The sequence below is a fragment of the Paraburkholderia pallida genome, from assembly GCF_004524855.1.
Lineage (GTDB): Bacteria > Pseudomonadota > Gammaproteobacteria > Burkholderiales > Burkholderiaceae > Paraburkholderia > Paraburkholderia oxyphila.
On sequence record NZ_CP038152.1, the window covers coordinates 287,694 to 344,970 of the forward strand.

At 60.4% G+C, this 57,277-nt stretch carries 50 protein-coding genes, 1 tRNA gene and 3 pseudogenes (1 of these 54 running past the window's edge); 17 read left to right on the forward strand and 37 right to left on the reverse strand.

Annotated features, from left to right (window positions below):
- The 10 genes from E1956_RS43945 to E1956_RS43990 form a co-directional block, all read right to left on the reverse strand.
- Positions 1–710 carry the 5' portion of a PDR/VanB family oxidoreductase gene (locus E1956_RS43945; RefSeq protein WP_134760167.1) on the reverse strand. Its footprint begins 244 nt before the window's first position, so the window shows 710 of its 954 coding nt (coding positions 1–710); the start codon lies at positions 708–710; the stop codon falls past the left edge of the window.
- 127 nt (positions 711–837) lie between these two features.
- Positions 838–2,037, reverse strand: coding sequence for an FAD-dependent monooxygenase (locus E1956_RS43950; protein ID WP_134760169.1), 1,200 nt, complete (start codon positions 2,035–2,037; stop codon positions 838–840).
- Positions 2,034–2,480: a PaaI family thioesterase gene (locus E1956_RS46570; RefSeq protein WP_167760346.1), complete on the reverse strand. Its 447-nt coding sequence runs from the start codon at positions 2,478–2,480 to the stop codon at positions 2,034–2,036. The genes E1956_RS43950 and E1956_RS46570 overlap by 4 nt, the downstream gene beginning before the upstream one ends.
- Positions 2,473–4,623, reverse strand: a complete 2,151-nt coding sequence (locus E1956_RS43960; protein ID WP_134760173.1) for a 3-hydroxyacyl-CoA dehydrogenase NAD-binding domain-containing protein — start codon at positions 4,621–4,623, stop codon at positions 2,473–2,475. Before E1956_RS43960 ends, E1956_RS46570 begins: the two co-directional genes overlap by 8 nt.
- Before the next feature lie 15 nt (positions 4,624–4,638).
- Entirely contained in the window at positions 4,639–5,850 is a 1,212-nt protein-coding gene (locus tag E1956_RS43965) for an acetyl-CoA C-acetyltransferase (protein ID WP_134760175.1), read from the reverse strand.
- A gap of 183 nt (positions 5,851–6,033) precedes the next feature.
- Positions 6,034–7,605 (reverse strand): class I adenylate-forming enzyme family protein, encoded by a 1,572-nt coding sequence (locus E1956_RS43970; RefSeq protein WP_134760177.1) that lies wholly within the window; start codon positions 7,603–7,605, stop codon positions 6,034–6,036.
- Positions 7,606–7,617: 12 nt separating this feature from the next.
- Complete coding sequence (locus E1956_RS43975; protein ID WP_167760347.1) at positions 7,618–8,712, reverse strand: alcohol dehydrogenase catalytic domain-containing protein; 1,095 nt, start codon at positions 8,710–8,712, stop codon at positions 7,618–7,620.
- 8 nt (positions 8,713–8,720) lie between these two features.
- Entirely contained in the window at positions 8,721–10,142 is a 1,422-nt protein-coding gene (locus tag E1956_RS43980) for an aldehyde dehydrogenase family protein (RefSeq protein ID WP_167760348.1), read from the reverse strand.
- Positions 10,143–10,152: 10 nt separating this feature from the next.
- Positions 10,153–11,370: a cytochrome P450 family protein gene (locus tag E1956_RS43985; RefSeq protein WP_134760184.1), complete on the reverse strand. Its 1,218-nt coding sequence runs from the start codon at positions 11,368–11,370 to the stop codon at positions 10,153–10,155.
- A 164-nt stretch (positions 11,371–11,534) separates the two neighbouring features.
- Complete coding sequence (locus E1956_RS43990; RefSeq protein WP_167760349.1) at positions 11,535–12,182, reverse strand: TetR/AcrR family transcriptional regulator; 648 nt, start codon at positions 12,180–12,182, stop codon at positions 11,535–11,537.
- A gap of 834 nt (positions 12,183–13,016) precedes the next feature.
- On the opposite strand from E1956_RS43990, the gene wrbA reads away from it, so the two are divergent.
- Positions 13,017–13,616: an NAD(P)H:quinone oxidoreductase gene (wrbA, locus tag E1956_RS43995; protein WP_134760188.1), complete on the forward strand. Its 600-nt coding sequence runs from the start codon at positions 13,017–13,019 to the stop codon at positions 13,614–13,616.
- Positions 13,617–13,749: 133 nt separating this feature from the next.
- Here the strand turns inward: wrbA and E1956_RS44000 are convergent, their stop codons facing one another.
- Positions 13,750–14,955, reverse strand: coding sequence for a GMC family oxidoreductase (locus E1956_RS44000; RefSeq protein WP_335930067.1), 1,206 nt, complete (start codon positions 14,953–14,955; stop codon positions 13,750–13,752).
- Here E1956_RS44000 and E1956_RS44010 point away from each other — a divergent pair.
- Positions 14,937–16,110: pseudogene (locus E1956_RS44010) on the forward strand (IS3 family transposase). The gene E1956_RS44000 and the pseudogene E1956_RS44010 overlap by 19 nt on opposite strands.
- Here the strand turns inward: E1956_RS44010 and E1956_RS44015 are convergent.
- Positions 16,052–16,753: a GMC family oxidoreductase N-terminal domain-containing protein gene (locus E1956_RS44015; RefSeq protein WP_134760192.1), complete on the reverse strand. Its 702-nt coding sequence runs from the start codon at positions 16,751–16,753 to the stop codon at positions 16,052–16,054. The pseudogene E1956_RS44010 and the gene E1956_RS44015 sit on opposite strands and share 59 nt — an antisense overlap.
- Positions 16,754–17,187: 434 nt before the next feature.
- On the opposite strand from E1956_RS44015, the gene E1956_RS44020 reads away from it, so the two are divergent.
- Both E1956_RS44020 and E1956_RS44025 read left to right on the forward strand, forming a co-directional pair.
- Positions 17,188–18,114 (forward strand): amidohydrolase family protein, encoded by a 927-nt coding sequence (locus tag E1956_RS44020; RefSeq protein ID WP_134760194.1) that lies wholly within the window; start codon positions 17,188–17,190, stop codon positions 18,112–18,114.
- Positions 18,115–18,420: 306 nt separating this feature from the next.
- Positions 18,421–19,908, forward strand: a complete 1,488-nt coding sequence (locus E1956_RS44025) for an aldehyde dehydrogenase family protein (protein ID WP_134760196.1) — start codon at positions 18,421–18,423, stop codon at positions 19,906–19,908.
- Between the two features lie 70 nt (positions 19,909–19,978).
- On the opposite strand, the gene E1956_RS44030 is transcribed toward E1956_RS44025, so the two are convergent.
- Positions 19,979–22,096: a sigma 54-interacting transcriptional regulator gene (locus E1956_RS44030; protein WP_134760198.1), complete on the reverse strand. Its 2,118-nt coding sequence runs from the start codon at positions 22,094–22,096 to the stop codon at positions 19,979–19,981.
- Positions 22,097–22,356: 260 nt separating this feature from the next.
- Between E1956_RS44030 and E1956_RS44035 the strand changes: the two genes are divergently transcribed.
- Positions 22,357–22,617 carry a hypothetical protein gene (locus E1956_RS44035; RefSeq protein ID WP_134760200.1) on the forward strand — a complete coding sequence of 87 codons (261 nt, stop codon included), beginning with the start codon at positions 22,357–22,359 and terminating at the stop codon, positions 22,615–22,617.
- A gap of 55 nt (positions 22,618–22,672) precedes the next feature.
- Here the strand turns inward: E1956_RS44035 and E1956_RS44040 are convergent, their stop codons facing one another.
- From E1956_RS44040 to E1956_RS44055, 4 genes are all read right to left on the reverse strand, one after another.
- Positions 22,673–23,752 (reverse strand): porin, encoded by a 1,080-nt coding sequence (locus tag E1956_RS44040; protein ID WP_134760202.1) that lies wholly within the window; start codon positions 23,750–23,752, stop codon positions 22,673–22,675.
- Between the two features lie 451 nt (positions 23,753–24,203).
- Positions 24,204–25,088, reverse strand: coding sequence for an alpha/beta fold hydrolase (locus tag E1956_RS44045; RefSeq protein ID WP_134760204.1), 885 nt, complete (start codon positions 25,086–25,088; stop codon positions 24,204–24,206).
- On the reverse strand, positions 25,085–25,420 hold the full coding sequence (locus E1956_RS44050; protein ID WP_134760206.1) for a metal-sulfur cluster assembly factor: 336 nt from the start codon (positions 25,418–25,420) through the stop codon (positions 25,085–25,087). The genes E1956_RS44045 and E1956_RS44050 overlap by 4 nt, the downstream gene beginning before the upstream one ends.
- Complete coding sequence (locus E1956_RS44055) at positions 25,413–26,489, reverse strand: amidohydrolase family protein (protein WP_134760208.1); 1,077 nt, start codon at positions 26,487–26,489, stop codon at positions 25,413–25,415. Before E1956_RS44055 ends, E1956_RS44050 begins: the two co-directional genes overlap by 8 nt.
- A 157-nt stretch (positions 26,490–26,646) precedes the next feature.
- Here E1956_RS44055 and E1956_RS44060 point away from each other — a divergent pair, with 157 nt between their 5' ends.
- Complete coding sequence (locus E1956_RS44060; protein WP_134760210.1) at positions 26,647–27,579, forward strand: LysR family transcriptional regulator; 933 nt, start codon at positions 26,647–26,649, stop codon at positions 27,577–27,579.
- Positions 27,580–27,653: 74 nt separating this feature from the next.
- On the opposite strand, the gene E1956_RS44065 is transcribed toward E1956_RS44060, so the two are convergent.
- From E1956_RS44065 to E1956_RS44085, 5 genes are all read right to left on the reverse strand, one after another.
- On the reverse strand, positions 27,654–29,291 hold the full coding sequence (locus E1956_RS44065; RefSeq protein WP_134760212.1) for a GMC family oxidoreductase: 1,638 nt from the start codon (positions 29,289–29,291) through the stop codon (positions 27,654–27,656).
- The gene (locus E1956_RS44070) at positions 29,288–30,673 is read right to left on the reverse strand and encodes an MFS transporter (protein ID WP_134760214.1); all 1,386 of its coding nucleotides are present in this window, start codon (positions 30,671–30,673) and stop codon (positions 29,288–29,290) included. Before E1956_RS44070 ends, E1956_RS44065 begins: the two co-directional genes overlap by 4 nt.
- Positions 30,674–30,718: 45 nt before the next feature.
- Positions 30,719–32,170, reverse strand: a complete 1,452-nt coding sequence (locus tag E1956_RS44075; protein ID WP_134760216.1) for an aldehyde dehydrogenase family protein — start codon at positions 32,168–32,170, stop codon at positions 30,719–30,721.
- A 25-nt stretch (positions 32,171–32,195) separates the two neighbouring features.
- Positions 32,196–32,987, reverse strand: a complete 792-nt coding sequence (locus tag E1956_RS44080; RefSeq protein ID WP_134760218.1) for a class II aldolase/adducin family protein — start codon at positions 32,985–32,987, stop codon at positions 32,196–32,198.
- Positions 32,988–33,218: 231 nt separating this feature from the next.
- Entirely contained in the window at positions 33,219–33,662 is a 444-nt protein-coding gene (locus tag E1956_RS44085; RefSeq protein ID WP_134760876.1) for a MarR family winged helix-turn-helix transcriptional regulator, read from the reverse strand.
- Positions 33,663–34,000: 338 nt separating this feature from the next.
- Here E1956_RS44085 and E1956_RS44090 point away from each other — a divergent pair, with 338 nt between their 5' ends.
- Positions 34,001–34,972, forward strand: a complete 972-nt coding sequence (locus tag E1956_RS44090) for an amidohydrolase family protein (RefSeq protein ID WP_134760220.1) — start codon at positions 34,001–34,003, stop codon at positions 34,970–34,972.
- A gap of 29 nt (positions 34,973–35,001) precedes the next feature.
- The gene (locus E1956_RS44095) at positions 35,002–36,354 is read left to right on the forward strand and encodes an MFS transporter (protein WP_134760222.1); all 1,353 of its coding nucleotides are present in this window, start codon (positions 35,002–35,004) and stop codon (positions 36,352–36,354) included.
- Between the two features lie 42 nt (positions 36,355–36,396).
- Here E1956_RS44095 and E1956_RS44100 read toward each other — a convergent pair whose 3' ends face one another.
- From E1956_RS44100 to E1956_RS44115, 4 genes are read right to left on the reverse strand one after another with little or no spacing between them, the layout of a single operon-like run.
- Entirely contained in the window at positions 36,397–37,662 is a 1,266-nt protein-coding gene (locus E1956_RS44100) for a citrate synthase (protein WP_167760351.1), read from the reverse strand.
- Between the two features lie 24 nt (positions 37,663–37,686).
- Positions 37,687–39,033 (reverse strand): MFS transporter, encoded by a 1,347-nt coding sequence (locus tag E1956_RS44105; protein WP_134760226.1) that lies wholly within the window; start codon positions 39,031–39,033, stop codon positions 37,687–37,689.
- Positions 39,034–39,075: 42 nt separating this feature from the next.
- Complete coding sequence (locus E1956_RS44110; RefSeq protein WP_134760228.1) at positions 39,076–39,570, reverse strand: cupin domain-containing protein; 495 nt, start codon at positions 39,568–39,570, stop codon at positions 39,076–39,078.
- Positions 39,571–39,598: 28 nt separating this feature from the next.
- Positions 39,599–40,594, reverse strand: a complete 996-nt coding sequence (locus E1956_RS44115; RefSeq protein ID WP_134760230.1) for an amidohydrolase family protein — start codon at positions 40,592–40,594, stop codon at positions 39,599–39,601.
- Between the two features lie 575 nt (positions 40,595–41,169).
- On the opposite strand from E1956_RS44115, the gene E1956_RS44120 reads away from it, so the two are divergent.
- From E1956_RS44120 to E1956_RS44130, 3 genes are all read left to right on the forward strand, one after another.
- Positions 41,170–41,670, forward strand: a complete 501-nt coding sequence (locus E1956_RS44120) for a MarR family winged helix-turn-helix transcriptional regulator (RefSeq protein WP_134760232.1) — start codon at positions 41,170–41,172, stop codon at positions 41,668–41,670.
- A 457-nt stretch (positions 41,671–42,127) separates the two neighbouring features.
- Positions 42,128–43,333, forward strand: a complete 1,206-nt coding sequence (locus tag E1956_RS44125) for a porin (RefSeq protein WP_134760234.1) — start codon at positions 42,128–42,130, stop codon at positions 43,331–43,333.
- A gap of 178 nt (positions 43,334–43,511) precedes the next feature.
- The gene (locus E1956_RS44130) at positions 43,512–43,925 is read left to right on the forward strand and encodes a DoxX family protein (protein WP_134760878.1); all 414 of its coding nucleotides are present in this window, start codon (positions 43,512–43,514) and stop codon (positions 43,923–43,925) included.
- Positions 43,926–44,145: 220 nt separating this feature from the next.
- Here E1956_RS44130 and E1956_RS46750 read toward each other — a convergent pair.
- Together E1956_RS46750 and E1956_RS44140 are read right to left on the reverse strand one after the other, a co-directional pair.
- Positions 44,146–44,271, reverse strand: a pseudogene (locus E1956_RS46750) (IS6 family transposase); the annotation flags it as partial.
- Positions 44,272–44,321: 50 nt separating this feature from the next.
- On the reverse strand, positions 44,322–44,993 hold the full coding sequence (locus tag E1956_RS44140; protein WP_335930068.1) for a DUF6537 domain-containing protein: 672 nt from the start codon (positions 44,991–44,993) through the stop codon (positions 44,322–44,324).
- Between the two features lie 92 nt (positions 44,994–45,085).
- Between E1956_RS44140 and istA the strand changes: the two are divergent.
- A pseudogene (istA, locus tag E1956_RS44145) lies at positions 45,086–46,584 on the forward strand (IS21 family transposase).
- Positions 46,577–47,374, forward strand: coding sequence for an IS21-like element helper ATPase IstB (gene istB / locus E1956_RS44150; protein WP_134760238.1), 798 nt, complete (start codon positions 46,577–46,579; stop codon positions 47,372–47,374). Before istA ends, istB begins: the two are co-directional and overlap by 8 nt.
- A 538-nt stretch (positions 47,375–47,912) precedes the next feature.
- Here the strand turns inward: istB and E1956_RS44155 are convergent.
- Positions 47,913–48,659, reverse strand: coding sequence for a siderophore-interacting protein (locus tag E1956_RS44155; RefSeq protein WP_232072611.1), 747 nt, complete (start codon positions 48,657–48,659; stop codon positions 47,913–47,915).
- A 71-nt stretch (positions 48,660–48,730) separates the two neighbouring features.
- On the opposite strand from E1956_RS44155, the gene E1956_RS44160 reads away from it, so the two are divergent.
- Positions 48,731–49,171, forward strand: a complete 441-nt coding sequence (locus E1956_RS44160) for a MarR family winged helix-turn-helix transcriptional regulator (protein WP_134760240.1) — start codon at positions 48,731–48,733, stop codon at positions 49,169–49,171.
- Between the two features lie 318 nt (positions 49,172–49,489).
- On the opposite strand, the gene E1956_RS44165 is transcribed toward E1956_RS44160, so the two are convergent.
- Positions 49,490–50,590, reverse strand: a complete 1,101-nt coding sequence (locus E1956_RS44165; RefSeq protein ID WP_134760242.1) for an alkene reductase — start codon at positions 50,588–50,590, stop codon at positions 49,490–49,492.
- 154 nt (positions 50,591–50,744) lie between these two features.
- Between E1956_RS44165 and E1956_RS44170 the strand changes: the two genes are divergently transcribed.
- On the forward strand, positions 50,745–51,668 hold the full coding sequence (locus tag E1956_RS44170; protein WP_134760244.1) for a LysR family transcriptional regulator: 924 nt from the start codon (positions 50,745–50,747) through the stop codon (positions 51,666–51,668).
- Between the two features lie 120 nt (positions 51,669–51,788).
- Here E1956_RS44170 and E1956_RS44175 read toward each other — a convergent pair whose 3' ends face one another.
- Positions 51,789–52,481, reverse strand: coding sequence for a dienelactone hydrolase family protein (locus E1956_RS44175; protein ID WP_134760246.1), 693 nt, complete (start codon positions 52,479–52,481; stop codon positions 51,789–51,791).
- Between the two features lie 1,115 nt (positions 52,482–53,596).
- On the opposite strand from E1956_RS44175, the gene E1956_RS44180 reads away from it, so the two are divergent.
- Positions 53,597–53,670: transfer RNA gene (locus tag E1956_RS44180), tRNA-Gly, on the forward strand.
- 82 nt (positions 53,671–53,752) lie between these two features.
- On the opposite strand, the gene E1956_RS47470 is transcribed toward E1956_RS44180, so the two are convergent.
- On the reverse strand, positions 53,753–53,887 hold the full coding sequence (locus E1956_RS47470; protein ID WP_256377830.1) for a hypothetical protein: 135 nt from the start codon (positions 53,885–53,887) through the stop codon (positions 53,753–53,755).
- A complete protein-coding gene (locus E1956_RS44185) occupies positions 53,884–54,186 on the reverse strand; it encodes a hypothetical protein (protein ID WP_134760249.1) in 303 nt (100 codons plus the stop codon). Before E1956_RS44185 ends, E1956_RS47470 begins: the two co-directional genes overlap by 4 nt.
- 596 nt (positions 54,187–54,782) lie before the next feature.
- On the opposite strand from E1956_RS44185, the gene E1956_RS46575 reads away from it, so the two are divergent.
- Positions 54,783–54,947: a hypothetical protein gene (locus E1956_RS46575; protein WP_167760320.1), complete on the forward strand. Its 165-nt coding sequence runs from the start codon at positions 54,783–54,785 to the stop codon at positions 54,945–54,947.
- A 110-nt stretch (positions 54,948–55,057) separates the two neighbouring features.
- Here the strand turns inward: E1956_RS46575 and E1956_RS44190 are convergent, their stop codons facing one another.
- The 4 genes from E1956_RS44190 to E1956_RS44205 all read right to left on the reverse strand — a co-directional run bounded on the left by E1956_RS44190 (position 55,058) and on the right by E1956_RS44205 (position 57,267).
- Positions 55,058–55,372, reverse strand: coding sequence for a hypothetical protein (locus E1956_RS44190; protein WP_134760251.1), 315 nt, complete (start codon positions 55,370–55,372; stop codon positions 55,058–55,060).
- Positions 55,373–55,385: 13 nt separating this feature from the next.
- The gene (locus E1956_RS44195) at positions 55,386–55,661 is read right to left on the reverse strand and encodes a hypothetical protein (protein WP_134760253.1); all 276 of its coding nucleotides are present in this window, start codon (positions 55,659–55,661) and stop codon (positions 55,386–55,388) included.
- Positions 55,662–55,739: 78 nt separating this feature from the next.
- Positions 55,740–56,426, reverse strand: a complete 687-nt coding sequence (locus tag E1956_RS44200) for a hypothetical protein (RefSeq protein ID WP_134760255.1) — start codon at positions 56,424–56,426, stop codon at positions 55,740–55,742.
- Positions 56,427–57,000: 574 nt separating this feature from the next.
- Positions 57,001–57,267, reverse strand: a complete 267-nt coding sequence (locus E1956_RS44205) for a hypothetical protein (RefSeq protein WP_134760257.1) — start codon at positions 57,265–57,267, stop codon at positions 57,001–57,003.
- Positions 57,268–57,277: the final 10 nt, after the last annotated feature.

The following is a 57,277-nucleotide window of genomic DNA, read 5'->3' on the forward strand; positions in this document are numbered from 1 at the left end:
GCAATCTCGACCTCAAAGGCGGCGTTGACTTGTTCACCCGTGATCTCAGGGGCAGCGAAAAACTCGAAATGGACATTGCCGTGCGCCCATCCGAGACGTTCCGCCGAAGCCCTGACGAACTCGATGAATCCGGCGGGCCCACAGACGTAGAGATGTGTTTCTTGCATCGGCGTACCCAGAACCTGGGTCATATCGATGCCGTCGCCCCGATCATCGAAGTAAAACCTGACGTTCCCGGAGAATGGACTCCCCAGAAGCTGCTCGCGGAACGCCGTGCGCGATTCGGAGCGCGCGCAATAGTGCAGCTCAAAGGGCTCTCCAGACGCGTGCAATGTCTGCGCCATCGAAAGAAGCGGCGTGATGCCAATGCCACCCCCGATCAAGATCGAGCGACGCGCGGCCACCAGCGGGAAATTGTTCTTTGGCATGCTGATCGACAGCACGTCCCCCGCCTGCACCGTTTCATGAATGGCGACCGAGCCACCACGTGAATCGGGATCACGCAGGACCGCAATAACGTACCGCCCGCTATCGCCCGGCGCATTGCAAAGCGAATACGGGCGCACCAATCCATTCGGCAGGTGAATGTCGATGTGTGCACCAGCGGCAAGCGCTGGAAGCGCCGCTTCGCCAGCCGCACGCAATTCAAGGCTCACGATACCGTCCGCCTCGACAATCTTTCTCTCTACACGTACATCAATCGTACTCATCGCAACCTCAAACATGTGCTCGGGACGGCACGTTCTTCAATCCTCATCAAGAACCTCGACCCGCCATGCGCCTCGCGCCGGAAAATAGCCGCTCTGCCGCCGACGGCCGCCGTCCCTACTGAAGGACCTAACGTGCTGTTGCGTCGTAACCGAAGATCCACTCCGCGCGATGCGTAGTCGATTCCGGTGTACGCAAGCCTTGCAGCATGAATCCGAAGTTCCGCTTCATCCGGGCCCACGGCGAGCGCAAGTGCATGGTGGCTCCCCGCGCACGCGCGCCCAGTTGCACACGGCTCGTGCGCGGAATTCGCTGGCGCTCGTACTCCGCCAACGCCTCTTCAATCCCCGCCAGGGATTGCACATCACTGATCTTGCTGGCTAGTTCATAACCGTCCTCAATCGCCATCGCCGCACCCTGAGCGAGGAACGGCAGCATCGGATGCGCGGCGTCCCCGAGGAGGGTGACTCGCCCCTGCGACCAGCGAGCAAGGGGATCACGGTCGTACAACGCCCACTTGAAACAGCGCTCCGCCTTGCTGAACGTCGTCAGAAGCTCCTGATTCCAGCCAGCGTAGGTCTTGAGGATTTCATCGACCGAGCTCGGCGTCGACCACGATTCCTGCGTCCACTCGTCGGTCTCATAGACCGCAACGAAGTTCACCATGGCGCCACCCTTGACGTAGTAGTGCACCACATGCCCCTTCGGCCCGAGCCAGTTCGATGACGCAAGCTCCACATGGCCCTTTGGCAGCGCATCGACGGGCACCATTCCCCGCCAGCAGATGTTGCCGGTAAAGCGAGGCTTTTCGTCGCCGAGAATGCTCCGTCGAATGGCGGAATGTATGCCGTCGGCGCCGATGATCACATCGGCCTCGATCGTTTCGCCGCTTTCGAGCTTCAGGCTTGCGGCGTGCCGATCCTGCTCTATCCCGGCAACTCGCAGGCCCAGACGCAAGTCCGTATCGCCAAGTCGCTCGATCAGCGCGCGATGAAGGTCGGCGCGATGCACGTGATAGTAGCCAGCGCCATAGACGCGCTCATACGTTCCCTTGATGGGCGTCCGGTAAAGCACACGCCCGCTCCGCCAGTCCCGCCCCGTGAATGCCAGCGGTTCGCAAGACAGGTCGCGGATCAACGGCTCGACACCAATCGCACGTAGCACCTTGACCGCATTAGGGCTCATCTGGACTCCCGCACCGACCTCGCCGAGCTGAGCCGCCTGCTCAACGACAACAACCTCGCACCCGCGCTGGCGCAAAGCGATCGCGGCCGCCAGGCCACCGATGCCCGCGCCGGCAATCGCCACCTTTGTTGAACGGGAATTCATACTGCCCTCTCCTTGTCTTGCCTCTCGCGAGGCATTGCGAATGTGGCGCTCGCCTTCGCGGCGATCCTTCCATTGCTTTTCCCTGACGAGACTTCCACCGAAGCGAACGCGAGACTCGTCCCGATACGATCGATCTTCATGGTCGCAATCGCGTCGTCGTCCCGAATGGCGCCAAGAAAGTTGACGTGGAAATCGACAGTGGCGACCGGGCAAAATCCGCCCAGATGGCTTGCGATCCCGAGCACCATCACGGTATCCGCGAATGCACAAATGGCTTGCCCCGAGATCACGCCATCAGGACGAGCGACGTGTGCAGAAACAGGCATCCGGACCACGATTGCGTCGTTGTCCACCGCCTCGACACGCAGCTTCAAAGACTGCACGAGCGGTGGAAAGACGCGTTCAGCGATGGACTGTAGCTCCGTGCTGGATAGCTTAGCCATGGGCCCTCCCGGAGCGGTCACAAAAGCGCAAGCCCTTTTCAGCCATTTCCCGCAGGCTCTGGGGCGGCGTGAATCGATCGCCATAGCGCGCTGCCAGTTCGTCGCATTGGCGAACAAATTCAGGACTGCCAACGCCATCGGCGTGCGACAAGACCCCGCCGCGGCTCGACGGGAACGACCACCCCAGTACAGATGCGACATCCGCGTCGACCGGATCTTCGAAGATGCCCTCGTCCATCGCCCGGATGCTTTCCAGCGCCTGAATGTGAAGCAGCCGGCTTTCGATGTCCGCTGCGCCAGGCAAGGACGACGCAGCTGGGAACTCTTTCGCAAGACCCGCCCAGGCCGTCTTGTCGCCGTTCGGCGCGTAGTCGTAGATGCCCGCATTCACCTTGCGGCCGCGACGCTCGAGGTGGGAGGACATCCGATCGAGAACATGCAGCGCACGAACGAACGGCTCCTCCTTTTTGTTTTCGCCCGCAAGGCTGCCGATGATGTCAAGCAGGAGGTCCAAAGACGTCTGATCCGCCATGGCCAGAGGACCGATGGGCATCCCTGCGTTGATTGCCACGTTATCGACGACTTGCGGCGGTACACCTTCCGCGAGAAGCAGCAGCGCCTCTCGTGTGTATGCGCCAACGACGCGACTGGTGTAAAAACCGCGGCCGTCGCGCACGACGATCGGTGTCTTCCCAAGGATCTTGCAGAGATCCAGGGCCTTCGCAACAGCCTCGTCGGAAGTCGGCCCGCCGCGCACGATTTCTAACAGCGGCATTCGATCAACCGGGGCAAAGAAGTGCATCCCGACGAAGTTCTCAGGAACAGGACTGAGATTCGCGAGCGTCGTAATCGGCAGTGTCGAGGTGTTCGACGCGAACAGCACGCCCGGCGCGGCTGCCATGGCGCGTCGCGTGACGTCCGCCTTGACGTCTTCGCGCTCCACGACGGCCTCGATAATGGCGTCCACGCCGGCGAGGCGCCCGAAGTCATCCGAGCACTCGATCCGGGCGAGGATAGCCGTCATGTCCTTCTCGGTGACGAGCCCACGTTCCAGCGCCTTTCCCAGGTTCTTTCTGATCGCCGCAAGACCCGCGTCGGCGCGTTCCTGTGTGGCATCGAGAAGGACAACTTCGAGCCCGGCGCGCGCGGCAGTATGCGCGATGCCGCCCCCCATCAATCCCGCGCCGATCACGCCGACGCGCTTCGGCTTGAACGGTGAGATGCCAGCCGGGCGCGCCTTCAATCGCCGCGCCGAATTGACACCGTAAAACAGCGTGTTGATCTTGTTCCTTGCGACATTGGACGAAGCCACGTTCGCGAAAAGGCGCGCTTCGATCTTCAGACCGGCGTCGATGCCCCGCTCTACGCCATGGTGCAGCGCCTGCAGGACCGCCCCTGCGGCCGGATCGTCGGGCGATGTCTTGCGGCGAAGCTTGGGCCACGCTGTCATGAAGAACAGCCGCCCCTTCATCGATTGAGGATCGTCGCCCGGAACGGTAAATCCGTCGCGATCCCACGGTTGAGTGGCATCGCGAATGTCGCGCCCGTCGGTCAGCCAGGCCTTGGCCGCATTGAGCAGTTCGCCCGCCGGAACCACGTCGTCAATGATGCCGAGCGCGGCAGCATCACGAACCTTGAGAAGCTTGCCATCGAGCAAAATTGGAGCGGCCTTCGCGACACCAATGAGGCGCGCGAGGCGCTGGGTTCCACCGGCGCCCGGGATCAGCCCCAGCGTGACCTCAGGCAGCCCGATACGCGTCGCTTCGTTATCCGCGGCGATGCGGCGATGGCAAGCAAGGGCGACTTCAAGGCCACCCCCGATTGCCGAGCCGTTGATTGCTGCGACGACCGGCTTGCCGCACGTCTCCAGCCGACGCAGGCAAACGCCAATGTCCCTGACGAGGCCCAGTGCAGCGTCCGGCGTCCGTGCAGCGCGCAATTCATCGAGATCACCGCCGGAGATGAAGTCGTTTTTTGCCGACGTCACGATGATGCCGGTTACATTGTCGTCGGTAATGACGGCATCGACTGCAGTCACGAAAGCCGCGATTGCAGCGCGATTCTTGACGTTGACAGGCGACCCCGCGACGTTCCACGTCAACGTCGCCACCCCAGTGTTCGGGTCCAGTGAAGTTTCGATCATGTTTTAGGCCCTCGATCAGATTCGTTCGATTACCGTTGAGACAGCCATACCGAGTCCCGTGCACATGGTGGCAACACCAATGCGTGCATCGCGACGCTCCAGTTCATCGAGCAGCGTGCCGACGAGCATGCCGCCAGTCGCGCCGATCGGATGACCCAGCGCAATCGCGCCGCCGTTCACGTTGACCTTCTCCGGGTCGACTCCCGCATGTTTGTTGAAGTAAAGGACGACCGAAGCAAATGCCTCATTGACCTCGAATAGATCGACATCCTTAAAGCTCAATCCGCAACGCGCGAGCGCGCGTCGACTGGATTCGACAGGTCCGGTCAGCATGATGCAAGGCTCGATTCCGACCTGTGCGATCGCGCGAATCCTGGCTCTTGGCTTGATACCCAGCGACGCTGCGGTAGCGAGGTTGCCGATCACGACAGCCGAAGCGCCATCCGCGATACCCGAGGAATTCCCCGCGTGGTGGACGTGAAGCAGGCGGTCGAGTTGCGGGTAGCGGCGGCGAACCGTGATGTCGTAGCCGGCGTCAGCAGCACGCTCAAAGGAAGGCTTGAGCTTCGCGAGACTTTCAACCGACGTTTCCGGTCGAACGAGCTCGTCGTGGTCGAGCATCAGCGTGCCATTGCTATCGCGAATCGGCACGATCGAGCGGTTGAATGCGCCGTGCGCGACAGCCCTCGCCGCACGTTGATGGGATTGTGCCGCCCACGCGTCGACATCTTCACGGCTGAAGCCTTCGATCGTCGCAATCAGGTCAGCCGATACGCCTTGCGGCGTTGCCCAGGATTTGTCGTTGAAGAAGGTATCGCTCACTGTCGGGCCGCCCGTCGAAAGCATCGGGACGAGCGACATCATTTCGATACCGCCAGCAACGAAGAGATCGCCTTGACCGGCCATGACTTTGGTGGCGGCAATATTCAATGCCTCGAGACCGGAGCCACAAAATCGCGCGACCGTGCTGCCTGCAACTGAATCGTCATAGCCGGCGTACAATGCGGCCGAGCGCGCCAGGTTCGCGCCCTGATCGTTGACGGCCTCGGCACAACCGAAGATCACGTCTTCGACCTTCTTGCTGTCGAATCCCGGATTGCGAGCCGGAATGGCTTTCAACAATTCACTGGCCAGCTCGACAGGTGAGAGGGTGTGGAGGCCCCCGTCTTTCTTTCCGCGCCCTCGCGGTGAACGCACAGCATCCAGAATATAAGCGTCGTGTGTCATGAGGTTAAGGCTCCCCGCGCCATGCACAGCAAGGCACGTGTTCAGGATTGAAGTAAAACTCGCAGCGGCTGTGGCGAGGCGTCAGGTCCAGACTACGGTTTTCATGGCAAAAACAGTCCCTCTGCCTTGCGGCGCCGCAAGGCAAACAAGTTCGTATTGCTAAGTGATGCTGCGATAGCAGCTTCAGACAGGCTTCGTCAGTGCTTCTTCCCTCAGTTGAGCCTTGCGGACTTTCCCTGCGCCACTGACTGGCAAAAGTTCTTCGCGAATCTCATAGCTGCGCGGCCGCTTGTATCCCGCGATCCGGCTACGGCAATGCGCATCCAGGTCCTCTTCCGACACTGCCGCGCCGGGACGCCTGACGACAACCGCGTGGACACGCTCACCCCATTTAGGGTCCGGCAGCCCAATGACCGCGCACGCCGCAACACCCGGATGACTCGCCAGCACGCTCTCGACTTCGGCCGAATAGACGTTTTCGCCGCCGGTCACGATCATGTCTTTAATCCTGTCGACGATCGTCACGAATCCATTGCCGTCGATCGCTCCGACGTCACCGGTGTAAAGCCAGCCGTCGCGGACCACCGCTTCTGTCGCGGTGGTGTTTCGCCAATACCCTTGCATCATCTGCGGACCACGCACGACGATTTCACCGGGATGCCCTCTTTCGACCGGCGTCCCATTCACGCCGCGGATCTCGATTTCCGTCATCGGCATGGCCTGGCCTGCGCTTTGAAGCTTGCCGGCCAGCAGACCCTCCACTACGTGACGCTCGGGCGGCAACGTCGTGCACGCGCCGCATAGCTCGGTCATTCCATAGAACTGCCGGAAGCGGGCTTTCGGCATGGCCTGCATCAGCCGCTGCAGCAGCGGGGCTGCGATCGACGAGCCGCCGTAAGCGACGGTTCGAATATTCATCAGAACCGAGGCTTGATCGTCCGTCAGTTGATCCAGTATGGTTGCCAGCATCGTCGGCACGAGATTGACCTCGGTGACGCCGACTTGCGCGATTCGCTCGATGGCCTGAGCCGGCCCAAAACGTGGCAAGAACGCGTGGGCGCCGGCGGCGACCGTCAATGCCAGGCCAATCCCGAAGTCCGCAAGGTGGAACATCGGCGTCGCATGCAGATAAATGCTGTCGGGTTGAAACTGAAGCGCGCTGGCCATGACGAGCGCCTGCACAGCGAACGACTTGTGCGAAAGCATGACCCCCTTTGGCCGGCCCGTTGTTCCTCCGGTGTAGAAGATCGCCGCAGTCGACTCATCGCTGCTCGGCGGCAGCGTGCTCGCCGGTTCCACCTGGCGTAACGCTGCGAGTTCCAGGACCGGGACGGACGCGTTAGCCCCCGTCACCGCTTCGGTCGCCTCCAGCGCAATCAATATCCGTAGGCTTGCTACCGAACTGGCGATGTCGAGCGCAATTTCTGCATGGTCCGCGTCGAACGCGAGACCGCTCACGTCCGCGTCGTTCAGGATATCCACGATCTCCGACGCGGCAAGGCGATGGTTGATCGGCACGAGCACGGCTCCCGCTGCCCAGATGGCATACTGCGCCTCCAGGAACTCGGGCCGATTGAGGGATAGCAGCGCAACGCGGTCTCCGGGATGGACGTCAAAAGCGGGCAAAGCACCCGCTACCCGAGTCACCCGATCGGCGAATGCCTTCCAGGTCAGTGCACCGGGGCCCGCAATCGCCAGGCCGTCGGGGTTGATTTGAGCCGCCCTCGTCACGGAGGACGTCAGACACAGATTCATCGTCTCACCTTGCTAGATACTCAATACGGTACGAATGCCGACCCCGTTGCGCATATCCTCTAACGCTTCGTTGATCTCCTCCAACGGACGCTCCATCGTCACGAGGCTTTTCAGATCGAGGCTATGCGTGCAGCACAGGTCGAGATAGCGGGTCATGTCGCGTTGCGGGTGGCAATTTCCGAGGAAGGAACCCTTGATACTGAGCTGCTTGAGCACCACGTCCAGGGCCGGCACCGCGACTGTCGTTCCGCCCTTGGCCACGCCGACCAGGATGATTTGCCCGCCCTTCTTGACCAGACTCGCGGCCACCTGCATGGTCGAAGCCGCGCAAACACCATCGAAGACATAGTCGAAGCCCTCACCCTTCACGCAGGCCAGGGCATCGGTTATCAACGTTTCCTCGGCACTGTCGAATGCGGCACTCACACCCATCGACACGGCCCTGACACGTCGCGCGCTGTGCGGGTCAATGCCGATGAGCGTCTTCACGCCCGCGAGAACCAATCCCTGAACCGTGGAGAGACCGATTCCGCCAAGTCCAATAACAGCTGCCGTTTTCCCGGGACTCACCTGCGCGATGTTGAATACCGACCCCAGACCCGTCTGCACCGCGCAACCGACCACAGCGGCCTCGCTCAATGGGAGGCCGTCCGGCACCCGCACGACCCCCGCCCTTTCGACTAGCGCAAACTCGGCGAACGCGCCCAGCCGCAATCCCTGGGTGATCCCTGCACCCTTGCGGCGCAGACGCGAAGCGCCAGCCTTACCCAAAGTCGCGGGACTCTGTGCAGCCTGGCAAAGGACCGGTTGATCGCGCAGGCAGTATTCACACGCTCCGCAGGGCGGCCTCATCGACAACACCACACGGTCACCGACTTTTAGATCGTCCACGCCAGGACCGAGGGCCTCAATCGTCCCAGCCGCTTCATGGCCGAGAATCGCCGGCAATGGATAAGGCATGGCTCCGTCGACGATGCCCAGGTCCGAGTGGCAGACTCCACAATGGCGAACCCGGACAAGGACTTCGCCCTCACGCGGATCGTCGATCTCCACATCGTCGACGATCCGCAGCGGACTGCCCGGTGAATCGAGCAAGGCGGCGCGCATTGTCCGCATCACGCCACCCCCATGCTTACATTGAGAACCTTGCGAATGCTGAAGTCGTCGCAGCCCCATTCGCCCATCTCATATCCAAACCCGCTGGTCTTCATTCCGCCGAAAGGCAGTTCCGGGTCGGGCGGCACGGCATGCTGGTTCACATAAAGGTTGACCGCCTCCAGCCGTGAGGCTGCTTCGGCCGCGGCGCTGACATCGGTAGACCAGACCGAGCCCCCAAGACCAAACTCGGAAGCGTTGGCCCGTTCGATGGCTTCGTCGACGGTATCGAATGGCAGCACAGGCAGGGCCGGTCCGAATTGCTCCTCCTTTACGAGGCGGCTCTCGTCGCTGACCCCCGATACAATCGCAGGCTTCAGGAAGTAGCCGGCATATTCACCAAGCGAGTCCCCGCCAACGTGAATCGTCCCGCCATGCGTGAGGGCGTCATCGAGCAGCGCGCGAACGTGATCGCGCTGGGCTGCATTGTTCAGCGGCCCCATCTGCGTGGCGGGATCAAGCCCCGGCCCGACGCGCCAGTTCCCGGCAATCTCCGTCAGCTTTTCGACCATCTGATCGAACAGGCTGCGATGAACGTACAGGCGCTTGATCGCGCAGCAAAGCTGCCCGGCGTTGGTGAAGGCGTTTGCGAAGATCCGCGGGGCGATGGCATCGACATTCGCATCGTGGCAAACGATCGCAGCGTCATTGCCGCCGAGTTCCAGCGTCAATCGCTTTAACGTGGCTGCGGCGCTGCTCATCACGCGGATCCCGGTGGGCGTCGAACCTGTGAAGGATACCTTACGAATGCCCGCATGCTCAACGAGGGCCTGGCCGATATTGCCCTCTCCGGTGATCGTATTGACGACTCCCGCGGGCAGAATGTCGGCAAGCTGTGCGCAGAGCTTCAATGTCGTCAGTGGCGTCGAGGGCGCGGGCTTGATCACCACCGTATTCCCGGCCCACAGGGCCGGGGCAAGCTTCATCATCAGGATCGTGATGGGGTAGTTCCACGGCACGATCAAACCGACCGTGCCAATGGGTGCACGCACCACATCGACGTAGTCGGACTCGCGGCGACGCAACGTCTCCTTGTGCGCGTCCTTCTGGGCGTAGTGCCTGATCAGCCGCACCGCGATAGCGATTTCCGCCCTGGCCGCGGCCAATGGCTTGCCTTGCTCCAGGCTGAGAAGGTTCGCCAGTTCTTCGCTGCCGCTTTCGATTCTGTCTGCGCATTGCGCCAGCATCGCTTTGCGTGCAAGCAAGTCGTTGGCCCACGTACCAGTGGCTGCGGCGTTGGCTGCCGCAACGGCGTCATCAAGGGCATCGACGGTTGAAATCGGCGCCTGGGCTACAACGTCAAGCGTGGCGGGATTTTTTACGTCGTAGAAGTCAGTCGCACTTGCGTTCAGGCCGCCGACGAGGTTGGAGAAAGCTTGCATCGCGCCTCCCTTAATGCGTTTCGACGGGCGACGTTGGGCCATCGAGGCTCACAGGCATCGACTGTGCACCGCGAATCACGGTGCTCACCCAGGGAATATCTTCCGGCTCGCATGCGAGCGCGAGTTGCGGGAATGCCTTGACGAGACGGCCGATCGCAGTCTGCGCTTCCATGCGCGCGAGGTGGGAGCCGAGACAGAAGTGCGGGCCGAAGCCGAACGCCACGTGCTGCTTGATCGAACGGGTGATGTCAAAGCGATCCGGATCCTCGAATCGGGCGGGATCGCGATTCAACGCAGCGATAAGGACCTGAACGAAGCTCCCACGCGGGATCGTCGTGCCGCCAATCGTCACATCCTCGATGGTGACGCGGAACGTCGTTCGATGGACGGAGCCGTCATAGCGCAGCGTTTCCTCGACGGCCTGCTTGACAAGCGTCGCGTCCGCCCGAAGCAGCGCCATTTGGTCCGGGTTGCGCAGGAGATGGAGCAGCGTGTTACCGATCAGTCCAACGGTGGTCTCGTGACCAGCGATGAGCATGAGGTACGCCATGCTTCGGAGTTCATCGTCGCTCAGCGCATCCTTTTCGTTGCGCGCGGCGATCATGGCCGAAAGCAAGTCCGGTTGTTCGTCGGGCGAAGCACCCGGCGGGATGCTCTCCCGCATGCCCTCGATCAGCACAGCAAGGTAGTCCTGGAGCAGCGCTATGCCCCGCTCCTGCTCGCTGTGGCCCGGCGTCATGGCCCATGCTGCCCACTGCCGGAAATCGCCCCGACGCTCCTGCGGCACGCCCAGCATTGTGCAGATGACCGTGATGCCGACCGGATACGCGAAATCTCCAATCAGGTCCGCGGCGTCACGGCCGCGCATCGCGTCGATAAGTTCATCGACCAATCTTTCGATCATCGCGCGAAGCCCTTCGAGCCGCCGCGGCGAAAACGCCAGGTTCACGAGCGAGCGCAAACGCGTATGTTCTGGCGCGTCCGTATTAAGCAGATTGCCCGACTGCGCGCCGGAAATTGGATAACCTGAACTTGGCCCGCTCTTGCCGGTCTTCGCGAGAGCAAGTTGCATGTGCTGTGCGCCCTTCGCGATGCGCGGATCGTTCAATGCGGCCAGGCCCTCGGTCCAGTGGGTGATCAAATAGACCTCTGAGCCAACGGCATTGCGCGCACGAACGACAGGCCCTCTGGCCACAAGCTCTTTATAAACCGGCTGCGGGTCGAGCATGCGCTCGCAGTTCGGAAGATCGAATAGTTGATCAGTTGTACTATTTAATTGGGTCACGATTGCTGCCTCCAAAAATGTCTTTCTGAACCGCACACGCATGCGCAGCGTACAGGCGAACGCCACCCTGCCTGGGCGGCATCTCCCTATTTTTGTAAACCCGGGCGTTAAGTCGAGGGCCGTTCCTGCCAATGGATGGCGCCGACAACCATCTTCGTCAGCGTATCGGTGAGCACTTCGTCGCTCACGTCGCGTCCAAGCATTTCGAGGTCGCCGTTAGCCACAACCCAGTTGTAGCAGGTGAACTCGATCATCGAACACAAGCTGGAACCGGCGATCTCGGGGTCGACACCGGTGCAGTATCCGAGGCGCTGCGCGAGGCGGATACGCGTGCTGCTGACACGAATACCTTCTGCGCGAATCTCACGCCAGATCGAAGCGAACGAGTCGTTCACCATCGACGCCTGGAAAACGGCGACGGCAACCGCACCATGTTCACGATAGACCTGCCAGAAGGAGAGCAACATCTCGCGAAGATTCTCGAACGGGTCTTCGTCAATGCCGCAAGGAGGGTGAATGTTGTCACGCAGAGCAATCCGGAACTCCTCCGCAAGTGCCAGCAGCAGCTCCTCCTTATTCTTGAAGTACTGATAGAAGGAGCCGATGGCTTTACCCGCCTCTTCAGCAATATCGCCGATCTTGGCGTTCACAAATCCGTCGCGCGCAAACACCCGCCGCGCTGCGTCCTTTATGGACGCTTCCGTCTTGCTGCGCTTCGCGCCTGCCCGCGGCCGACCGACCTGCTCGACTTCCATCGCCATCTCCATCCCACTCGATCTTCTATGGGCACACTATAGCAATCAAATTAAAAAACTGAAACTGAATTCATATTCTTTTGCCCGCACCCAGGGTATCCCCTGAACAAACGGGGTACCACCACGGACGGCTCTATTTCAGTAAGGCGACAGCCGCCGGGGGCTTGGGGACGCCCCCGGTCTCCGGTTAGCCAGGCGCCGGTCGGGAACAACCGTTGTACGGAAACTCGCCAATGGCGAAAAATCGCCACTCCGCGACACAAAAAAGCACCTTAATTTCAAATGCCCCGGGTTGGCCCGACAATTGCGTGCGCACTCCGGACGAAGCTGATCAGGTGAATCAAGATCGGGATTATTTCCACTTCAACATGTCCAACCCAGCCGCGGGTCACCCAATCGCCCGACGTATTTCACTGTCAATTCGTAAATAGTCCACATTACTTTCCTGAACTGGATTTTTGATTGTCAATTGGAGATCGCGATGTTCCACATTGCAAGTCGGCGTGACCTGGACGAGGCAAGCGATCGCCTTCGATGGGAGTCAGAGCCCGATCCTCCTTGTGACAGCACACTAGACCCCTACGCGCCGCTTACGCTTGTTGTAGCGATTCGGGAAATTGAAGAGGTACGCAACGCGTTACGCGCGCAGTGGATTCGTTTGCAGGATCTCAGCGTGGCTATCGAACAGGCGTGCGTGGCACTTCAAGCGCTATCCAAGGACCATGGCACAGATCTCGGCGGGCTTCGGGAGCGCTAGCCGCAAGGCATTGATATCCGGGGCGCCACAAGCCTCGTGGCCCCGGCGTTGTCGGAGGACCTTCAAAGGAGCCTGATATGTCGAAAGTTTTGGTGTTGTATTACTCCTCGTACGGACATGTCGAAGCATTGGCAGAGGCAATAGCTGAAGGCGCTCAGTCTGCGGGCGCCACTGTCGATGTGAAACGTGTTGCCGAAACCGTGCCGCAGGAGGTGGCGGCGGCAGCCTACTTCAAGCTGGACCAGAAGGCGCCAATCGCGACCGTCGCGGAACTCGCCAACTATGATGCGATCGTTGTCGGGACACCGACCCGATTCGGACGCATTGCGTCACAGATGGCGGCATTCCTCGATCAGGCCGGTGGGCTCTGGATGAGTGGTGCACTCAATGGCAAGGTGGGTGGCGCCTTCACTTCGACGGCTAGCCAGCACGGCGGCCAGGAGGCCACGCTCTTTTCGGTCATCGCTAATCTGCTGCACTTCGGTATGGTCATTATCGGCCTGCCATACAGCCATCAAGGCCAACTCACGCTGGACGAGATCACCGGCGGCTCGCCCTATGGGGCGACGACCATTGCCGGTGGCCAGGGGCAACGGCAGCCGAGTTCAATTGAGCTGGCTGGCGCACGTCATCAGGGAGAGCTGATCGCGAAGGCGGCAAACAAGTTGTTTGGTTAGTTTCCCAATCGGTTACGGCCGGCCAGAACAAGTGCGGGGCGAGTCGAGACACTCGTCTCGCCCGACTTTTTTATTGGCTTTGTGACCGGAGCCGGCATGCATCCGGCGCCCGGACCTATAGCGAGTCGTTTCGTCAGCTTGTTGCCTTGATAAATTCAACCGCGCGGCCACCAATCATATAAGCGGGTGCGTTGGTTGCCCCGGAGATGATGGACGGCATGACGGATGCATCGGCAACGCGCAGGCCCCGGATGCCATGGACGCGAAGCTCGGTGTCCACGACGGCATCTTTGCCAGTACCCATTTTCGCGGTACCCACTGGATGGCCGTAGCTGCTTGAGCCAGTCCGGGCGAGATCGATACTTTGCTGGCGCGTGGTGGCCTTCGGACCGGGAATGATCTCCGCCTCTCGTATGCTGTCGAACGCGGTCTGGCTGCCCAGTTCGCGCGCTGCCTCGATTGCACGCACGATTGCCGCGAGGTCGCGACCAGTACCGAGGTGATTGGCCTCGATAATTGGGGCATCTCGCCAATCCGCGCTCGCCAGTCGTACGGTACCGCGACTCGTCGGTTGAACGAGGGCCGGCGCGATCGTGAAACCCTCCTTCGGAGGCGCACCGAAGCGAGCAGCCGCCTCCGGTGTTGCGATTGGAAGTTGCTCGAGCACGAGTTGAATATCGTTAGTGTGCCCATCGACGCCACTAGACAAATACGCCTCGGCTTCGACAGCGTTGCTGTCGGCGGGACGGTCCGGCATCTTTCCCTTGTACTGATAGACGACGCCAGATAGAAGGACATGGTCCTGAAGATTTCGGCCCACCCCCTTCAAGTTTGCGACCGTCTTGATGCCGAGCCGCTTCAATTGCGCTTCGTCGCCTAGTCCGGACAACATCAGCAGCCTGGGACTGTGAATCGCGCCCGCTGCCAGGATGACTTCGCGATTCGCCCTGATCGATCTGGGCACGCCACCCGTGACCAGACTGACCCCAATGGCGCGATCACCTTCGAAGTCGATCCTGGTGACGTCGGTGCTCAGCAGCAGGGTCAGGTTGGAGCGGTCGAGATTAGGACGCAGAAAGGCGCGCGCCGCGCTCACCCGCGAGCCATCAACCGCGATGTTCATGTTGATGTAGCCCGCGCCGGCTTTCATGGGACCGTTGACATCGTCGAGAATGGCGACGCCCATCTGGCGCGCTGCGTCGATGAATGCAGGAGCCGTTGGATGGGGATCACCCGGCCTGCGGATATGGACAGTGAGCTTGCCCGCAAAAAATGGATCCCTTGCTGAGTGTGTAAGACTCACGCAAGGAGGAAGGAAAGATGGGTAATCCGAGAGCACGGTACACGCAGGAATTCATGATAGAAGCCGTGCGCATGGTCCGGGGCGGCCAGAGCATGGCGGCGGTGGCAAAGATATTGGGTATCAGCCCTAAGACGCTGCACAACTGGGTCAAGGCCGATACTGCTGGCAAGCTGAACGGCGCGGGCAAACAGGTTTCTGCTGAGCAAATGGAGATTGCGCGGCTGCGCGCGGAGTTGGCGCGCGTGAAGATGGAGCGCGACATATTGGAAAAAGCAGCGGCGTACTTCGCGAAGGGGTCGGCATGAAGTACGCACGGATTGAGCGTCACAGCCGACAATGGCCGGTTTCGTTGCTCTGTCAGGCGCTGGGCGTCAGCCCCAGTGGTTACCACGCGCGCAAGGCCCGGGATATCGATACGGAGCGCCCGCGCCGGCGCATCAGCCACGACTCCCTGCTGGTCCACATCAAGGCCGTGCACGCGCAATCCAAAGGCGAGTACGGCTGGCCTCGTGTGTGGAAGAAGCTGCTTGCCGGGGCATTCGTGTTAGCAAGGATCGTGTCCAGCAGCTCATGAAGCTGCACGGCATCAGGGCGAAGACCAAACGCCGCTTTAAGGCCACCACTGACAGCAACCACAGCCTGCCGGTCGCGCCGAACCTGCTGCAACGCGACTTCTCGCCCGGCCGCCCTGATCAGGCCTGGAGTACGGACATCACCTACCTCTGGACTGAGGAGGGCTGGCTGTACCTGACAGTCATCCTCGACCTGTTCAGCCGTCAGGTAGTAGGCTGGTCGATGCAGCCGCACATGCGCACGGAACTGGTGTCTGAAGCGCTGCGTATGGCGTGGTTTCGCCGCCGGCCGCAAGCGGGCCTGATCGTTCACAGTGACAGGGGTAGCCAGTATTGCAGCCGGGAGTTCCAGGACCTGCTCAAAGGCTACGGTATGCGCAGCTCGATGAGCCGTCGAGGAAACTGCTGGGACAACGCGCCGACCGAGAGCCTGTGGGGATCGCTCAAGCGTGCACGCATCCTCGGTCAGCGCTTTGCAACGCGTCGCGAAGCGATGGACGAGGTAATTGACTGGTTGAGCTTCTACAATCATTCGCGCTTGCACTCGACGTTGGACTACGTCAGCCCGATGCAATTCGAGCAGGACTGGCACGCCGCCCAGAATCAACGGGTGGCATAATCTGCACCCAGTTAAGGGATCCGAAATTCGCGGGCAACGTCACAGGCCCACCCACACCACGCCACTCGTTCGCGCTCCCTTCCCAGTCTTCCTGAGCCTTGTAAACCGGCAACACATCCTTGAATCCCCAGCCTTTGGCCCCCTCTTTTTCCCAGCTATCGTAGTCGCGCGCCATCCCCCGCGACCAGACCAGGGCATTGATCGAGGCTCCGCCGCCCAGAACATGCCCGAGCGCCATGTTGAACTTGCGGTTGTTCAGTTGCGCAACTGGCGTGATGGGCAAATGCCAATCCAGTGGACCGCCAATATTGTAAAACCAGACACTCGGATTGCTGATCGTCGGCGCCGTATCCGCACCGCCGGACTCCACAACCAGGACTTGCGCACCAGTCTTCGAAAGTTCACCAGCGATCACCGACCCAGATGCGCCTGCGCCCACGACAATGTAGTCGTACCCGTCCTTGAGTTGCGCCTGGTTGGCACTCTGATTTTCTCCGGCCGCAAATACCTGCTCGACCATTGCACCCGAAAACGCGGCAGCAATGCCCGCGGCACCCGCGGCGGCCAGAAAACGCCTGCGGCTCATTTTTCCGTACACAACCTGATCCAGAAGGGCTTGCGCCATTTCACCCTGATTACTCATTTTTGAAATCTCCTTTGCGGGGTGGAACTCTTAAGGGGCGTGGTTCTTTCAGAGCAATAACCGGTCCAAATTCAACTCTTTGATTACTCGCTAGTTTTTCCCCGGCCGGATTGACGTGATTCCGCCAATGGCGAGACTTCATACAACAATTGATCAGGACCTCAGCGTCAAAACGGAATGGGTACATTGGCCATCGAGACACGCCGCTTCTGGCGATGATCCAGATAGCATTTCCAGCGGGTGTTGTACGGCGTCTCGCCACTGACGATGTCTCGTCAATCAGCAGTGCAGGGATCGTCAAGAGAATCAACGCACTCCAATTGGACCGGTAATTGCATAGGGTTATGCGTCGTCCCTACCATCAATACTTCACCCTCCGTTCCTGATCGGCCCATGTGCGGATTGAGATCGTGCATCACCAAGGATCACGAAACATGAACTTAGAGAAGATCGATACACATCACCACATCTTTCCGAAGGTCTATGTGGATGCCGTCGGGATGGATATGCTGGCGTCCGTGATGCCAGGCGGCAAAGCGCCCACCTGGTCAGCCGAGGCAGCCATCTCGATGATGGATGCCAACGGCATCCGCGAAGGCATCGCATCCGTGTCCTCCGGACCGCCTCTCCCCAATGCGGCGACCCTGCTGCGACAGTGCAACGACGCGGCGGCGGAATTGAGGGCGCGCCATCCCGGCCGGTTCGGCTCGTTCTGCAGCCTTCCCTTGCCTGACGTGGACGCATCGCTGCGAGAGATCGAGTACAGCCTCGATACGCTGAACGCCGATGGATTCATTGTGTTCACCAGCTACGGGGGGCGCTATCTCGGCGACCCTTTGTTCGAACCAGTCTGGCAGGAACTCGATCGCCGGGGCGCAGTGGCGTTCATCCACCCAAACCAGCCGCCTTACGAAACACCGGACGTTGCGCCGGCGTCTGTCCTGGAGTTTCCGTTCGATACGACCCGAACCGCTGCAAGTCTGATTATCTCGGGCGCTTTTCATCGCTACCCGAAGCTGCGATTCATCCTTTCGCATGCCGGCGGCGCGCTGCCCTTCCTCGCGCCGAGGTTGTCCCTGTCTATCTCCATGATGCCTGGCCTCGTCGAGCAATATGGTGATCCCATGGCCGCCATTCGGTCGTTCTACTACGACACCGCGCTTTCGGCAGGTGCTTCCACTCTGGCAGCGCTAGCGCAAGTTACCGACCCGGATCACATCCTGTTCGGCACGGATTTCCCCTTTGCCACGCTAACCGCGATCGAGCGATTCGGGTCAGTGCTGGATCAAATAGACGTGCCCGGAATCGAAATGAGCGCCGTCTACCGAACCAATGCCGCACGTCTACTCGGTCGATTGTGAGCCACGGCGGGCCGCCCGATCATCGCGTCGGCGAGCAAGGCAAAAGCGGACTGCGCGGGTGGAGCTTGCCCCTTGCAGACCGTACTGCGAGGACTACATGCGCGTGAATCCCGACCGGGTGATCCACGCTGTGTAGACGATCAATGTGTTCAACAACGGGTGAACGTCGAAAGATTGTGCAGCATTCGAGTATTAGGGCAACCGCAACCGGATCCACTGCAACAACGCGAGCATCAAGCTGCGGCCGATCCTGCCTGTCTGACCATACGAGAGCTGGCGCAAACGGGACACGTTCATAGAGACGCAATGTCCGAGTACAGTGGCGTTAAAAACGTGGATGGCATCAGGGAGTATCGATATTTCGCCGGTGGAGAGTGGCGCTCCGCCAAAGACAACAAGCTCTTCGACGTCTACCAGCCCTATGATCGCGCGTTGTATGCGCGCGTCGCGGCGGGTGGGCAAGCAGAGGCGGCAATCGCGGTTGATGCTGCCGCCGCAGCCTTTCCGGCATGGGCGGAAACCACGCCTGCCGAGCGCGCCAGGCTATTCTTCAGGGCTGCGGAGATCGTGAAGCGGCGACGTGCCGAGATCGCCGAGATCCTCGCCGTGGAAACCGGCAGCACGATCTCGTTTGCCACCTTCCAGCAAGATCTTGTTGCAGCAACCATCGAACAGGCTGCCGGCTGGATGTACCTTCCGAAAGGTGAAGTCCTCGCAAGCAACGCGCATGGGACCCACTCCATTGGTGTACGCCGCCCGCTCGGAGTCGTCGCAAGCTTCACGCCCTGGAACGGGGCCAACGTACTATCATGGCGAGCCGTCCTGTCACCAATCGCTGCCGGCAACACGGTCGTCGTGAAGCCGTCCGAACTCGCGCCTATTTCGGCAGGCCTGATCCTCGCGCAGATCGTCGAGGAGGCGGGATTTCCGAAAGGCGTCGTCAACGTGGTGACCCACGCGCCTGGTGAAGCCGGCGCGATCGCTGACGTCTTCTTCGAAAGCCAGCATGTCCGCGTGATCAATCTGATAGGCGGCGTCAAGACCGCGAAGATGCTGGCGAGGCGGGCCGGCGAAACGCTCAAGCGCACGACGATGGAACTAGGCGGATTCAATCCGCTGATTGTCCTTGACGATGTCGATCTCGACTATGCAGTTCGTACTGCGACGTTCGGCTCGTTCTTCCATCAAGGCCAGATCTGTCTGAACACGCGCCGGATCATTGTTCAACGCAAGATCGCGAATGATTTCCTGGAAAAGTTCACAGCACGGACAAAGACACTTCCCTCCGGAGATCCCCGGGACCACGCGACGATCATTGGGCCGCTGATCACGCCAGCCGCAGTCAAGCTCGTCGACGACCGTGTGAAGGAAGCATTGGCGAAAGGTGCCAGGCTGCATACGGGCGGCGTGTTCGAAAATCAGATTTACCAGCCGACCATTCTCAGCAATGTGCCGTCCGATGCGGCCATCGCAAACGAGGAGACATTCGGACCGGTCGTGATCGTCGAGGTGGTCGACACCCCGGAGCAGGCTGTCGAAGCGGCCAACCGCACGCTGTATGGGCTCTCGTCTTCAATACTGGCAGGCGACACCTGGCGGGCGTTCGAGCTCGCCCCCAAGATTCAGGCCGGCATCGTCAACGTCAACTCGCCGACTGTGAACGATGAAATCCACGCACCGATGGGAGGCGTGCGCGATAGCGGATGGGGACGTACTGGACCGGAAAGCCTGAAAGAGTTCCAGGACGTCATCTGGATCAGCGCGCATAGCGGTCAGCGACAGTATCCGTTCTGAGGCGTCCATCATTTCGATGACCGCGAGACCGGTGTCCGGGCGCTGGCAACGCCGATGACCCGGTCACCGATCATTGCCGGAAGCGGCGTTTGTCGATTCCCAGTGCGCGAATTTTCGACTCGAGCGTGGACCGCGGCATGCTCAATCGATTCGCCGCGCCCGCAGATCCGAAGACTCGCCCGCCGCAAGCACGCAGGGCCTCCTCGATCATCGTCCTCTCGTGATCCGCGAGCGAACTCGAAAGAGCGGTTGGGTTTCCGGCGGCCGGTCGCGACGACAACCACCGTTCGTCAATCGTAAATTCTTCGGTATCGCAGACAATGACCGACCGCTCGATGACATTCTGCAGTTCACGAACATTCCCGGGCCACGGATAACTCTTCAGTCGATCCAGTGTCCGCTTGTTGACATGGCGAAATACCTTGCCCATCTTTCTTGCATAACGATGGATAAAATACTCGACCAGCAGCGCAATATCGTCTCCACGCGCCCGCAAGGGAGGCATCTCCACAGGGAATACATTGAGACGATAAAAGAGGTCGTTTCGAAAGGTTCCAGCCTCCACGGCTTCTTCCAGATCACGATTCGTGGCGGCAATAACACGGACGTCGACGCGAATGAGCTCCCTTCCTCCGACACGCTCGAATTCACGCTCCTGGAGCACTCTGAGCAACGCAGCCTGCGTGTCCGCCTGTAGCTCGCCCACTTCGTCCAGAAAGATCGTCCCGCCCTCGGCAAGCTCGAAGCGGCCAGGACGGCGCTGGGTAGCTCCCGTAAAAGCACCCTTTTCGTGCCCGAACAGCTCCGAGAACATCAGCTCACGGGGAATGGCGGCGCAGTTTACCGCTACAAATGCCCGATCGGCACGGCCCGAACGCCGGTGAATCGCGCGCGCGACGAGTTCCTTGCCTGTCCCGGTTTCACCGGTCACCAGTACGGTCGATTCGCTGGCTGCAACCTTGGTCACGTACGAAAGGACCTCCATCAATGGCGGGGACGTTCCGATGATTTCTTCAAACATCGACTTCCTGTCGATTTCTTCCCGCAGCGCGACATTCTCCTGCAGCAACCTGTTCTCCGATCTTTTGCGATCCTCAATATCGGTGCATGTGACGTACATACGAACCAGCTGGCCCGAGTTGTTACATATCGGGTTGAACCGGGCAAGAAACCAGCGATAGCTTCCATCACGCTGGCGCAGCTTCATTTCCATGTCGCCCGATGCGCCATTTTCCAACTGGCTTCGAAATCTGTCGCGCTCATCGGGATGGACACCGTATCCGATGGCTCCGCGCCTCCACTCTTCCAGACTGGCGCCGATGTAGGCGAGTGCAGTGCGGTTTGCGTACAGGTGCTCGCCGTGTGGGCCCACTACGCCAATATGCTGGGGCGAGAGGTCGATGATCTGCCTGAGTTCTTCCTCGCTCGAACGCTGGGCATCCATCAGCTGAACCTGCTCAGTCACGTCTATGCCAGCGCCGATGAACCCCCGGGAAGTCCCGTCATGGCGCATCGGCGTGCCAACGCAACGGATGTGCCGGATTGATCCATCGGGCCGTAAGATCCTCTTGGTAAAATTAAACGCGTTGCCTTGCACAACCGTATTCTTGATTTCATTTGCAACGAAATCCCTATCCTCCGGGTGCACAAGCGCCATGTACTCCTCGATACCTGGTGCCTTGGCCGACGGCTCGAGCCCATGGATTTCAAACAAGCCGGAAGACCAGTACTCAAAGCCGGACGGATAGAAGACCCAGGTGCCGAAGTGCGTAAGTCGTTCTCCTTTCGCCAGGGAGAGCTCGGATTGTTTTTGCTTTTCGATCTCGAGATTGAGGCCAACCCAACCCACCAGTTCACCGGCGATTGCACAACGAGGTTCAGCGCGGCTGAGAAACCAGCGATATGCGCCGTCTGCGCCTCGCACCCGAAACGCCACTTCCCCAGCACGTCCGGATTTAACGCACCCTGACCAGATTCTGCGAGTCTCGGCGTGATCGTCCGGATGCAGGAACGCGATATGCGCATCCCACGCCGAATCGTTCTCGATACCTGATCTTAGCGGATGGTCCTTTGCGAGACCCAGATAATCCGCGCATCGCCCATTCAGAAACGTAACGTTGCCCGACGGCTCCGCGTACCATGCATGAGCAGGAATCAGGTTCAGACTGGCTTGCAGCGATTCGTTCATGATCTATCCGACTGCTCGACGTCCGGTGAGATATTACCAGCGGTTCAAGCGCTCGCCATCCCGTCCTGACGAGCCAGCACCGTTGACACAATACTCACTTTCCCGCTTTGATGCGCTGTTATCCGGCCTATCTCCAGTAGCGAGACGTCGCCACGACTCAGCCAGGCACAAACCCTTAAACTCGGCCCCTTGCAGCAGGCGCGGTACTTGCAACGTTTGTGGCAAGCGCCGTTCAATACCATACCCCAAGGCGACGACCTATGCTCAAGATAGAACGTTTCGCCAACGGCGGCATCTTGCTGGGCGTGATCGGCGATCTTCGGGCCGACAATGTAAACGTTTTGACCTCACTGCTTGCCGATGAACCCGCGGACCGTGTAATCGCGCTGGATCTCAAGAGCCTGGTCCAGGTGGACACGGAAGCCGTCCGCTTCCTGCGGAGGTGCGAGGCACAGGGCATTGTACTGCGCAATTGTCCAGCGTACGTGCGTACCTGGATCTCGTCCCTGGAGCCCCGCTGATGATCAGCCTGTTTCGATGAGCAAGGGGCACTATGCCTGAATTTCGTTGGTTTCATCAGAAGGTGTGGCGCAAGCCCACGAGCGCAGCCACCGTCGTGCCTTGTGCCCCGTACAACGCCCCGTTGAGCGAGATACCCGTGTTCATCAGGCCTCGATTGTTGACCGTGCCAACCTGGGCGTACAGCGAGGTACGTTTCGACATGAAGTACGTGGCGCCCAACGCACCCAGCACCGAATGATTCGCAGTCTGGTTACGGTCGCTCGTCACCCACACGCCTGCGTTCATGTCGAGCGCCGGTGTCACGAGATAGTCGAGACCACCACCGTAAACGTTATTGTTGAACGAACCCGATACCTTGTAATTAACGAACGACAGTTTCATTGTGACCGGGCCAATCTTGTACGCGGCGCCTATCGTCCGTCCCTCGTATTCCAGCGCGCTTTGCACCGGCGTCTGCGCATTGCCGCCCGCATTGCTGTCAAAGATCGAGGCGTTGATCATGAAGCCGCCGAGTTCGTACTTGAGGCTAGCCGAGTACTGGCGTCCGGCCTGAAAATCGCCGGGAATGCCACCCAGCGAATACATTACGCTGCCCTGAAAGCCGGCCAATTCCGGGCTCGTGTAAGACACCGAATTCGGGCTGAAGGCGCCAGTGGCGAGCGCGTTATCGACGTAATTCACAACGCTGCTGCCGAACAGGGAGAAACCTCGCGGATCCGATTCATATAGCGCGAGGAAGAATGGCGAGTACTGCAGACCTGCCTTGAGCGTACCGTATTGGTTGTCGAGCGCGACCCACGCCTGGCAGCCGAAGAGATTCCCATTACAGTCGGCTAGCCCCCCATTCGCGGGATTGATTCCGCTTTCCAGCTTGAACGATACTTTCAGGCCGCCGCCCAGATCCTCCGTGCCGGTCAGGCCGAATATGGAAGGCGTGAGACCGCCCTCTATCAGTGAAAAGTTCTTGCCGGCATTCTGGCCCGCGGTTGCGCCGGCGGTCTTGCTCGTATAAAGCACGCCGGTGTCGAGCGCACCGTATAGCGTGACACTGCTCTGTGCGTGAGCACTACCCGCGAAGAACGCGGCTGCAACGCCGGCAGCAGCTTTCAATGCAAATCTTCCTCCATGACGCATTTCCTGTCTCCTTACCCATTGCACCGTTTTCGCTTTTCTAATTGAGCTGTCGCGACGCGTACGGCACCGGGTTATACCAGGCCTGAAGCTGGCGACGGGGTGCCATTCATGAACTCGCTACACTGAATCGCAGGCGGCCCGACGTTGTCCGTGCGACGCCCGCTGGGTTGAGAAAAAACACCGCATACGACAGACCGCCGACCATTGCCGAAGCGAAAATCTTCGACGGAATTCTGGCAAGCCTCCGCACAGCTAACGAGAGCTAATTTTTTATTCGTATTCCTAATATTTATTCACGAAATACTGGATAAGCCACGGCCGGCGCCAATGAGGCGCCGACCCTGGCGGGGAAATCCCCCTGGTTCTGTCAATTCCGAAGCAGTCGCGCGACCACAGAAGGCACGGTGCGGGAACTTCACGTGCCGTTGAAACGTTGCGGCGTTCCGTCTTGTTACGCCTGCGAGCGCCCAAGGAACGCCAATATCGCTTCGGCCACCACATCGGCCTTCTCGATGTTTGCACAATGTCCGCAATCGGGAATCGTCAAGGCTTCAGCGCCGCGAATCTTCGTGACCAGTTCCTTTGCGAAACCGGGCATGCGCAAACGGTCCTGTTCGCCAGCAATCAGGAGCGTAGGCCGCGATATATTCTGGTACGGAGTAAGGTCAGCGTTGCCAAACTCGGATCGCTGATTCTTCTCGACGGGAGAGCGGAAACGAGCCGCCGCAACCGCTTCCCATGCGCCAGGCTCGATGCTCAAGGCATGGCGGCGCTGCACGTATGCCCGGTCCCGATACCAGACCGGATCCTCGAAAATGGCCTCGAGGACTCGCGCCATCGACTCTTCGGTTCCGTCGTAGTCGAGCAGTCGCTGCCTCTCCGCATTGGCCGGAACGAACCCGCCGCCGCCGATCGCCACCAGCTTGTCGACGGGAAACCGGCAAGGTAGCTCGGCCGCAATTTGCAGCAGGTAGGTGGCGCCCATGGAGTTCGCCACGAAATGAGCCCGCTCGATGGCCATCGTCTCGAGGAACCTCGCCATGTGCGAGATCATTCGCGCCCTCTTGCCGTCGAAGTCGTGAATCTTTGCCGTCTTCCCGAAACCAAGCCAGTCAGGAGCAACAACGCGATACGACTTTGACAGCTTCGGAATAAGGTATTCCCAGCTGATCTCCGCACAGCCTCCAAACTCCCCGCTATGCAGAAGCACTATCGTCTCGCCCTCGCCTGCCTCGAGGTAATGCGTCCGCATACCGTCGACCGAAATGAATTTGCTCTGGTAACGCTTCTCCACTGCGGGCACACTGACCTGCCCGACCACTTCCGCCTCGCTCATCGCACCACCTCAAGAGGTCTTACGCTACGCAGCTTCTGCTGCGCGGCTGGGTTCATGTCCTGCGGCATCCATTGAGCCTGCGCGTCGAGTACGCATTCAACGGACGTCACGCCCTGCAACTCACCAACTACGTTCTCTACCCGCTCGATAATGTTGGCCCCCTGCCAGCAAACCGGGCTGGTCAGCTTCAGCACTACCCGGACGATTCCGGCATTGACTTCAATCGATTGAACCATCCCCATATCGACCAGACTGATTCCGATACCCGTCGCAATCGAACATGGATCCACCACGCGCTCCAGGGCGCGGCGCACGTCGTCCCGATCAGGCATGACCGACCTCCCGAACTGTCGAGAAAGGTTTTGCCAGACCCTGTGCCTTTGCACGGTCAAATTCGTCGCCCTTAACTTTCTCCAGCCGCGCGTTCAGGTCGACGCCGCTCATTCGCGCATAGTTTTCGAACAGAATCTTGCGTTTGGCGGCCACGTCGATTTGCGGAAGTCCCGTGCCTGCGATCAGTTCTTCCGGAAACGAAAATTCGCGGACAAACGACTCGAGGAGCGGCTGCGGATGGAATGCCATCGCGCCTGTCCCCCAAACAATACGGTCGATAGCCGCCTGTCCACCCGGACCGATCATGGCCGCCATCGCGTGCAGGAAAGCCGCCGGTCGGGTTGCGATCAACGCACACGTGATTTCGAGATTCACGTAGACATTGGGAAATCTGGCCAGCTGCCACGCCGTCTCCTCCAGAAATGCCATGCCACCATGGACGACCTCGAAGTTCAGGTCGGGAAACGCCATGCAGGCGCGGTCGATATCGTCCATGCGGTAGTGCTCCATCTCAACGGGACCAAGCGGAAGAGCCTTGTGTACCGCGACGACCTTGACGCCAAGCTTCTGCGCACGTTCGAAAAGCGGAAACGCAATTTCCGGGTCGTCCATTTTCCAGCCGCGAATCTCGCTCCCAAGCCAGCTATTCGGATAGAGCTTGAGACCGACCGGATTGAGAAGCTCGACTTGTCGTTCCAGTTCGTCCATGGCTGCCGGCCCGGCCAGCGGGTCGACGCCGCAGTAGGTGATCACGCGATCAGGCCAGCGTTGTTGTGCCTCGATTGCCTTGTCAAGGCTGCACAATCCGTCTTTGAACGAGTAAATGGGCAGCACATGGTAGACAGCGAGATCGGTGTCGCTTTCCACAAAAACCTGGTTGACTGTTTCCTCAATTGACCAGTCACGGTAGAACTGTGAAGCGGTTGGCGCATAGCCTGGCCGGGCAGTACCGGTCACAGAGTGGTAAACAAGATCGCAAAGCGGTTTCGCGAACCGGTTCGCGAAATTACTTTCGCTCATGTTGTAGGCGTGAATAACCGCGTCAATTACGGGAATTCCATCAATCATTACTCGTTTCCTTGTCAGCCCGGATAAGATTCTTCATTCGAGTTCGAGGCGTCTAACTGCTCCAGCGAATGAAGAAAATGTTAGGGGGTGAGCGTCTATACTTCCAATTCAAATTTCGGCATCATTCCATAGTCACCCGGCTATCCTTGCGACTACCATGCGCGGATTCGATCCTTACTTCACGCTCCAGAAACTCGAGGTGTTCTGCCTCGTAGCGGAACTGCAGAGCGTCACGCGCGCGGCCGAGTTGCTGTGCGTCACTCAGCCCGTCGTGACCGCGCATATCCGCGGCCTCGAGGCGAAGCTCGGCGTCACGCTGTTGAAGCGCGTTGGGCGCAACATCGGCCTGACGGAAGCGGGCGAACGTGTCTATCGATGGGCGAGCGACGTCGTCACGCGCACGCGCGAGATGGAGCGGGAATTGACCGGTTTCGAGAAAGGCACGGCCGGCAGCGCAGTGATCGCCGCGTCGATGACGGTGGGGACCTATCTGCTGCCCCCGATCATCGCGAGTTTCTACGCGGCCCATCCTGACGGCCTCGTGCGCACGGAGCTATCGAACCCACAGGCCGCGCTCGATGCCGCACGCACGGGCGCGTGCGATTTCGCCGTGCTCGTGATGCATCCCACCGAGAATCGCGACGGTTTGACAGTCGAGCCGCTCTTCGACGAAAAGCTGCTTCTCGTGAGCGCGCCGCGAAGCAAGCTCGTTGGCGCATCCGTGAAAGCGGACGATCTGAAGACGCTGCCCTTCATCAGCGCGCCGCAAAATCTCGTGCGCCGCGAACTGGAAGACGCGCAGCTGCGCGCGTGCGGTATCGACACCCGCAATGTCATCCTCGAATTCGGCCACGCAGAAGCGCAGAAGCTACTCGTCAAGCAGGATCTAGGGCTGTCCTTCTTTCTCGAATCGTCGATTCGCGCGGACGTCGAGCGCGGCGAGTTGCGCATCGTTCGCACGCCGGGTATTGCGATGTCGCTTCCGATCTTTCTCGTGCATCGCAAGGACAAGGCGTTTTCGCCTTTTCAAGCGACGCTCATGCAGCAGGTCCTGTCCTTGCGTAACAAGAAGGCGTTTCAAAACGACTGATTCGAATTTCGCGTGCCAACCCTGGCGCAGATCGTCTGGTGCTGTCGCGGCAGGGGTTCAATGTGACGGCGCCATCACGCGCGCAAAGGCTCGTGGTCAAGAATATCGTCGGCAATCCTCTCCGCCATCATCAGGATCGGCGCATTGGTCGGGCCACGCACGATGCGCGGCATGGCTGAGCCATCCACGACACGCAATCCGTTCACCCCTCGCACACGTAGCCGGGCATCGAGTACCGCTTGCGGATCGCGCTCGCTTCCCATGCGGCACGTGCCGACTGGATGATGAAGCGTAATCGCGGTCCGGCGAATGAACGCATCAATTTGTGCGTCGTCGATATGCCCCCTGCCCGGCGATATCTCATCGGCGATGAACGCCTGCATCGATGTCTGCGCACCGATTTCGGACATCCGCTTGAACATTTCGCGCGCCGCCTCGCGATCGCTTTCGCTCGCCAGGAAGTTCTGCTCGATGACAGGAGCACGAGCTGGATCCGCGCTTGCCAGGCTGACCTGGCCGCGGCTTTGCGGCGTCAGGAAGACGCCCTTGATCGCAAACGCATCCACATAGGCCTTCTTGAAGGGAGTAAGGTACGGCCCAGCCGTCATCGGCGCTGCCGCGAGGATCAGCTGCGCGTCAGGCAGCGCGAGCGCGGCGCGTGTGCGAATGAGTCCGACTGCGGCGGCCGGGATCTTGCTCGACATGCCGTCACCGAATAACGCAGTGCGCATTACGTCGAAGCCGATCCGGTCGGCCCGCATCATCCGATGCAAGGGTCCCGGCTCGCGTCTCTTCCAGCGCAGATCGAACACGATGTGATCATGCAAATTTCGGCCAACGCCAGGCAGAGAAACGCGCGCGGGAATATCGTGCCTGGCGAGCTGCGCAGGATCTCCAATGCCGGAGAGCATCAAGAGTTGCGGCGAGTTGATCACGCCTCCCGCCAGCAGCACCTCCTGGCGCGCGTTGACGACATGCCGCTGCCCTTTCCAGCAGTACTCGACGCCGATCGCGCGCGGGGTGGGTGCGTCGTCGAGCAGGACGCGACGGACCTGCGCGTTGGTCATCAACACGACGTTGCGCCGCGCGAGCGCGGGCCGCAGATAAGCGAGCGCCGCGCTGCATCGCAGCCCGTCGCGGATGGTCGCCTGCATGGGGCCGAACCCTTCAGCCGAGGCACCGTTGTAGTCATCATTGCGTGAATAGCCGCAACGCGCGGCAGCCTCGATAAAGCCGTCGACGAGCGGGTCCTGGTAGTTCATGCGCGTCACGGTCAACGGGCCGCTGCCGCCTCGCAGCTCGCTTTCACCGCCTTCCCATGCCTCCGAGCGCTTGAAATAGGGCAGTACGTCCCGGAAGGACCAGCCCGGCACGCCGAAATCATTGGCCCAGCCGTCGTAGTCCTCGCGCATCCCGCGTGCATACGCCATGCCGTTGATCGACGAGCAGCCGCCAACCACCTTGCCACGCGCGAACTCGATGCTGCGCTCGTCCATGCCGCGTTCGCGCGCCGTGAAGTACCCCCAGTCATACCAGCGATGCTTGAGAATGAGTCCCCATGCCAGCGGGACTTTGATGATCGGCGAGCGGTCGGGACCGCCCGCTTCGATCACCAGAATGCGCAGGGCGGGGTTCGCGCCCAGACGATAGGCGAGTGCGCAACCGGCCGATCCCGCACCGACGATCACATAGTCGAAGTCGCCCGCGCTCATCGGGCACCTCCGTCGAGTGCCTCGGGCGCGCGTCCGTCCAATTGCTCGCGCGCGTCCTGCCCGGCCGGGAGGCTGAGCCGGTCGAACATCAACACCGCCACGACGGCCACGACCAGCGGAATCGTGGCACAGAAAAAGAGCTGCTCGGTCGGCCACCTGAGCCGCAACAGCACGCCACCGACCACCGGCCCGACGATCGAGCCGAGCCGTCCCGAGCCCAGCGCCCAACCCATTCCGGTCGCACGGATCGACGTTGGATAGTAAGTCGCCGCCAATGCATTGAGTGCGGTCTGATTGCCGAGCACGCAAAATCCCGCGACGAAAATGGCCGCCAGCGCGAGCCACGCCACGCCGCGCACTTCGCCGATCGAGGCCATCGCCAAACCGGCGGCGATGAAGCTGCACGTCAGCACGGCGGTGAAGCCGAACCGCTCGACGACCCGCCCGAGCAGCAAATTGCTCGCGATCCCGCCGCACCACATCGCCGCCCCCGCCATGACAGCGAGCGACGTGGAGTGTCCGGCGTCGTTCATCAGGAGCGGCAGCCAGTTAGCGAGAAAGAACACGCAAAGCAAATTCGAGAAGTTCATCGCCCAGAGCAGCAGCGTTCCCATCGCCTTGCCGTCGCGGAACAGGTTGAGTACGGGCGAGCCCGGATTCGCGCGCTCGCGAACGACGAACACGGTGTGCTCGCCGATCGGGAGTGCCGGATCGACACGTGCGAGCCACTTGCGCACCTTCTCCCGGTGCCGCTGGCGCACGATGAGAAACTGCATCGATTCCGGCAGCGCGACCGCCATGAGCGCCGCGCTGAGAAGCGGCACGACAGCCCCGACGTAGAACACCGCGTGCCAGCCGAAGGCCGGGATCAGCCACGCGGCACTCGTTCCGCTGATCAGCCCACCGAGGACAAAGCCGACCGAAACGATCATCATCACGCTGACACGAATGCTCGGTGGGCTGTACTCGGACGCCAGCGCAACCGCGTTCGGAATGATCGCGCCGAGCGAGAGCCCGGCCAGCAAACGCCACGCGATCAACTGGCCGACGGATGCCGCAAGCGGCGTTGCTGCCGTGAACGCCGCGAGCAGCAATGTCGAAGCAATGAGCACGGGGCGCCGCCCGAGCCGGTCCGCCAACGGCGTGAACGCAAGCGAGCCGAGCAGCATGCCGGCAAGACTCGCGCTGAACACCGGGCCCAGGCTCGCCTTCGCGATATGCCACTCGCGAACGATGGCAGGCGCCACGTAGCTGATCGCCTGCACGTCGAATCCATCCACGATCATGCACATCGCGCATAGCGCCAGCGTGACAAGTTGAAACGGACCCATGCGGCCTTTGTTCATGACATCCGCAACATCGATTTCCACTGCAACAGGCATGGGATCTCCTCGCGCCATGTGGTTCGTTGTCTGTCTGCGGGACAATCAGAGCAAGACATTGATGACTTTGGTTTCCAGATAGCTGTAGAGCTCCTCGACACCCTCTTCCCGATCGATGCCGCTGTTCTTGAAACCGCCCCACGGCACGCCGAGAAAGTGCGTATTGCTGCCGTTGATGAAGATGCTGCCTGCGCGCAGACGTTTCGCCGTGTTCAGCGCGTGGTTGATGTCACGCGTCCAGATCGCGGCCGACAAGCCGTAGTCGGTGTCATTGGCAAGCGCGACGGCTTCATCGACGGAACGCCATTTACTGACCGACAGAATCGGACCGAACACCTCGTCCCGCCATAGCCGCATGCCGGGGGTGACGTCCGCATAAACCGTCGGCTCGACCCAGAAGCCTCGTTCGAATTGCGCGCCGGCAGGTCGTTTTCCCCCTTTCATCAGGCGTGCGCCGGCGGTTTCCGCCGGATCGAAAAAGCTCAGCACATGATCAAGACTCCTGCGGGAATTGATCGGTCCCATCCCGGTGTCCGGCGACATGGGGTCGCCAAGGCGGATCGCGGCGACTCGCTCAACCACCTTCGCGAGCACCGCCTCGTAGATCTCCTCGTGAATCAAGAGGCGCGAGTTCGAGCCGCACGACTGGCCCTGCCACGTGAAGTTCATGCCTTGCACAGCGCTTTCGGCGACGGCGTCGAGATCCACATCGGGAAACACGATCATCGGATTCTTGCCGCCGAGCTCGAGCGTCACATGCTTGACGGCAACTTCCGCCGCGCTGCGCTGAATCACCCGGCCTGTCGACACCGAGCCGATCAGCGCCAGGCGTTTCACGTCGGGATGGCGAACTAGCGCGTCGCCGACTTCCGTGCCCGAGCCATTGACGATGTTGAACACGCCGCGCGGAAACACTTCGCGCGCGATCTCCCCCATCATTAGCACCGAGAGCGGTGACGTCTCAGGAGGCTTGACGACGACGGTATTGCCGGCCACGAGGGCCGACGCCGTGCGCGCCGCCGAGAACATCGCCGGATGATTGAACGCGGCAATGCGGCCCACGACGCCGTACGGTTCGAGCACGGTCATGTGCAGGTGGCGGTTCGTCGACGGGATCGTTTCACCCTTGATGCTATGGGCGAGCCCCGCGTAATAGCGCAAGCTGCGCACCGTATCGTGGATGCTCATCAGCGTGGGCTTATAGGTGTTGCCCGAATCGAGCACCTCGATGCGCGAGATCTCCTCGGCGCGCTCGGCGAGCCGGTCGCCGAACTTGCGCAGGATTTCGCCGCGCTCTTCGCCCGTGCGTTCCGCCCACGCGGGCCACGCCCGGCTCGCGGCATCCACGGCGCGAGCGACGTCGGCGCGCGAGCCGTCCGCTGCACGGCCTATCACAGCCTCGTTAGCCGGATTGATCGCGGTGGCCCACTTGCCGCTTTCGCTCTCGACTAACTCGCCGTCGATCAGCAGATAGCCTTCGATGATTTCGTTGCTCATTGGATTGCCCTTGCAGGAGGTACCGTCATGCCGTTTTCGCGAGACCATTCGCGACGCGCGCCTTCCACAGCGCCCACGGGCGCTCGATCTGGGTCTCCACGTTGCGGCAGGCGACCTCGGCTTCGTCGCTATTCAGGTACGTGACGGGGCCAAGCCGCATTGCTTCGCTTTGCAGCTTCGCGTTGGTCTCCGCGTAAATCGCGCGATACACCGCATGCTTGAGCGACGGCCCGACCACGGTCGAGCCGTGACCGCGCATCAGCACGATCGACGCATCGCCGAGCGCCTCGGCGAGCGAGCGCCCAAGCGCGTTGCTGCGGATCAGCAGATCCGTCGCATGTCCTGCGCGGTCGCGAATCTCAAAGATCGGCGCGCCTCGGCCGAGAAAGCCGCACATGTGGCAGACGGGCCGAAACGTGACGCCATGGGTGACGCTGAACGGCTGCACCGAAGGAGAATGGCTATGAACGATCGCCATGACGTCGCTGCGCGCCTTGTATATCTCCGCATGAATGAAACGTTCGAGATAGACTGCGCGTCCGCGCGCGTCGAGCGGATTGCCGTCCAGATCAAATTCGATGATGTCGCTCGCCTCGACCGTTCCCGGTGCCATGTTGCGGGCGAGCAGAAAGCGCGCGGGATTGTGTTCGTGGCGCACGCTGACGTGGCCAAACGCATCGACGATGCCCTGGTCGAACAGGATGCGATTGGCGGCAACGAGATCGTCGATCCACGCGCTCTCAGGCGAGCGCGCCTCACCCGTATCGGCGGCTTTGGAGACAAGCGTGCCGGGCTCGTTCAGTCCAAGTGTCAACATAAGATCCTTCGTTCGGGTTTGAGCTGTCGAATTCGGTCACACGGCGTGAGGCGTCGAACTGCTCCAGCGAATGAAGAAAATCTTAGGGGTTGAGCGTCTATCCTTCCAATTCAAATCCCGACATCAATCCATAGTCATCCGGCTATCTTTACGACGCGTGCGGCAACGACTTCGCGTACACGGCACGCATCCTCCCCGTCTCTGAGTGGCACACTCGATCTGATTTCCTTTCTAATCACCGCGCGCCGGAACCGCAAGTGGCTGTCCGGGCGGCGTCGACTCGGCATCGACGTGCAAGTCGTCCAGGGGCTCTGCGTTGTCATAGAGCCTGACCAGCCATTCACGCAACAGCTCGGCTTCCGCAGCGCTGAAACAGTTCAACGCAACGGCCTCGTAGTGTTCGGCAAGCGGGACGATCTCGCGCGTCAGCGCGGCACCTTTCTCGGTCAGCGCCAGTTGAACGGCTCGGCCGTCGTTGCAACTGCGTTCCCTGGACACGAGTCCCTGTGCAGTTAGTCGGTCCACTATGCGCGAGAGCACCGACATGTCGACACAAGCCTGCGGAGCGAGCTCGGAGAGCCTCTGATGAGGCACATTCCCGAGCGACGCGCACACACGCCATTCACTCAAGCTCAGGCCGTACGGCTTGAGCGCTTTCGAAAATGCGTTGCCCATGCGGCTTCCGGCACGGGCAACGAGGTACGGTACGGCGCGCTGCAGATCATGACCAACCGCGATCCTCGCGGGATGCTGCTTCTTCACTATCTGTCACTCCATCATCTATTTGCGATTGCAAGTATATAGCAGGCTGACGACATTCTTCAGTCATTAATCGGGGCATGAATGTCGTACGCAATTCGGCGTGAATTTGCGTGCTTTCTCGGGTAATCCCGAGTTGAGGTTTGATTTCCTACGTATACACTCCACCAACAATTATATGCAATTTCAATTAATTTCCCTTACCCTATCTTGCGTGCCGATGCGCTGCGCGCCTTCGCTACCATCTGGATATCATGAAAGACAAGATCGCTCTCGAAGAACACTTTGCCATCGACCAGACCATCGCCGATTCCGAGGTGTATGCACGACCCGAGGTCTGGACGCACTTGCGCGCAAACCTGCTCGACTTCGAGCAGCAGCGCATCGAGCAGATGAACGAGTGGGGCACAGCTTTCTCGATCCTCTCGCTGAATTCACCTGCCGTGCAGGCCATTCCCGATCCGGATCGCGCCGTAGACGTGGCGCGGCGCGCAAACGACGTGCTTGCCGAGCAGGTCCGGCGTCATCCGACTCGCTTCGGCGGCTTCGCGGCATTGCCCTTGCAAGACCCGGAGCGCGCTGCACGCGAGCTCGAGCGCTGCGTGAACGAACTGGGTTTTCACGGCTTCCTCGTGAACGGTTTCTCGCAGGTCGACGACGCGAACACGGTGGTCTATTACGATGATCCGCGCTTCGCCGACTTCTGGGCCACCGCAGCGTCGCTCGGCAAGCCGTTCTACATGCACCCTCGCGATCCGCTCGCATCGCGCGAGCCGATCTACGACGGATGCCACTGGCTAACCGGACCGACGTGGGCGTTTGCGGCCGAGACCAGCATGCACGCGCTGCGTCTGTTGTCGAGCGGCCTGTTCGACCGGCATCCGCAATTGCAGATGATTCTCGGGCACTTTGGCGAAGGCATTCCGTTCAATGTCTGGCGCATCGATCACATCCTGCGCAAAGGCCGTCGTGGTATGCCGTGCGAGCGCGAAATCGGCGACTATCTGCGTAATAACGTCCACATCACGACAAGCGGCAACTTCCGCACGCCCACGCTGCTGTCGACGATGCTCGAAGTCGGCAGCGACCGCATCATGTATTCCGTCGATTATCCGTTCGAGAAGCACGAAGACGCGGCGCGCTGGTTCGATCACTGCGAAATCAGCGAACTCGACCGCCGCAAGATCGGACGCGACAACGCACGGCGTCTCTTCGGCCTGTCATGACGCGCGCCCTTCAGCAGTCGTCGGGGACGATGGCTGAACCCTCTGCCGGCGGTGCATCGTGTCCGTGCGCCGTCGATATCGCCGCCGTCATCGACGCGCGTCCGGTCGGGCGTTTCCAGGTGGTGGTCATGGTGCTGCTCGCGCTGTGCGTGGTGATCGACGGCTTCGACGTGCAGTCGATGGGCTTCGTCGCGCCTGCATTGATTCGCGAGTGGCATGTCTCCCGTGTCGCAATGGGCCCGGTGTTTGGCGCGAGCCTGGTCGGCATGCTGCCGGGCTCGCTGCTGATGGGGCCGCTCGCAGACCGCATCGGACGCCGGCCCGTGCTGATCGGGTGTTCGCTTTTTCTTGGCGTGTGCATGCTGGTGACAGCACTGGCTTCGTCGCTGTCGCAGCTGCTCGTTCTGCGCTTCGTGACGGGCATCGGGCTCGGCGGCATCATGGGCAACGCCATTGCGCTTGCCGGCGAATACAGTCCGATACGCCGCCGCACCACGCTGATGATGTGGGTGTCTTGCGGCTTCACGGGTGGCGCGGTGCTCGGCGGCGTGCTTTCGACGATGCTCATTCCGCTGGCCGGGTGGCGCACGGTGTTCATCGTGGGCGGCGCGGTGCCGATTGTCATCGCCCTCGCGATGGTGGTCATGCTGCCCGAGTCGATGCAATTCATGGTGGCGAGCGGGCGCGGCAGGCAGCGTCTCGCGGCGATCTTGCGCCGCATCGCGCCGGAGCTTCCTGTCGATGCCGCGACGCACTACGTGTCGCATGAGCGGCCGCCTGCCGGTAGCCGTGTCACGGCGCTTTTCGCGGACGGCCGCGCGCGTCTGACGCTGCTGCAATGGGGCGTCAACTTTATGAACATGGTGAATCTGTTCTTCCTCGCGAACTGGTTGCCGACCATTGCCACCGACTTCGGTTACAACATTGCCGACGCGGCGCTGATCGGCACGATGCTGCAAGTGGGCGGCGTGGCGGGGACACTTGCGATGGGGCCGCTGATCGACCGCTGGGGCTTTTTCCGCGTGCTCGGCCCGTGCTATCTGCTCGCGGCGGCAGCGATCGTCTCGATGGCGAGCGCCGCTTCGGTGTCGCTGGTGTTGCTGCTGACTGTCGTCACCATTAGCGGTTTCGGCATCGTCGGCGGACAACCCGCGAACAACTCGCTGTCGGCAACACTGTATCCCGTCACGCTGCGCGCAACGGGCGTCGGCTGGAGTCTGGGGGTTGGCCGTGCGGGATCGATCGTCGGGCCGGTAGTCGCCGGAGGGCTGATGCAGTTGCACTGGAACGCGCAGCAGCTATTCACTGCGGCCGCATTACCCGCGCTGCTCGCATCATTCATGCTCTTGCTCATGTCTCGCGACCGCCTGTTCCGGGCATGATTTCCAGCGGACACGATATCGGATTCCAGCAGATTGCAAGCTTCAATTGTTGCTGGCTTCATATCGCGCTCGTGGCCGGAGAACCGAACCATCGGCTCGCTGTTCGAGAATATGCGCGATATGCCCGGCGGTCCGACCAATGGCCCACAACGCACTCGCAGATTTTCGCGGGAGACCGAGTGCAGCGCAAAAAACAGCGAGGCCCACCGCCAACCCGGGATAGGCTTCGTATTGGTTAATCGCATTTTTCAGAAACGCTAGTGCCTTTCTGGTAGCAGGGGACGCCGGATCGGCCTGCTTCGCCAAATCGATCAGTGCGAGCGCGCGCGGATCGCCTTTCGGAAACAGCGTGTGATTGAATCCAAACATCTTGCGTCCGTGTTTGCGCCACGTAACGGATTCACTCTGAAGGGAAAGATCGCCCGCGTGTATGAGAAGATCTTCCGCCATATCAGCGCCGCGCCCCGTCAACACGCCCGAATGCGCGCAAATTCCAGCGCCAATAGAGGCGAAGATATCCGCGCCTGCCGATGACGCGACCCGGGCCCCAAAAGCCCCGGGCGTGAGTTCGAAATCAGCGCAAATGATTAGCGCGGCATTCACGAATGCCGCCACTCGATCCAACTGCGAGACGCCAGACGCGCGACAGACGATTCTGGCGATAGACTCGCCCGCTTCTGGCTCGACAAAACGCCCCGCCGCAGACAAGTATCCGCAACACCCACTCAGCACCTGAAGAATTTGCCGAGCGGCGAACGATGAGTCGCCTTCTCGCGGTTCGTCCAGCCCGGCCTGAGGCAGGCCCAAAGCGAGCACCACAATCGAAAACAGCTTGAGCACATCTTCCGGAGGCGTCGCAATGCCCAATGATTCAACCAACCGGTCGATCTTCAGCGTGGGGGCATGATAGTTCCATACCAGACGCTCGTCCGGCATCTCACCAGACCATAAGAGCTGACTAACTGCCTCAAACGTGCATCCACTGCGCGAGAGCTCGATTGCGTCGCGCCCGCGATATTTTGGAGCGTCCTGCGTAAGTTCCGTCACCGCAGTGTTGATGATCGGCTCGCCCCATTTCATCGAAGTCTGGCCGCGCGGCGCGAGACCGGACCGCGCATCTGAACGACTCCGCAATAGCTCGATATCCCGGCGGGAAAATAACTTTGCACGCGAGCCTGCAATTGGCCTGCTCTCGATTTGCCCCCTGCTTACGTACGCATACAAGGTGGGCGCTTTGATACCGAGCGCGGCCAATGCCTCGTCCCGCGTCATGTAATCTGGCGGTTCGGCACTGGCGTCAGTCGTCATTGTCTGCATTCTTCCCACCTTTCTTCAAGGCCCAGAGGTTCGCACGGGTCGGCTCGCGGTCAGCTTCGCCCTTGTCGTCGTTCGCAGATGCATCATTGCCACCGATAACGCGGCGACTGCGAACGAAAACGACATGACGATAAACACAATCCGCGGATTCGTGTTCCTTGCCAGCAACGCGCCCGCGAGCATCGGACCGAGAATGGCGCCCACGCGCCCCACACCGAAGGCCCATCCGACGCCAGTCGATCGAATATTGGTCGGATAGATCGTTCCCGCGATCGCGTTAAGCCCAACCTGGCCTCCTGAGCCGAGCGCCCCGCCGACAAAGCTCATCACCAGCAACATCGACTCTGGCGCGCCGGCACTGCCGTTCAGCATGACGCAGGGCATCGCCATGAAGATCGCGCATGCAACGACCGGCATCCCGTACCGATCCAGCAGGCGCGTAATCGCCAATGCGCCCAAAGCACCACCCGTTTGCCACATGGCCCCAATCAGCGCGGCACGGCCCGGCTCGATGCCGAATCCGGTAAAGAGAATCGGAGCCCATACCATCACGAATAGATTGCCCATCAGGCAGAATACGAAGGCGGCCCAGACGAGTAACGTATTCCCCTTATGACCGTTCAGGAACAGCTGAAGCGGTGTAGCTCCGCCTGCGGCCATGTTTGTTCCACCGAACTCGGGCATCCCCATCGGAAGATCGATGTTCATCCGCTTCAGCAGGGCGTGCAGTTTTTGCACATTCCTCTTTCCGTAAAGGTATTCCAGCGACTCTGGAAGGAGTGCCATCATGAGGGCCGCAACCAGCATCGGCGCAAAAGCACCCACGTAGAAGACGCCGCGCCACCCGTAATGGCTGAGAAATGCCGCGGCAACCCACCCTGGTGCGGCAGAGCCAAGGCTGTACCCCACGAACATGAGTCCGATCGTCCACCCCCTCGAGTGCTCAGGGGCGAATTCGGTATTCAAGGCAATTGCGTTCGGTACGGCCCCGCCCAAACCTATTCCTGCGAGAAACCTCATTGCGATGAAAGCATTCAAAGAGTGGGACCAGACCGCAGCGAGCGTAAGCGTGCCGAACAGCAACGTCCCCAACACGATCATGGGCTTGCGCCCGAATCGGTCGCCCATGTTGCCGAGCAAGACAGACCCCAGCATATAGCCGAAGAGCCCAGCAGACGCTACCGGGCCAACTGCGCCTTTGCTGATCGAGAACTGATGCAGGAGCGCAGGCCCCACGTAGCCGATCAGATTCAGTTCGTATCCATCCAAAAGCAGCACAAGAAAGCAAAGAGTCGCTACCGAAAGGCGCAACGGGTTGCGACTTTGTCGATCGATCAAGCTTCGGATGTCATTCTTTTCCATTGCTACTCTCTAATGTAGGTCTCCCCCGACTGCCGCCACATTTCACGGGGCGAACTGCGCTCCGGAAAGTGAACCAATCCGCTTTGGCTTTCCATCAATGAGCACCACTGCGATCCGGGCCGGCACGGTACCGCGGTTGATCCATGCGTGACGGGTGCCTCTCTGTACGACAATATCCCCCGGCCTGACCCTGACCGTCTGGCTATCCAGCACCAGTTCAAGTTCGCCCGCGAGACAGATCACATAATCAATCGAGTCGGTACGATGTAAGCCATGGGGTTCGTTTCCGACCTCGAATTCCACCACACTGAAACGAGACCCGGATGCAGGTGGCGGGACGCCCAGCTCCTGCTCGCCTGAATCGTTTCCACTCAAGAAGTCCGCAGGCGTCTCGTTCGTCGCCCAAATGAGGGTCGTCGTGGTTTTCGAAGTTGGGCGCTTACTGTTCGTCGCCACTCCGTCAATCCAGACAACTGACTGTCCATCAGCATCATGCGAAGTCACGATTCGCCGAATATCAGGTTTTGTGTTGAACATGGCGGTGTTCCCGGATAGGTTTAAGAATCTAGCGACCAGCGCCTGCCTCGATCATCTTTTCGAGCCCGAACAGGCGCACGGCGTTTTCTCCGAGAATCTTGCGGCGATCCGAAGGAGAAATGGGCAGTGCATCGACATGCTCGCTACCGGTATCGATGAATGGGTAATCGGTTCCGAACAGAACATGGTCGGCTCCAACGGTGTCCAACGCAAGCATCAACGACGCCTTCCCATACGAGCAGGTATCGTAATAGAGGCGCTTGGCGTACACGCTCGGCAATTGGCTGATGTCCTTTCGACAGTCGGGAAATATCCGATACCCGTTGTCCAGGCGCTCGAGGAGCATCAAGACCGCGGCCCCCGTATGGGCGGCGACGTATGGAAAATCGGTGTAGCGCTCAAAGATTCCGGCATAGATCATTCGCGTCAACGCGACCGTCGTTTCAAACATGAATCCCACACGGATTGGCAATTCATACTCGTTCAGGTTATCCGTGTTTTCCGGGTGCATCGGGTGTTCGACAACGGGCAAGCGCAGCGCGTTGATGCGGCTCCAGATGGGCTCTAACGACGCGTGATTGAGAGGCGTCGAGCCGATGCTCGAACCCATCGTGATCCCGACGCACATCGGGTCCTCGCTCACGCGGTCCAGTTCTTTCAACGACGCAAGAGGATCAGCAAGTGGGAGACACGCCAGCGCGCGCAAGCGAGATGGGTGAGCTCGACATGCGGCAAATGCCTGGTCGTTAATTGCGCGAGCCAGCTCCACCTGGGCATCCGGCGAAAACGCGTGCACATTTGGAGCCGTTAGAGACAAAACGCGAACGTCTATCCCTTTCCTGTCCATGTCCGTGATGCAGTGCTCCGGGTCAAACCAGGCATCTCGACGTGGCAGCAGGGTCGTATCGCCCCGGCGGACCTCCTGTATGCCATCTCCGATCGTGCGGACGGACACCCCAGAAAGGTTCATTACCGCATCGAAGAACACTGGATGGATGAAGTGCGCATGGATGTCGACTTTCATAGGTCAATGGGCTCGAAGTTCGTAGTGTCCGACCATGGTAAACATCGCCTACGAAAGTTCAAGATTGATTGTCTTGTATAGCTATCCCTCACATAACGCAGGATTACTATGCTTCTTTCAGGAGGCGCTCGTTCCCACAACGACATCGCCTCCGCATCGAATCGGTGACCTTGGCCTCCGTGTTCGTAAATTCACCTATGATTTGCACGATCTCGCGCCCATCTGCCACTTCATATCATTATATTTTCCAGTCGTCAAATTTTTGCTAGCAACAGGACCGTTTCGCACGGAGAAAATTGCGGTCGCGGAAAAATTGATTTCCATTTAGTGGAAGAATGAATGAAGCTGCCGCTAGCTATCCGGCTGCGCCTCCTGCATGGGTGACGATGAGAACGTCCGCAACTCCGTTCGCGACGCAGCAACCACGCACGCCAAAAAAGTCCTCCTGGCGAGTGGTCGGGTGGATTACTATCTGCTGTCAGCCCAGCTATCGTGCTGCTCGCCGGGTGGGCCACGCAGCCGATATGGCACGCCCGGCGGCCGACCGCTCTCGAAGCACTCATTGAACACGGACCATGCCTGTTACCAGAAGCCCTATCCCGACCCACTCGCAAAGCGATGAAGGCACCGGTGCGCCACTTTTCGACGAAACCGTCGTCCTGCAATCGGAGGCGCTGGGCTTTGTAATCCGGCAGGTACACCGGGCCTTTGTCCGCAAGCTGGTCGAGCACCTTGCCCCGTACGACATCTCGCCTGCCCAATGGACTGCGCTGCGCGCCCTCTGGCGCAAGGACGGCTATAGTCAGGTCGAACTGGCGCAACGGCTTCATGTCGAAAAAGCTGCCCTGACCGCGGTGCTGGAGTCGCTCGAAAAAAAGGAACTGATCCGTCGCGAGAGAAGCAATGGCGACAAGCGTCGCTGGAACGTTTATCTGACCAGGACCGGCCGGCGACTGGAGGCAGACCTACTGCCACTGGCCTCGCAAATCGACTCGGAAGCACTCCGTGGTTTCTCCCGAGAACAAATTGGACACTTCCGTCAATCACTGCTACAGGTGCTGACCAACCTTCAATAGCAGTTGGTCGCCAACGCAGCGCTCATACGTTGCTTCCCCCGATCGAGCCTCACCAGATTGATTCGACTGCACGCTGAAGGTGAGGCGCACGGATCTCTTGACGGAAATTAGTATACATCGATACCATATCGATAGATACCAATTGCGCTCGAAGCAGAATCCACTCGTCGCATTGCGCGTGTTGGACAGGAGGAGGCCATGGGCAACACGCACTTGAATTTGGCGAGCCGCGATACCGGCGGTCGCTGATCAGGATCGTCGCAAGCGATTCGCTGAATGCTCTGTATGCATAGCAGGTGCTCCATCGTGCGCGCCTCATAAGCCGACCATTTCAATTAGCAATCCTTCTTATTAATACAAAAGATTGTCCTGGATGATTAATTTCGAAATCGTCCGCCCCGAATCGTCAATTTGCAAGCTGAATACGCATAAAACCAATCCTAGCGGAGACTATCCTATGAAGAAGTCGCTTTTGGCATTCGCAGCACTGAACACGTTCGCCGTCGCCGCCCACGCTCAGAGCAGCGTCACGCTGTACGGCCTCATCGACGAGGGCTTCAACTGGACCCAGAACTCGAATGGTGGTCATCTTTACAATCTGACGAGCGGCATCATGCAAGGTAGCCGTTTCGGATTGCGCGGCATCGAGGATCTGGGTGGCGGATTGAAGGCCGTTTTCGTACTGGAAAGCGGCTTCAACCTCAGTACCGGCGCACTTGGCCAGGCTGATAAAGGCTCGACACAAGGCCTGATGTTCGGTCGACAGGCGTACGTCGGCATCTCAAGTGACTACGGAAACGTTACGCTGGGTCGCCAATACGACTCCGTCGTTGACTTCGTTGGTCCGCTCGCAGCAGCCGACCAGTGGGGCGGCTCGATCTCGGCACACGCGGGCGACATCGACAACTTCAACAATGCAAACCGCGTCAATAGTGCGGTCAAGTTCAGAAGCGCCACGTACGCCGGCTTGTCGTTCGGCGGCATCTATAGCTTCGGCGGCGTTCCCGGTGAATATTCGCGCAACCAGATTTTCTCGCTGGGGGCGGGTTACTCAAATGGTCCGCTGACTTTGGGCGCCGCTTACCTGAATGTCCGCAATCCGAACGTCAGTTTCTTCGGCGACGGCGGAGCCAGCACCACGGTCAGCGCTTCCGGAAATTTTATTTCGTCGCCAGTCTTCAGCGGCTACGCTTCGGCGCACACCTATCAGGATCTCGGAGCAGCTGGAGCCTATAGTTTCGGTGCGGCGACGATTGGTGCGACGTATTCAAACATCAAATTCTCAGGTCTGGGTGACACCGCCACGTCCGGTACGAATCCTCGCGGTTACTCAGGCACCGCAACGTTCAACAACGTCGAAATCAACTTCAAATATCAGATTACGCCAGCGTTGCTGGTCGGCGCCGCATTCGACTACACGAAGGGCAGCAGCGTCAATGAAGCCAAAGGCGCACTCAACCCCGGTGCAAAGTACTACCAAGGTGCATTCGGCGTCGATTATTTTCTCTCGAAGCGTACCGACGTGTACCTGATAGGCGTATATCAGAAAGCGTCAGGCACGGACTCCACGGGCGCGCCGGCAGTTGCTGCGCTTAACAGCGTAACTGCCTCATCAAGCGATCGCCAGGCGATGGTGCGCATCGGCATCCGCCATAAGTTCTGATGCCGGGAATGAGCGAACCGCACCAATCGAGAATGGAGCGGATACACTGGCGGCGCTTCGACCTGTTTGGGGTGACGTGCCGCCTTGTAGCAGGGCCGTGACGGCACACGATGCTGCCCTGGCGTTTCGTTCGAATCCACGCCTTTTGCCAATCATCCTTATCGTCCGGATAGAAATCGTGCGTTATACCCTGCTTGAGAATCAAAAAGACCTGCTTGCCCTTCTCGCGAGAGTTCTTCTAATGGTCCTGTTCGTGACCTTTGGTTGGGTAAAGTTGGCCGACATTTCCGGTGCCGTCGCCTCCATGACGACCATTGGCGCACCGTTTCCCGCGCTATCCGCAATCATCGCAATTGTGATGGAGCTCTTTATTGGCATTGCGCTCATGGTCGGCTTCTATACACGTCCGTTCGCGCTCGTGGTCGCCGTCTATACGCTTGGCACGGCAATTATCGGACATCACTACTGGACCATGACCGGATCCGCTCAGCACGCCAACATGATCAACTTCTACAAGAACATCAGCATCATCGGGGGGCTATTGCTGCTTTGCGTAACCGGCCCCGGAAAGTATTCTGTTGACCGACGGTAGCGCCAAGATCGCCTTGCGTCGTTAGCCTGGCGATCGCGTACGAGCTATGCCGATCATTGGCGTCCTCCCCGCCCTCTGCCTGTTACGCGCAAGCAGCCCCGCCTTTCAGCGATACGCAGATGGACGACGCACCAGGCCCTCATCTATGGATTGTGGTTTGTGCAAGGAGTATCCCAGTGCTCCGCTGAAGCCCATTTCCTTCAGGAGACGGGCAACCTCTTCGCAGGCTCGGCGAATAGGCCACGTCCGAGCACACGAAAGTCAGGATCGCGTCCAGCGGATAATGCAGGCGTTTGAGCACTCGGGCCACTGCCGGATTCAACGTCCTCATCGAGCTTTCAGTCATTCATGTCGTCCCACACATCATAGCGGAACGCCTTACTGCAACATAGCCGCTTAAACTGTCTCGCGCGACGCGTTGACCGTCGAGCCGACCCCAGACGTTGCCGTTGACATCTGATGCAGCAGAATGGCACGCTGCGTTGCGTGCGCCTCCATGGCTTCCGCTTTGACCGGTCCGAATCCCCGAATCTGCTCGGGAAGGCTTGCGTATTCAACGGCGCGCATGCGGTCGACCGTGGCAAACCGCGCGCAGAGTTGCTCGATGTCTGCAAAGTACTCCGCAATCAAGCGCCGCTCAGCGCGTCGCTCGCCCGAATATCCGAAAACGTCCGCCGGCGTTCCGCGGAGGCCCCGCAAACGGGCCAGCACTCCCAGCACCGGGAAGATCCACGGACCGAACCTGCGCTTCTTCGGGTGCCCAGTCTGCGGATCGATACGTGAGAGCACCGGCGGAGCAAGCCACAACGACAGCTTCCTGGTGGAGGAGAACCGGCTGGAAAGCGACGCCCGGAAATCCGCGCTTGAATAAAGCCGCGCGACCTCATACTCGTCCTTGTAGGCCATCAGTCGATAGGCACTCTTTGCGACCGCAGTCGTGAACGCTTCACTGCTGGGCATGGCTTGAGCCTCAGCACACCGCGCAAGGGCGACAAGTGACCGGTAACGGTGCGCATAGGCGGCATTTTGATACTCGGCGGTGTTAACGGGCGAGCAGATTTGACCCACCTAGCGGTGTGATTTGCATCGAAATTTGACCCACGTGATTGAATGTCCTGCTCATTATTTGAGCAGGGGATACAGAGGTGATCACGGTGGGTATGCTGGCCAAGATCAGGCGGATGTATTTCCGCGAAAAGGTGCCGCTGCGGGAGATTGCGCGACGAACGGGGTTGTCGCGCAACACGATCCGCACGTGGCTACGCCAACCAGAAGCAGCGGAGCCGAAGTACCCGAAACGGGTCAGTCCGAGCGTGGTAGACGCATGGGCTGGACAGCTTGAGGAATGGCTGAAGGCTGACAGCCACCGGCCTAAACGCGAGCGCCGCACGGCGCGCTTCATGTTCGAGGCGATTCGCGCACAGGGCTACGGCGGCAGCTACACGCGTGTGAGCATATTCGTGCGGCGCTGGCGCGAGCGGCAGGCGCAGGCTCCGCGCCGCCAGGCTTATGTTCCCCTGGCGTTCGAGATGGGCGAGGCCTTCCAGTTCGACTGGAGCTGCGAATACGCCTTCGTGGGCGGGCTGCGCCGGCGCCTTGAGGTCGCCCATGTGAAGCTGAACGCCAGCCGCGCGTTCTGGCTGGTGGCCTACCCGACCCAGAGTCACGAGATGTTGTTCGATGCGCATGCGGGGCGTTTGCCGCCTTCGGTGGCGTGCCGCGCCGTGGCATCTACGACAACATGAAGACTGCCGTAGACAAGGTCGGGCGCGGCAAGGCGCGCACGGTCAACGCCCGTTTCGAGGCGATGTGCAGCCATTACCTGTTCGAGCCGGAGTTCTGCAACCGTGCCGCCGGCTGGGAGAAAGGCATCGTCGAGAAGAACGTGCAGGACCAGCGCCGGCAGATCTGGCACGATGCCGTGCAGCATCGCTGGGACTCGCTCGAGGCGCTGAACGCATGGGTCGCAGACCGGTGCCGCCAGGCGTGGAAGATGCCGCACCCGCAGTGGCCGGAGCTGAGCGTCGAGGATGTGCTTGAGGATGAACGCACACGGCTGATGCCCAACCCCCGCCCGTTCGACGGCTACGTCGAGCAGATCCTGCGCGTGTCATCGACGGGCCTGATCCACTTCCAGCGTAACCGCTACAGCGTGCCGACCGAGTTCGTGAACCAGCTCGTGAGCGTGCGCTGCTATCCGGCGCTGCTGAGCGTCGTCGTCGATGACCGGGAAATCACCCGTCACACGCGCAGCTTCGAGCGGCACCTGACGTTCTACGACTGGCAGCACTACATCACGCTGGTCGAGCGCAAGCCCGGCGCGCTGCGCAACGGCGCGCCGTTTGCGACGATGCCCCAGCCCCTTCAGGAACTGCAGCGACACCTGCTGAGGCATCCCGGCGGAGATCGCGTCATGACGCAGGTTCTGGGCGCCGTACGGGAGCACGGGCTCGATGCAGTATTGCAGGCCGTCCAGGCCGCACTCGACTCGGGCCGGCCCAGCGGCGATCACGTGCTCAACGTGCTGAGCCGCCTGAAGGCCCCGGCTGCAAGCCGCGCCACAGCTACCACCCAGCTGAATCTGACCGAGGAGCCCGCCGCAGACGTTGGTCGCTACGAGCGCCTGCGCGTCACTGAACCGGAGAATCGCCATGTCTAACGACATCATCGCCCGCCTCAAGGCGCTCAAGCTGCACGGCATGGCCAGCAGCTGGTCCGAGCTGTACGCGCAGTCCCGCCATACCGAGTTCGATCCCGAACGCTTCATGCAGCAGTTGCTGCTGGCCGAAGGCGCCGAGCGCGAGGTCCGCTCGATTGCCTACCAGATGGGGGCAGCACGCTTCCCGGCACACCGCGACCTCAAAGGCTTCGACTTCACGCAAGCTCGTGTCGATGAGGAGTTGATCCGGGATCTGTACCAGCTGAAATTCCTCGAGAGTGCGCACAACGTCGTGCTCATCGGCGGACCGGGCACGGGCAAGACGCATCTGGCCACCGCCATCGGCATCGAGGCGGTGCAGCGCCACGGCAAGCGTGTACGCTACTTCTCCACAATCGAGCTCGCCAACGCGCTGGAACTGGAGAAAACGGCGGGCAAGCAGGGGCAGATTGCCCACCGGCTCACGCATGCGGATCTGGTGATCCTGGACGAACTGGGCTACCTGCCGTTCAGCCAGAGCGCTGGAGCGCTGCTGTTCCATCTGCTCTCGAAACTGTACGAGCGCACCAGCGTGGTGATCACCACCAACCTGAGCTTCGGGGAATGGGCCAGTGTGTTTGGCGACGCGAAGATGACCACGGCACTGCTCGACCGCCTCACGCATCATTGCCACATCGTCGAGACCGGCAATGAATCGTGGCGCTTCAAGGAGAGCTCAGCCAAGGTTCGGACAACCAGGAAGAGAACGACAAAGGAGGCTGACAACGCAGAGTTATCCACATCGGCGTAGATGTACTACGCTGTCTCGGGGTGGGTCAAATTTAGATGAAAACAGTGGGTCAAATTTAGACGCTCGCCAACATACAGCGATCTCCGACCGCTTTCGCCGCTCAATTGAGCGCGTGGTGCCATGGAACGAATTCGGGGCGCTGATAGAACCGCACGCTCTTCAAGGCCCGCGGCGTCGGAAGTTGCCGCCCCGATAGAAACCTTAACCTTTCTGATTTCAAGTCTCTTAGTACTACAGCCGCAGGTAGGCCGGAGGCACACCCACGGCTGTAGTACTAAGCCGGCTTCGCGCAACCCGCGAGGCGACACAGAGCCGCGCCAGTGAGGCATGGAGCACCACCGCTGCGGGCGACGGGTTTAGGTTTTCGCCGAAAATATACGAGACAACATCGCCAATAAGATGAGTTTTCTAATGGCAGACAGACTCTTTGCCCGGCTTGCGGGGCGTCTACGTGAATCGGCTGTCGCGACCGAATTGCATGTCTGGCAAGGCAAGCCTCAGGTCTTCCAAGCCGGCATTGAGGAATCGGAGGCGATTGTCATTTCTCACCGCCCTGCGATCTTCTCCAGTATGCCGAGGAACGAATCGCCTCTTTGTCATGGCCTTTCTCGTTGACAAGTATTTCCCGTATTGCTGCTGCGATAGCCGCTTCGGCTCCGCACCAGACATAGCCTTCGCCGGAGGGCACATGGAATGATCGCACTGCGTTCAGCAGTTCCTGCTCGTCGTTGACCCAACACACATTGAACACGGCTTTGCTTCTGAAGCGCCGCCTGTCAGCTCTATCCGAGGTGAGCAGGAGCACCTGTGCAACTGCTCCAGACTGAAGCTCTTCCAGACGACGGGCCACAGCCGGCAGAGCAGTGTCGTCGCCGACAAGCAGATGCCATTCGTAGTCGGTTGGCACGATCATCGATCCCCGCGGGCCGGCGATCACTGCACGCTGCCCCGGTCGCGCCGAAGCTGCCCAATTCGACGCGAAGCCAGTCCCATGCAGGGCGAACTCAATCGTCAACTCCTTGCTGACGGGGCTAAAGCGCCGCGGCGTGTAGTCGCGCGCGACCTCTCCGTCAACGGACGGCAGGATGAGCTTCACATGATCGTCGAACCCTTCGCTCCTGAAACTGGCCAAGGCTTCTCCCCCGAAAGTTATGCTCCTGAAGTTGGGGCTGATTTCTTCGATGCGGGTCACCGCGACATCCCGCCGTTGCGGTTCATGCCGGATGCGGATTACGCGACTGCCAGGCTTTGTGGTTTCCATCTGCTCAATCACTTTAGTAGACATTGTCTCCTATGCTATAAATATAAGGAGACAATGTCAATCATCTAGTACTGAGCCGCCTGGCGGCAGATGCAATGAAAGATTCTCCAGACGATTTACTTGACCTTGTGCACACCGTCATGCACGAATACCGCTCCCTGCAATACCGATTTCTTCGCGACGGTCCACATGACATCAGCCACATGGACGGCAAAGTGCTTGCCTTCTTCGCTGCCCATCCAGGGGCCACGCAAAGCGATCTTGTCGTTCATAGCGGACGAGACAAGGCGCAACTTGGACGCCTGATAAAAGGGCTCCGGGAGCGAGGGCTGCTGCGCGCCGAGTCGGACGTTACGGACCGCCGCAGCGTACGGCTTTCGCTGACTGCGACGGGGAAGCAGGTCCATGTCGCGCTTCAACGTCAGGCAAAGCGCCTATCCGCGAAAGCTGTCGCTGGACTCGATGCGGAGGAACAGGAACATCTCGCGCGGCTGCTGCGCACCGTAAAAAGCAACCTCAGCGCTCCGGACGCTTGAGATTGTGAGAGGTGCAAACCGGGCCGACGGAGTCGGGACTAACGGCCGGAGAGGTTACCAGCCAATCCGTTATCCCCATGTGATTGCACATATCAGGAGGCCGCGCCAAAGCGGGGGCAGTCCTGCGAATATGGCTTGAGGGAGTGCGCTAGAGGGCGTCGACGTACTCTGCCCTTCCAAAGTGACTTCCGTCCTCCCGTTGTGTTCCAGGCGCGACGGCTTCCCCAATTGCAGACAAGGCATTGGTCACGATCGCGATCTTCCTATAGCCAATTATGCTCACGGGCTCAGGCCCTTTCCGCGTTTTCTGATCGTCCCTCAAGGTGCTGCGGGGTAGTCGACATATCCCTGCGGTCCGCCCTGGTAGTAAGTCTCCTGGAACGACTCTGCAAGCGGCAGGCCCTCGCGAAGTCGTCGCACGAGGTCTGGGTTGCCGATGAACGGTTTGGCAAAGGAGACTAGATCGGCCTGGTCGCTCGCGACCGCCAGATTGGCGGAGGCGCCATCAAAGCCGAAGTTCGCGATCAAGGTGCCGTTGAAACGCGCGCGGTAGTAGCCGATCGTGTCCTGCAAGGCGGCAACGGGGGTACCTGACAAGTCGTTCAGTGCCCTGCCGACCTGAAGGTGAGATACCGGAAGCTCGTTAAGACGACCAACAAGACAGTCGTAGGTTTCGATCGTCTCGTCGGTAGGCCCGAAACCGCCCATGGCCAACGTCGGGCTGATTTTGATGCCAACGCGCCCGGGTCCCCAGACTGCGATGAGCGCGTCGATAACCTCCAGGACGATCCGCGTTCGGTTCTCCGCGGTGCCACCATAGGCGTCGTCGCGGGTATTCAGTGCGCTGTTGAGGAATTCCGGCAGAAGATACGTGGTCGCGGCATGCAGCTCGACGCCATCAAAGCCGGCTTCGCGGGCATTCTTCGCCGCTGCCCCATAGTCGGCGACGGTCGAGGCGATTTCTTCAAGCGACATGGCCCGAGGCGTCACTGTGTCCTTGAATCCCCCAGGCGTGAATGCTTTCAGCCCGGGGTTCACCGCGGACGGGGCGACCGGCAGCGCTCCATTGAAGAAGTCGGGATGCGAAACCGCCCCGGAATGGGCAAGCTGCGCGAAGATTTTACCGCCCTCCACATGCACGGCAGAAGTGACGGCTCGCCAGCCCTCGACCTGGCGCTCCGTGAAGAGGCCGGGGGCATTGATGAATCCGACCGCGCGCTGGCTGATCCACGTGCCTTCTGTGAAGATGAGGCCGGCCGCCGCCCGCTGGCGATAGTATTCGACGTGCAGTTCAGTGGGTGCGAGTGCGGCATTGCTCGCGCGGCCGCGCGTCATGGAGGCCATCACCACGCGGTTTCCGAGTTGAAGTTCGCCGAGCGCGTACGGACTGAAGAGAGGCGCCTGGTCAGGCTGGGTCATCGCTAACGCTCCGGAGAAAAATGGTTTTACTATTTGGACACGCTCACCGGTTAAGGCTGGCGAGGGGGAGCGGATCCATTGTTTGAACTAAGTTTGGCTTATTCAGAAATTCGCGGTAGTCTGACAAAACGAATTTGTTAAATGCGATTTCTGGATGAATGACCGGTTCTTCTCGTTGCAGCTCTTTGCCCGCGTCGCAAGGAGCGGCAGTTTCTCCGTCGCTGGGCGTGAAATGGGCATTTCGCAGCCTACGGCGTCGCGGATCGTCGCTGCCCTCGAAAAGCAGGTTGGCGTCGCGCTCTTCGTTCGAACCACTCGAGCGGTAACGCTCACCGAGGCCGGCTCCGAATATCTGTCACGTATCGAGCCCATCCTGGTGGCTCTCGAAGAGGCCGACCACGCTGCCCGCGGGACCGGTGAACTGCGCGGTATTCTGCGTGTCGCCACGTCTTCCGGCTTCGCAATACGTGGCGTGCTGCCGCGCCTGGCACGTTTCGCCGATCAGCATTCCGCGCTGCGTATCGAGTTCGTTCTCAATGATGATCGGCAAGATCTTGTGGGCGAATCAGTCGACGTTGCATTGCGTGTCGGCGTTCTCGAGGATTCCACGGCCATCGCCCGCAAGATCGGAACAGTCCATCGCGTCGTCGTCGCGGCACCCGCGTACCTGGCCAGGGCCGGGACTCCCGCGGCGCCACTCGACCTGGCGGGTCACACAATCATCGTCGGCCCGGCCGGCCGAGGAATGGAGGGATGGACATTTTGGCGTGACGGAAAGGAAGACTCAGTGCGCGTCGAGGGAAGGTTCATCCTGAACGGCACGGACGCGGCCGTTGCGGCGGCCGTCGCAGGGCTCGGCATTCTCTCGACCGCTGATTTCAGCGTGATGAACGAGCTGAGAACGGGCCAGTTGGCACGCCTTCTCCCCGATTGGGAGATGGGGTCGGCGGACATGAATGTGGTGCTTCCAGCGGGCCGGGCTGCGAAGCCGTCCGCACGTGCATTCTCAGATTTCATGGCGACCGAGTTTCGGGACTTGGAGGCCGCCAGGAACGAAGGCAAACGCATCGCCCGTTAGAGCAGGATTCAAATCCTTCACACTAGCGACACCGAAGTAGTACGCCAACCCATGGCGGCCTCACCCTGCCTTAGCCCGGGCTTGCGCACGGCCGCGCGTAGTGCGCTTACTGCACGGCGGTCACAGATGCTCTGCGAGGAACGTCAGTGAGCGGCCGTGCGCGAGTGCAGAGGCACGCTGGTTGTACGACGCGCGATCCGTGCAGTTGAACCCGTGCTCGGCGCCAGGATAGAGGTGGAACGACGCGTTACGGCGACCTGCAAACGCACCCTTCACGTCTTCGACGGCCGACAACGGAATGGCGTGGTCGTTCTCCGCGTAGTGAAACATGATTGGCTGGGTAATCTTGTCCGCGGCGTCGAGACGACCCTGGATCCCACCGCCGTAATACGCGACGGCAGCATCGACCTTGCCAGATGCGGCAACCAGATACCCGAGAAGGCCGCCCATGCAGTAGCCGACCGCAGCAATCTTGCCGGAGACTTCGGGCCGCGTACGCAGCAGGTCGGCCGCGGCAGCGATGTCGGTGACCGCAAGTTCGACGATGGTCTTCTGTGCCAGACCGAAGGCTTTCTCTCGATCGGTGCCTTCATAGGTCAGCTCGACACGCGGCTGCGTGCGCCAGAACACGTCAGGTGCGAGCGCGACGTAGCCGGCGGCCGCGTACTGATCGCAGACCGCGCGGATGTGCGCGTTCACGCCGAAGATTTCCTGAATGATGAGAACTGCCGGCCCGTTGCCGCGCCTGGGCAGCGAGAGGTAGCCGCCAAAAGTATTGTTGCCGGACGGGATGTCGATCCATTGAGCAGTCACGTTGAATTCCTGATGAGCAAGATGGTACATGGCAGCGGTGAAAAAATAGCGTCCCACTAATCGTCACAAGCTGCCGCAGCTCGCGTGTTGAGGCAAATGGCTACCGCGGTGGCCAACCAATCCCTGCGTATCGACCGCCAGGAGAAGTACAAGCAGGCTGCCCTTCATCGGCGTTCATGGGACCTCACGGCGAAAACCAACAGAGTCCCTTTTGAGACTCGCCGGCATTGATCACACGGCAAACATGGACGTTCGCGATCAATGCGCCAGCCGCTCCCTGCAGGGCTTCGACGATCAGTCGGGGACAAAAAGAAAGCAGGATGTCTCATTCAGTGATCGCCCGGTAGGCCGAAGGAATGAATTTGTCAAATACGAATTCCAAATAAGTGCTTCGGCCGTTTCCGAAGGATTTGATGTCAACTCTAACGGTCGACGCGTTCACCTTGGCTCCTGGGCGCCTCCAAGTCCCAAGACCCGGACGCCACGAAATTCGCGTATGCGCGCGCGGATGGCTTCGCAGCCCGGATCGCTGAAAGCAAAGTGCGCTGTGCCACGCATCCGTCCCCATGGCGGCAAGCTCAAAGGAGTGAGAAGACACAACGCGGTCAAGTTTTCTCGAGTAATGTCGCGACAGAAATCGCCATTAGGATAAGTTTTCGTCTCCTAATGCGTTGAGTTCGCTGTCGCGGGATCCTGCTGGATAGCAGGTCCGGGTAAAGGTCACGGCTCCCATAACCGGTCACCTTGCGCGACGACCGTCCACGATCGCACAGCACGATGTAGATCTGTCGTGCCCAGGCTTTTGCGTTGTGTCGGCGGGATCATTTGCGAGTGCCGATCGATCGATTGGGACATTGGCCGAGAGGAGGACGCCACCAAGTTTCGGGATTTGCAGCTGCAATACCAGCTTGTTGTCCAGCCCGATCTCGAAATGAGAAGCGCGGCAAAGCGCGCCATTTAGCGCGCAAATTCTCCACACGGGCAGGCTTGAGCTTGATAGACTACGCCCCGCTTTCTCGTCGAGGCAGTTGCGGCAGTCGGTTGGCGCGGCTGCGGGCCATCGGGCCGGTCGGCTGCCATATGCGAGCGCAGCGTGCCTTGATGTGAAAGCACCTGCGGGCTTCGCCTAGTGGTTTGGCAACGGCCTTCCAAGCCGTCCACACGGGTTCGATTCCCGTAGCCCGCTCCAGCCCTCTCAATCCGGCTCACTAGTCGAGAGTCACACGAAGCGCGGCAACGCTGGTTTGTAGAGTCGCCGGGCCACGCAACGCCTATTCGCGGAACGTGCCCGCGACGTAGTAGCCCGCGTCCTTCGCGCTCCCCACGACGACCTCTTGCCGCTCAATGTCCTTTTGCTCTATGCTCACGCGCTGGTTGATGCGCGCGACCTTCATAGCGCCGCTCATTGCTTGCCCCTGCGCGTGATCCATGCCCAGCCCTCGGCGAGGGCGTCAGCATGCGCCTGCTCGCGCAGAAACGCACCCCACGCATCGACGGGCCGAGTGCTGTTCGCCTGCGCGAACCAATGTGCGCGCTCGTGCTCTGCGAGCCTGTTCCACCAATCAATGCCCTCCTCAGGCGCGGCGTCGGGGTCAGCCGGATAGACACCGCTGCCCATCTCCACGCCATCCATGTAAAGGCGAAGGTGATAGCCGCCACCGGGTTCAGCGGTGCGCGATGAGACTCGGTAGGTGTATTTGGGCATGCGGGTCCTCTCCGGTGAATTTGAGCGTCCCCACTTTGACCCGTGAAAGTATCGCCCAGACATAGTACATCGGGTTGGGCATTTCTCGCCGTCAGCCGATGCCTGAAAACTGGATGCACGTCGGTGCGAGAATGCGCGGCGGTGACATGGTGCGCACGGAACGTGTCCGTGTCATTGCCAGTGCGGACGACCTGAGATCCGCTCCCAGGTGAAATCGCTCCTACCGAAGAGCGCGGGCACCGTGCCGGCCACCCTCCGCTCCCGATTCGTGGAGGCCGCATCGGCGATGGATCACTGAAGCCGGCATTCAAGCGGGATTTCGAAGACGACCGTTAGTGACGTTTATTGCACAGGGTCGTCAACGCCACGACCTACCGCACTCGTGTGCGAAAGCGAACCAGGTACGGTGTGTGCTGTTCGATAGCAAACCATCCACTGGAGCAGAGCCATGAAAAAAATCGCCCTGAGTGTTGTGATCGCCATGACAGGCCTGGTAGTTGCCATTCCAGCCTCCGCTGACTATTACGGCCACCACTGGCATCACTGTTACCGTGTTTGGCATCACCACCATTGGGAACGGGTGTGCCGATAGTGAGATGGACCTGCCGGGGTTCGAAAAGGCCGGCTACAACCCGGCGCGTTCGAACCCCAACGTATATCCTGCGGACATGCAGGCTGCAGTAGCTCGCGTCGCGGCACAAAACAGCGCCGTGGGCGGCGTGACCAGCGGTTCGTCGCAGGAAGGACGCGCCGCGCAGTAAGCGCTGGCCGTAGCCGTCGTTCTTCCTCACGGGCCCGCCATCGCCGTTCGTCGCGATGCGTGCGCCGTTGCGTTTCAGGCGCTCGCGGATTTCCTGCGATCGCCTCCGGGTCAGTGGAGCTTGGCTGCGTGACGACGATGCGCCGTCGCAAGGAGCGGGTTGTCTTCAACCTCCGCGCTAGTCGTCTCAGAGCCGGCTTCAGAGATGGTGACTCGCACCTCCTGTGCGAAGGCCTCCTCGAGCCGCCGCCGCGCGAGCTCGATGCAATCCTCGCCGTTGCCAGCACTTGCTGCCGCCTCGGCGCTGGCCTTCGCGGCCAGACCGAAAGCTGCAACTGCCTCGTCCCACGTCAGACCGCACTCCATCACCTGCTGAACCAGTTTCCCGGCCACGAGGCCGATTTTCGTCGTAAGTTCGTCGTCCATAGGATTATTTCCGTTAAACAGATCCCGCCAGGACGAGAAATGCTTCATGGGTGTCCGGCCAAGCCAGACCGTCGCGCTCGGCTGCCGCTTTTGGGGTCGTCGTTCCATACGCGCCGCAGCGATTCGCCACGTCCTTGTATGTCAGCCCGCTGGCCATCAGCTCGAGCGCGTCGGCATTGCGCGGGAACATGCCGTAATAACCATCCGGCAGCCGCTGCAGTCGATAGCCACGGAGCGCAGCCGCAATAAACAAGGTGCGCCCCAGCTCACTCAGTTCAGTGTTGCTCATTCCCGTTTTCCGTGTCTCTGCCATTCACCAGCCGCCGAAGGCAGCTCCTTTGCGCTCGCTCTCCCGTCAGACTCCGAACTAGAACAGTGCTGCCTGTTCATGGTGGACAGCCTGTTTCGCAGGTGTTTCCTCGGGTTCGGCGCTCATCGGTTCCTTCTTCGACAACTGTGGGACGTACAGGGTGCCGCCCGCCTTGAGATTCACGAAGAGCGCCTTGATCGCGTCCAGCGCACTGGCGAAGGCGGTCGGCTGGCCGGGTACGAACCAGCCCGCGTTATGCGGCACGGTGTCGTTGTGCACGCATCCGAGTTCGGCTGCCAGCATGCCCAGCGCCTCTTCGACCGTCGCGACCAGTCGCACTGACGGGCCAGCAGCCAGCACCGGCCTTCCCACGGGTGCCGACGGCGCGGGTGCTGGCGTGGCTGCGCGAGTGTCGACTGTGAGCAACGGATCGCCAATCGCCGCTTCGGGCGGCGTGCCGGATCCAATGGGCTCCTGCCAGGCCATGAGCCGCGCAAAGTCGTTGGCATCCGGAAACCAGCGCACCACCGCGCCATCGACGATTGCCTTTCGTGTACCGCCTTTGTGCGTGAGCGTGTAGCCGGTAATCTCGTAGCCGCAGCGCTCCATGATGCGCGCCGCTCTTGCGTGTGACAGCTGCGTCACCGCGTCGAGCGCCGGGAGGACGGTCGGATCGTCCAGCTTCCCGGCGCCAGGGTCTTGCGGTACGGCCTCTTGGACCTGAGCGGGCGTCATGTCTTCCATGGGCTTCCTCGTTAAATCGATAATCTTGACCTCAGTCCTGGAACAGCGAAGTGGCTCGGGCGCGACCACAATCATCGGCCGCTCAGCTTCAGGCGATGTCCAGACGGGGCATCCCTGAAGTCGACCCCGGCCGGCAAGATGAACACGTAGTGGCCCCCTCGTCCACCCCGCCGTCGCTATCGCGAGCTGAAGCCAGCGCCCGCCATATCACTGTTCTCGTATGAATTGGGCGCGATTCTAAGCGCGCCGTGTTCAATGTTCAACCTGTAGCTGCGGCATCGACCGGACGGCTCGCGATCTCTGCGGCGATCTCTGCGGCGCACTTTGAGCAGCACAAGGCTGCCCATGTCGCTGGTTAATACGGAAGAACGTGCACCAGCAGCGCAGTCGCTACGACGAGCGCAAACGGCCAGGATCGCAGGGAGCGCTGCCAGTCCACCCTCGACGGCCAGGCTGATGCCGGAATTTGTCCGAGCGAGAGCCAGCTCAATACGTCTCAGGATGACAACAGGAATCCATTGGGCACGCGCAGCAAGGCGACCAGCGGAGCCAGGCTTGCCGGCGCCGCATTCCACTACCGCAGGCTCCCGAATTCCACCACGTCGGAAACATGGCTGCCGTCACGCGCGCGGCGTGGCCGCAACGAGAGGCGAACCCGCCGCGCGCCCATGAAAATGCCGACAAAAAGGTGCAGCCCATGCGCCGCGGTGCCCGGGAAGGCATTCATCGCAAACGCGAAATTGGCACACCCCAGGCGCACCAGGATCAAGGCCAGCAGGACAGCCGGCGAAAGGTAGGCGAGTACTGGCCTGCGTGGAAGGCTGGCGAGAAACGGGATCATGACTATCGGG

Bases quoted from the DNA above. Each gene is read 5' to 3' on its own strand.
- E1956_RS43950 (WP_134760169.1), bottom strand. From the start codon at position 2,037: ATGAATTCCCGTTCAACAAAGGTGGCGATTGCCGGCGCGGGCATCGGT.
- E1956_RS46570 (WP_167760346.1), bottom strand. From the start codon at position 2,480: ATGGCTAAGCTATCCAGCACGGAGCTACAGTCCATCGCTGAACGCGTC.
- E1956_RS43960 (WP_134760173.1), bottom strand. From the start codon at position 4,623: ATGATCGAAACTTCACTGGACCCGAACACTGGGGTGGCGACGTTGACG.
- E1956_RS43965 (WP_134760175.1), bottom strand. From the start codon at position 5,850: ATGACACACGACGCTTATATTCTGGATGCTGTGCGTTCACCGCGAGGG.
- E1956_RS43970 (WP_134760177.1), bottom strand. From the start codon at position 7,605: ATGAATCTGTGTCTGACGTCCTCCGTGACGAGGGCGGCTCAAATCAAC.
- E1956_RS43975 (WP_167760347.1), bottom strand. From the start codon at position 8,712: ATGCGCGCCGCCTTGCTCGATTCACCGGGCAGTCCGCTGCGGATCGTC.
- E1956_RS43980 (WP_167760348.1), bottom strand. From the start codon at position 10,142: ATGCAAGCTTTCTCCAACCTCGTCGGCGGCCTGAACGCAAGTGCGACT.
- E1956_RS43985 (WP_134760184.1), bottom strand. From the start codon at position 11,370: ATGCTCGACCCGCAGCCGGTTTATAAAGAGCTTGTGGCCAGAGGGCCT.
- E1956_RS43990 (WP_167760349.1), bottom strand. From the start codon at position 12,182: ATGGAAGTCGAGCAGGTCGGTCGGCCGCGGGCAGGCGCGAAGCGCAGC.
- wrbA (WP_134760188.1), top strand. From the start codon at position 13,017: ATGTCGAAAGTTTTGGTGTTGTATTACTCCTCGTACGGACATGTCGAA.
- E1956_RS44015 (WP_134760192.1), bottom strand. From the start codon at position 16,753: ATGAGTAATCAGGGTGAAATGGCGCAAGCCCTTCTGGATCAGGTTGTG.
- E1956_RS44020 (WP_134760194.1), top strand. From the start codon at position 17,188: ATGAACTTAGAGAAGATCGATACACATCACCACATCTTTCCGAAGGTC.
- E1956_RS44025 (WP_134760196.1), top strand. From the start codon at position 18,421: ATGTCCGAGTACAGTGGCGTTAAAAACGTGGATGGCATCAGGGAGTAT.
- E1956_RS44030 (WP_134760198.1), bottom strand. From the start codon at position 22,096: ATGAACGAATCGCTGCAAGCCAGTCTGAACCTGATTCCTGCTCATGCA.
- E1956_RS44035 (WP_134760200.1), top strand. From the start codon at position 22,357: ATGCTCAAGATAGAACGTTTCGCCAACGGCGGCATCTTGCTGGGCGTG.
- E1956_RS44040 (WP_134760202.1), bottom strand. From the start codon at position 23,752: ATGCGTCATGGAGGAAGATTTGCATTGAAAGCTGCTGCCGGCGTTGCA.
- E1956_RS44045 (WP_134760204.1), bottom strand. From the start codon at position 25,088: ATGAGCGAGGCGGAAGTGGTCGGGCAGGTCAGTGTGCCCGCAGTGGAG.
- E1956_RS44050 (WP_134760206.1), bottom strand. From the start codon at position 25,420: ATGCCTGATCGGGACGACGTGCGCCGCGCCCTGGAGCGCGTGGTGGAT.
- E1956_RS44055 (WP_134760208.1), bottom strand. From the start codon at position 26,489: ATGATTGATGGAATTCCCGTAATTGACGCGGTTATTCACGCCTACAAC.
- E1956_RS44060 (WP_134760210.1), top strand. From the start codon at position 26,647: ATGCGCGGATTCGATCCTTACTTCACGCTCCAGAAACTCGAGGTGTTC.
- E1956_RS44065 (WP_134760212.1), bottom strand. From the start codon at position 29,291: ATGAGCGCGGGCGACTTCGACTATGTGATCGTCGGTGCGGGATCGGCC.
- E1956_RS44070 (WP_134760214.1), bottom strand. From the start codon at position 30,673: ATGCCTGTTGCAGTGGAAATCGATGTTGCGGATGTCATGAACAAAGGC.
- E1956_RS44075 (WP_134760216.1), bottom strand. From the start codon at position 32,170: ATGAGCAACGAAATCATCGAAGGCTATCTGCTGATCGACGGCGAGTTA.
- E1956_RS44080 (WP_134760218.1), bottom strand. From the start codon at position 32,987: ATGTTGACACTTGGACTGAACGAGCCCGGCACGCTTGTCTCCAAAGCC.
- E1956_RS44085 (WP_134760876.1), bottom strand. From the start codon at position 33,662: ATGGGCAACGCATTTTCGAAAGCGCTCAAGCCGTACGGCCTGAGCTTG.
- E1956_RS44090 (WP_134760220.1), top strand. From the start codon at position 34,001: ATGAAAGACAAGATCGCTCTCGAAGAACACTTTGCCATCGACCAGACC.
- E1956_RS44095 (WP_134760222.1), top strand. From the start codon at position 35,002: ATGGCTGAACCCTCTGCCGGCGGTGCATCGTGTCCGTGCGCCGTCGAT.
- E1956_RS44100 (WP_167760351.1), bottom strand. From the start codon at position 37,662: ATGACGACTGACGCCAGTGCCGAACCGCCAGATTACATGACGCGGGAC.
- E1956_RS44105 (WP_134760226.1), bottom strand. From the start codon at position 39,033: ATGGAAAAGAATGACATCCGAAGCTTGATCGATCGACAAAGTCGCAAC.
- E1956_RS44110 (WP_134760228.1), bottom strand. From the start codon at position 39,570: ATGTTCAACACAAAACCTGATATTCGGCGAATCGTGACTTCGCATGAT.
- E1956_RS44115 (WP_134760230.1), bottom strand. From the start codon at position 40,594: ATGAAAGTCGACATCCATGCGCACTTCATCCATCCAGTGTTCTTCGAT.
- E1956_RS44120 (WP_134760232.1), top strand. From the start codon at position 41,170: ATGCCTGTTACCAGAAGCCCTATCCCGACCCACTCGCAAAGCGATGAA.
- E1956_RS44125 (WP_134760234.1), top strand. From the start codon at position 42,128: ATGAAGAAGTCGCTTTTGGCATTCGCAGCACTGAACACGTTCGCCGTC.
- istB (WP_134760238.1), top strand. From the start codon at position 46,577: ATGTCTAACGACATCATCGCCCGCCTCAAGGCGCTCAAGCTGCACGGC.
- E1956_RS44155 (WP_232072611.1), bottom strand. From the start codon at position 48,659: ATGTCTACTAAAGTGATTGAGCAGATGGAAACCACAAAGCCTGGCAGT.
- E1956_RS44160 (WP_134760240.1), top strand. From the start codon at position 48,731: ATGAAAGATTCTCCAGACGATTTACTTGACCTTGTGCACACCGTCATG.
- E1956_RS44165 (WP_134760242.1), bottom strand. From the start codon at position 50,590: ATGACCCAGCCTGACCAGGCGCCTCTCTTCAGTCCGTACGCGCTCGGC.
- E1956_RS44170 (WP_134760244.1), top strand. From the start codon at position 50,745: ATGAATGACCGGTTCTTCTCGTTGCAGCTCTTTGCCCGCGTCGCAAGG.
- E1956_RS47470 (WP_256377830.1), bottom strand. From the start codon at position 53,887: ATGAGCGGCGCTATGAAGGTCGCGCGCATCAACCAGCGCGTGAGCATA.
- E1956_RS44185 (WP_134760249.1), bottom strand. From the start codon at position 54,186: ATGCCCAAATACACCTACCGAGTCTCATCGCGCACCGCTGAACCCGGT.
- E1956_RS46575 (WP_167760320.1), top strand. From the start codon at position 54,783: ATGGACCTGCCGGGGTTCGAAAAGGCCGGCTACAACCCGGCGCGTTCG.
- E1956_RS44190 (WP_134760251.1), bottom strand. From the start codon at position 55,372: ATGGACGACGAACTTACGACGAAAATCGGCCTCGTGGCCGGGAAACTG.
- E1956_RS44195 (WP_134760253.1), bottom strand. From the start codon at position 55,661: ATGAGCAACACTGAACTGAGTGAGCTGGGGCGCACCTTGTTTATTGCG.
- E1956_RS44200 (WP_134760255.1), bottom strand. From the start codon at position 56,426: ATGGAAGACATGACGCCCGCTCAGGTCCAAGAGGCCGTACCGCAAGAC.
- E1956_RS44205 (WP_134760257.1), bottom strand. From the start codon at position 57,267: ATGATCCCGTTTCTCGCCAGCCTTCCACGCAGGCCAGTACTCGCCTAC.